This is a genomic window from Streptomyces sp. Da 82-17 (assembly GCF_046098215.1).
Lineage (GTDB): Bacteria > Actinomycetota > Actinomycetes > Streptomycetales > Streptomycetaceae > Streptomyces.
The window spans coordinates 391,888-447,305 of the sequence record NZ_JBJURH010000003.1; the positions used below are offsets into that span (position 1 = coordinate 391,888).

Genomic DNA, 55,418 nt, shown 5'->3' on the forward strand with positions numbered 1-55,418 from the left:
CCTCGTTGACGCGGGCGATGCAGGCGCTCTCGGACTGCAGGACACAGGTGGTCATGACGTCGGCGAAGCCCGCGTCGTTGCCGCCGACGGTGATGGAGACGAGCGTGGTGCCCGAATTGAGCGGCCCCAGCTGGCTGCTGACGACGTCTCCGGTACGGGCGCCGGAGCAGGCGGTGAACGAGAAGGACGCGGGCGAGTTGGCGTTCGCCCAGAGCACGGGGTAGGCCTTGGTGCTGCGCTTGCAGCTGCCGCTCCCGCTGTCGTAACTTCCGGCGCCGACACCGGAGGAGTAGGAGTCGCCGAGCGCCACATAGGACTCGGCCGCCGCGCCCTCCGCGGCCCCTGCGGTGCCCGCTCCGGTGAGAGCTAAGCCTGCGGCCAGGAGAAGTGACGCGGCGTAAGCCTTGGTTCGGGACAGTCTCATGGAACCTCCCTTGAGCAGGATCTCTGCATCAGCCGTGGTAGCACGGGGCGCGAGCCGCCGGGAGTGTCCATGCCAAGGAGGTTCCGTGTGGGGACCTACACGCGAATCAGGTTTGACCTGCGATTCGCCCCTTCACAGAACAACTCCCTGGCTATGTCCGGTAAATGACGGGCTGGCAGATGTGATATGGCGCCGTCGCGGGGGCGCGGCCCGCCCGGCCCGAGGAAATGCGGTGCGCCGTCGCCGGGCGTGCCCGATCATGGGCCGCATGCCAGCTGACGACCCTCACGGCGCCCTCCCGATCCGGCTCAACGTCGATGACAGCGACTCCCCTTCGGACGTCGTCGACGCGCTGTTCCTCGGCCGCTTCGCCACGGGCGAGCAGCCGTACGCGCACAGCTCGTCGATCGACCGCGTCAAGTCCGGCCTGACCCTGGTCCCGCCGGGGGCGACGGTGCTGCGCGCCGCGCGGGACGACGACCGCAGCGCGACCCTCGCCGAGGGCGACGGCTGGACGCTGCTCGTCTCCCGCTGGAGCCGCGGCGCGGACGTCACCGTCACCGCGGTCACCGAGGAGCTCGCCCGCGAGATCGTGAAGCAGTCCACGGACGGCGCCGCCGACGAACCCGAACCCCAGCCGGAGAACGTCCCGATGGGCTTCTGGTACGTGTCGCCGCGCCGCGGTCCGCACCGCACGACCCGGCAGATCTCCGCCGGTACGTGGGACGAGATCCGCCCCAACTACACGGCGCCGGTGGCCGAGGCCATGGACCGCCTGATGAAGACCACGCCCGAGGACATCGCGGGCCGCCTCCTCCTGTTGCACGGCCCGCCCGGCACCGGCAAGACCTCCGCGCTGCGCACGCTCGCCCGCTCGTGGCGCGACTGGTGCCAGGTCGACTGCGTGCTCGACCCGGAGCGGCTGTTCTCCGACGTCGGATATCTGATGGACATCGCGATCGGCGAGGACGACGCGGCCGGCGGACGCTGGCGGCTGCTGCTCCTCGAGGACTGCGACGAACTGATCCGCGGCGAGGCCAAGCACACGGCGGGCCAGGCCCTGTCCCGGCTGCTCAACCTCACCGACGGGCTGCTCGGCCAGGGCCGCAACGTCCTGGTCGGCGTCACCACCAACGAGGACCTGGAGCGCCTCCACCCCGCCGTGGTCCGCCCCGGCCGCTGCCTGGCCCGCATCGAGGTCGGCGGCCTGACCCGCGCCGAGTCCCTCGACTGGCTGGGGCCGGACTTCCCGGACCGCGAGGAGGCGGTCGGCCGCGACGGCGCGACCCTCGCCGAACTCTTCGCCCTGCGGCGCGGCACGACCCCGACATCGGTACCGGACCAGCGGGTGGGGGCGGACGCGGGGTTGTACCTGTAGCTGCTTCTCCCCCACCCCGCCCCTTCCCGAAAGTCCTCAGCGGACAACTCCGGTGGCTGCCGCCCCCGGGCCCCGAGGTCGTCTTTCGGCTGCGGCGCCACTGTGGCTGGTCGCGCAGTTCCCCGCGCCCCTGAGCCGGGGCTCCGCCCCGGAGCCCCGGATAGGGGCGCGGGGAACTGCGCGACCAGCCACAGTGGCGCGGCAGACGAAAGACAGCCGCGCACCCCCGAGTTCTACTCGTACGCAGCGCGCAGCGCGTCCCGTACCGCGTCAAGGGCGGCCCCTTGGTCCAGGCCGAGGCGACGCGCCTCCCGCGCATACGCCTGCGCCGCAGCAGCCGCGTGCCGCTCCGCCGCATCCCCCGCCGCGGCGACGAACGTTCCGTTGCGCCCGCGCGTCTCGATGACGCCGTCCGCCTCCAGCGCGCGGTACGCCTTGGCCACCGTGTTCGCGGCGAGGCCGAGTTCCTGCGCGAGCCCGCGTACCGTCGGGAGTTTGTGGCCCACGGGCAGCTCGCCCGACCTGGCCTGCTCGGAGATCTGGGCGCGCACCTGCTCGTAGGGCGCGCCGGCTTCGTGGTCGACGTGGATCTTGAGGGTCACGGTTCGATTCTGGCGCACGGTCGGGAAATTCGAAGGCGCGGGCACTGGTTCGCGTCGTACCGTCCGTCCCCATGACTGTGCTCGTACGAGAATTCCGCCCCGAGGACGCCGAGGCGACCGCCGAAGTGCTGCGTGCCGCCATCCCGTTCATGGTGACGACGCCCGAGGAGATCGTGTGGTCGGCGGCGCACGCCAACCCGGCGAGCGCCTACAAGCTGCTGGTCGCCGAGGTCGACGGCCGGATCGTCGGCCGCGCCCAGGTCGGCCTCGCGTACGAGAGCGGCACGCCGGGCCAGGCGTACGCGAATGTGTACGTGCACCCGGACCACCTGGGGCGCGGGGCGGGCTCGCTGCTCGTGCGAACCGCCGAGGAGCATCTGGCGTTCGCGGGCGCGAGCTCCGTCTACTCGTGGGTCCTCGACGGGCCCGCGAACCGGTCGTTCGCCGAGCGGCGCGGCTACCGGGCCCGCCGTTCCGCGCACTTCCTGCGGCTCGCCCTGGACGAGGGCACGCTGCCGCCGCCGCCCGAGACGCCTGCCGGGGTCGAGCTGGCCACGGCGGCGGACTTCGCGGACGACCCGCGGCCGCTGTTCGCGCTCGACGCCGAGACGACGGCGGACGAGCCGAGCGACGTCGGGGCCGAACTCGACGACTACGAGGACTGGTTGACCGGCACGTGGGGCCACCCGAGCCTGGACCGCGAGCTGACCGTGGTGGCCGTGGTCGACGGCGTGCCGGCGGCGTTCACCGCGGCCCGCACCGACCGGGTCAGCCGGTACACGTCGGGGATGACCGGCGTGCTGCGCGCGCACCGGGGCCGCGGGCTCGCCAAGCTGGTCAAGGCACACTCACTGCACCGGGCCCGGGCCGCGGGCCTCACCGAGGCGTTCACCGGCAACGACGCCGGCAACGAGCCGATGCTCGCGGTCAACAAGTGGTTCGGGTACGAGATCTGCGCGACGGAGGTACGGCATGTCCGGGAACTCGGCATCGGCTGAGGAGGGCGGCATCGTGGACGTGGTCCTGCGCAAGGCGGGGCGGACGAAGATCGGCTATCCGGCGACGCTGCTGAGCGACGACGGCACCCACCTGGTGGTGCGCGCCCTCTGGGCGGGCGAGGGCGCACGCGACTTCGGCTTCGTCCGCTTCGAGCCGGGCGACGTGTTCACCGAGCACTACTGGCGGGACCGGTGGTACGCGGTGAAGGAGGTCCGGGCCGGCGACGGGGAGTTGAAGGGCTGGTACTGCGACGTGACCCGGCCGGCCGAGGCAGGCCCGGACGGGATCGTCGTCGAGGACCTGGACCTCGACCTGTGGGTGTCCGCCGACGGCACGTCCGTGCTGCGCCTCGACGAGGACGAGTTCGCCGAGAGCGGCCTCGCCGAGCGGGACCCCGACGCCGCAGCGGCGGCCACGGCGGCCCTGGACGAGCTGGAACTCCTCGCCAGGAAGGGCGAGTTGGAGTCCCTGCTCGCGACCTGAGCCGCCGCGCCCGGCGCTACCCCGCGCTCATCGGCAACACCACCGCCCTCCCGGCGGCCCCCTGCTCGTACGCGACCGGGTCGTCGTCCTCGTGCCAGTGGACGACGAACCGCTCCCCGGCCCGGTAGGCGTCCAGGCCCGCCCGGCAGTACGCCACCATGTCGTCGGGCAGGGCGTCCAGCGCGTACCAGCCGAGCTCGGAGCACTTCCCGGGCTCGCGGTTGACGGGGGTGCCGCCCGCGCCGTGGTCCGCCTCGAAGAACCAGCCGATGCGGGGTGCGGCGCCGGGGCCGCGGTGCTGCATGACGAGGGCGACCCGCAGGTCCTCCGGGGCGAGGCGGAGCCCGACCTCCTCCTCGGCCTCCCGGATCACCGCGGCGCGGACGTCCTCGCCGTCCTCGGTGTGGCCGGACGGGGCGTGCAGCAGGCCGTCCGCGTACCCGGTGTCCTTGCGGCGGGCGAGCAGCACCTCGTCGCCGCTGCGCACGATCAGGTGGACGTCGACGACCTCCGTGTGGCGGCGCGGTCCGGCCACGGCAGCCACCACCGCGTACCGCTCGTCCGTGACCGGGCCGCCCCACAGCCGGGCGTCGGCGGACAGCGACTCGGTGTGCACGCGCCCGGCGAGCGGGGCGAGGGCGCGGGTGAGCCGGGTGAGGGGCAGGCCGACGGGGCTCTGCTCACCCCAGACGCCCTCGACGAGGACGAGCCGGCCGCCGGGCCTGAGCAGCGTGCACCAGTGGCGCAGGACGGACTCCGGGTCGGGCAGCATCCACAGCACGTGCCGGGCGAGGACCACGTCGAAGCGGCGGCCGTCGAGCGGGGGTCTGGCCGCGTCCCCGACGAGCACCTCGGCGTCCGTGCCGGCGAGCTTCGCCCGTGCGTGCTCGACCATGCGCGGTGCGCTGTCGACGGCGGTGACGCGGTGCCCCCGCTCGGCGGCGAGCAGGGCCAGGCTGCCGGTGCCGCAGCCCAGGTCGAGCACGTCCGCGGGCGCTTCCGGCAGCCAGTCCGCGAGGCGGTCGGCCCAGGCGGCGCGGACGTCGGCGTCGCGCAGGCCGTGGTCGGGGGCGTCGTCGAAGTGGGGCGCGGCCGCGTTCCAGTCGATGGGGCGGTCGAGGGTGTCGAAGTCGAAGTCCGCGGCGCGTTCCGCACGCTCCGTGCCGTTGCCTGTGCTCTCGGTGGTCATGGTGCCGATGGTCGCAGCCGCCACTGACAACGGCGTTCGCCCGCAAGCCGGTTGGGGCGCGGGCGCTCGGCCACAGGAGTGCACAGGGGGCGCAGGGGGCGCAGGAACGGCCCCGGAGAACGTGATCCACACCTCCGAGCGCGGGCCCACGCACCAGACGGAGTGACGCAGGCCACAGACAGGGGTGCGGTGATGGGTGACGCTCCTCTTCCGGGTCTGTCTCCGGAACGCGGAACCAGGCCTGCTCCACCCTAGGAGGCCGTCATGCGTCGCCAGACCCTGCACAAGCCCCTGATCCGCCCCGCCGCCCGCCGCCGCGCCGAGGAGCGCAGCGAGGAGGCGGCCCGCCCGCGCCCGGAGATCCGCAAGGACATCCGCAGAACGTGGTGGCCGGAGAGCTGAACGTCGAATTCACGGGCCCCGAAGGGGCGCGGGGCAGTGACATCAGCGGCTCCGCCGCGGGGCGCGACCAGCCACGACGGCGCCGCAGGAACGACGAACCGCCGGAGGCTTTCGGGAAGGGGCGGGGAGATTCACGCGCCCGCCCCCACCCCCTTGCGGTAGTGGATCCGGTCGTACGGCCCCTCGACGGTGCGCTCGACCACCTCGTAGCCGTACCGCGCGTACATCTTCTGGTTCTCCCACATCATCGCGTTCGTGAGGAGCCGGACTTCCGGAAGGCCGAGCTCCAGCGCCCGGGATTCCACGAAGGCGAGCAGCGCACGGCCCACCCCGCGCCCGTGGGCGTCGGGGTGGACGGCGATCGACTCCAGGTAGAGGTGGTCGGCGTGCGGGACGAGGACCACCAGGCCGATGACGGGGTCACCGGTGACGAACACCCGGCCCGCCGCCACGTCCGCCGCGTGGTCCCGGTCCATCGGCGCGGGCCGGAGCCCGATGCGCTCGATGTAGTGGTGGTACGCGGCGTCCGTCACCGCGCGTACGGCGGCGGTGTCGGTCGTGGTGGCGGGCCGGATGCCGGAGAGGCCGGAGGAAGGAAGCGTCATGCGTCGACGGTACGGTCCGAACTGCCGCGCACGAACAGCTTCTTGAGCAGCGGCCACGCGAGCAGGAGCACGACCACCGCGTACACCGTCACCGCGAACGGCGTGTTCACGAGCCCCGTGACGCTGCCGTCGCTGATCTGCAGGGCGCGGCGCAGCTGCTGCTCGGCGGCCGGGCCGAGGATGACGCCGATGACGGCGGGCAGGACGGGCAGTCCGTAGCGCCGCATGCCGAAGCCGATCAGGCCGATGACGAGCAGGATCACCAGGTCGAGCGCCTCACCGCCGACCGCGTACGCGCCGACCGCGGCGAAGAACAGGATGCCCGCGTACAGGTACGGCCGCGGGATCCGCAGCAGCTTCGCCCAGAGCGGGGCCAGCGGCAGGTTCAGGGCGAGCAACAGCACCATGCCGACGAACAGCGAGGCGATCAGGCCCCACACCAGCTCCGGTTCGCGTTCGAAGAGGAGCGGGCCCGGCTGGATGCCGTACTGCTGGAACGCGGCGAGCATCACGGCCGCGACGGCGGTGGTCGGCAGGCCGAGGGTCAGCATGGAGACGAGGGTTCCGGCGGCCGACGCGGAGGCGGCGGACTCGGGGCCGGCGACGCCCTCGATGGCGCCCTTGCCGAACTCGTCCTTGTGCTTGGAGAGCCGCTTCTCGGTGACGTACGAGAGGAACGTGGGGATCTCCGCGCCGCCGGCCGGGATCGCGCCGAACGGGAAGCCGATGAGGGGGCCGCGCAGCCAGGACTTCCAGGAGCGCTTGACGTCCCCCTTGCCGAGCCACGGGCGGCCGACGGGGATGGCCTCGCCGGTGGTGCGGCGCAGATGCGCGGCGACCCACAGGGCCTCGCCGATCGCGAACAGGCCCACCGCGACGATCACCACGTCGACGCCGTCGGCGAGTTGCAGCGAGCCGAAGGTGAGGCGCTGCTGGCCGGTCATCTGGTCGAGGCCGATCAGGCCGATGGTGAGACCGATGAGCAGGGAGGCCATGCCGCGGATGCGGGAGGAGCCGAGGACGCTGGTCACCGCGATGAACGCGAGGACCATGATGGCGAAGTAGTCGGGCGCGCCGATGTCGACGGCGAGTTCGGCGACCTTCGGGGCGAGCGCGACGAGCAGGATCGTGCCGACCATGCCGCCCGCGAAGTGGCCGATGGCGGCGGCCGCGAGGGCCTGTGCGCCGCGCCCGGCCTTGGCCATCGGGTTGCCCTCCAGGGCCGCGACGACGGCGGCGCTCTCCCCGGGGGTGTTGAGCAGGATGGACGTGGTGGAGCCGCCGAACATCGCGCCGTAGTAGATGCCGGCGAACATGATGAACGCGGCCGTCGGGTCGAGCCCGTACGTCACGGGGAGCAGCAGGGCGACGGCCATGGCGGGGCCGATGCCGGGCAGGACGCCGATGGCGGTGCCGAGGAGCACGCCTATGGCGGCCCAGAGCAGGTTGAGCGGGGACAGCGCCGTGCCGAAGCCGTCCAGCAGGGAGTTGAGGGCGTTCATGTCACAGCACTCCCATCAGCGGACCACCGGGCAGCGGCACCCCGAGCAGGTTGTTGAAGACGACGTAGGTGAGCAGGGAGAGCCCGGCGGCGATCAGCGGGTCGCGGTCGAAGCGGCGGCTGCCGAGCGCGAAGGCCGCGCCCCAGAAGAGCAGCGCTCCGGCGACCGGGAAGCCGAGCGGGTCGATCAGGACGGCGGTCGCGAGGAAGACCCCGGCGAGGAGCAGCACGGTGCGCCAGTCGGCGGGTTCGGACAGGTCGACGTCCTCGCCGGTCTCGGACTCGCCGCGGCCGCCGCGCAGCACGTCGACGGCGAGCAGGGCGGCGACGACGAGGAGGCCGATCCCGACGACGACGGGCACGGTCTTCGGGCCGACGGGGCCGCGCTGGGCGATGTCGACGTCCATGGTGAGCGCGTCGGTGAGGACGAGCACGCCGAGCACCAACAGCAGGACGGACACGCCGAGTTCGGAGTGCTCCTTGAGCCAGGACCGGCGCGGCTCGGCCGGGGCGGGGGACGTCTCGGTGGTCGTGCTCACAGGCCCAGCTCCTTCAGTACGGACACGACGCGCTTGTCCTGGGCTTCGAGGAAGGCGCCGAACTCGTCGCCGGTGGCGAAGGCGTCCTCCCAGCCGTTCTTCTTCATCGACTTCTGCCACTGCTTCGAGGCGTGCAGCTTCTTCACGAGGCCGGTGAGCTTCTCGCGCTCGGTGTCGGAGAGGCCGGGCGGGGCGACGATGCCGCGCCAGTTGGTGAAGTTCACGTCGTAGCCGGACTCCTTGAGGGTCGGCCCGTCCAGGCCCTCGACCCGCTTCGGCCCGGTCACGGCGAGCAGCCGCAGCTCGCCCGACTTGATCTGGTCGAGGTACTCGCCGACGCCGGAGACGCCGAACGCCACCTTGTTGCCGAGGATCGAGGCGAGGAGTTCACCGCCGCCGTCGAACGGCACGTAGTTGACCTTCTTCGGCTCGATCCCGGCCGCGCGCGCCATCAGCATCGGCGCGATGTGGTCGGGCCCGCCGGGCGAGGAGCCGCCGCCGACCGGCATCTTGCCCGGGTTCTTCTTCCAGGCGTCGATCAGGTCCTCGATGGTCTTGTACGGGGAGTCCTTGGCGACCACCACGACGTCCTGCTCCTCGGTGAGGCGGGCGATCGGGGTGGTGTCGGCGAGGGTCTTGGGCGAGTGGTTGGAGCGCGCCGCACCCACGACGCCCAGGCCCATGGACATGGCGAGCTTGCCGTTGCCGTGCTCGCCGACGAGCCGGGTCAGCCCCACGGTGCCGCCCGCGCCGGGCAGGTTGAACACCTCGATGTTGTGGGTGAGCCCGGCGTCCTCGGCGTCCTTGGCCGCGGTGCGGGCCGTGATGTCGTAGCCGCCGCCCGGTGTGTTGGGGACCATGAAGCGCAGGCCCGGGATCTGTGTGCCGGTGTCGGCGCCGCTGCCCGAGGTGAGCAGCGGCGGCCCGGCGAGCACGAGCAGCGCGGCCCCGAGCAGGGCGAGGGGAGTGCGCAGACGCACGTGTGCCACCACCTGTCGGTACGTGAAGGGGAAAGGGTCGCTTGTGAGGTGGCCCACATGTTGCCTGGGCGTTAACAAGCTGTCTCTCTTCCGCAAGCAACGGACGTTGTGGTCGTTGTGGTCGGCTACCTAGCCTGACGCGGTGAACGAGCCGACGAAAGTCCTGGTCGTGGACGACGACTTCATGGTGGCCAAGCTGCACGGCCGCTGCGTGTCCGCGATGGACGGATTCACGGTGGCCGGGGTCGCGCACAGCGGCGCCGAGGCCCTGCGCGCCGCGGAGCGGCTGCAGCCCGATCTCGTGCTCCTCGACGTGTACCTGCCGGACATGGACGGCATCGCCGTACTGCGGGAGCTCAGGGCTGCGGAGGAGCGGGATCCGGCGCGGCCGCGGGTCGACGCGCTGTTCATCACGGCGGCCCGGGACGCGGAGGTGATCCGCTCCGCGCTGCGCGCCGGTGCGCTGCACTACCTGATCAAACCGTTCAACCAGGCGGCGCTGCAGGAGCAGTTGCGGCACGTGGCCGCGCTGCGGGCCCGCCTCGACGACCTGGGCGAGGCCCGCCAGGAGGACGTCGACCAGATCTTCGGCACCCGCCCGCCGGGCTCCCGCGAACTGCCGAAGGGCCTCGCGGCGCACACGGCGGACCTGGTCGAGCGGGTGCTGCGCGCGGAGCCGGGCGGCCTGTCGGCCTCGCAGTGCGCTCAGGCGGGCTCGCTGTCCCGCGTCAGCGCCCGCCGCTACCTGGAGTTCTTCGCGGACACGGGCCGCGTCGAGGTGACCCTGAAGTACGGGGGCACGGGGCGGCCGGAGCGGCGGTACCGGTGGGTGGGGTGAGCGCGCCGCGCTGCCGAGCGGGAGGAACCGGACGTTCCGCCGCGCTGCTTTAACCGCCTCTGAGCCGACCCTTAAAGCGACCATAAGGATCGCCAAGACCCGGGCTCAGCAGGCGATTTCACGGTTCTCAGGGGCTAGCTTCGTCTCTCGCCACCCCCCGTGTGAACCGTTTCTAGGAGACCCGTATGAGCACCCGCCGCGCCACCGTCATCGCCGCCCTCGGCATAGCCCCGCTGGCGCTGACCGCCCTGGCCGCGTCGCCCGCCGCCGCGCACGGATCGATGACGGACCCGGTGAGCCGGGTCTCGGCCTGCTTCGCGGAGGGCCCGGAGTCCCCGAAGTCGGCCGCCTGCAAGGCCGCGGTCGAGGCCAGCGGCGCGCAGGCCTTCTACGACTGGAACGAGGTCAACATCGCGAACGCCGCGGGCAAGCACCGCGAGATCATCCCGGACGGCAAGCTGTGCAGCGCCGGCCGCGACAAGTACAAGGGCCTCGACCTGCCCCGCGCCGACTGGCCGGCCAGCGAACTCAGCGCCGGGAAGCACACGTTCCGCTACAAGGCGACCGCCCCGCACAAGGGTTCCTTCGAGCTGTACATCACGAAGGACGGCTACGACCCGAGCAAGCCGCTGAAGTGGTCGGACCTGGAGTCGGAGCCGTTCGCGAAGGTCACCGACCCGAAGCTGGAGAACGGCGAGTACGTCTTCGACGGCACCGTGCCCGGCAAGTCGGGCCGGCACCTGGTCTACAGCATCTGGCAGCGCTCGGACTCCCCCGAGGCGTTCTACACCTGCTCGGACGTGACGTTCGGCGGGGGCGGCTCGGCCGCTGAGGCCCCTCAGGCTCAGGCGCCGTCGGGTGAGCAGATCGACGCGGGCGCCGAGAAGTCCACGGTGGACCACTCCGGCCACGGCGGCGACCACGGCGAGCACCCGGCGGGCCACTCCGACCCGGCCGCCGAGGCCGAGCCGTCGGACGAGGGCGCGGGCACGGACGAGGACACGGGCGCGGACTCCGGCAACGCTCCCGAGGCGAAGGGCGGCGCCGCCGAGCCCGCGGCCGCCGGCACCGAACTCGCCGAGACCGGCGGCGACTCGACGACCCCGTACATCGCGATCGGCGGCGCCGCCGCCCTCGCCGTGGGCGCCGGTGCGCTGTTCGCGACGACCCGCCGCCGGGCCGCCGCGACCGGCCGCCACAGCCGCTGACCCCCGCCGGACGCCACGGCCGCTGACGCCGACGCTGTCGCGCCGCCCGTCTCGCGGGCCTCAAGTCCCGGCGCCTGCACGCCGGTTCAGGCCGCGCCGCCGCCCTCCACCTTCACCTGGGGGCGGCGGCGCGGCCCTGTGCGCGGGCCCGGCCGGTCAGCCGGTGACGGGGTACGCGGTGACCGCGTTGTTGTTGTCCTTGTCGAGCGCCACGCCGACGGAGCCGTCCGTGACGTACGGGGCGATCCCCGGCGCGTCCTCCTTGTCGGCGCCCGTCTCCGCGTCGAGGACGACCGGACCGTTCTCCGTCGTGCCGTACACGAGGCCGGCCCGCACCAGCGTCACCCTGGGCGCCACCCGGGTCTCCGCCTCGTCGGGCAGCACCCAGCGGTCCTTGCCGGTGGCCGAGTCGTAGGCGACCGCCGAGTCCCCGCCGACGCTGCTGCACACCACGGTCTTCCGGCCGTCGTACGCGCAGCGGTCGGCGGTGAGGCCCTCGCCGTAGGACCGCAGGCGCTTGCCGGTCGTCGCGTCGAGGAGGGCGCCGCCGTCGTCCTCCGCCTTCGTGTCGTAGCCGCTGATCATCACCGTCTTCGGTCCCGCCGCGGCGATCCCCTCGACGGAGACGGTCGTGTCACGCCACCGCTCGCGCCCGTCGGCCGCGCTCAGGCCGACGGTCTCCCGGTCGGTCATGTCGGCCGTGGCGGCGACGACGGTGTCCCCGACGAGGACGGGCGCGACGTCGTACGTGCCCTTCGCGGCCCACACCTTGCGGTGGCTGCCCAGGTCGACGCCGAAGAGCTGCCCGGACGCGTACACGACGGCGGTCCCGCCGTGCACGCCGACGACGCGGGTCTCCTCGTCGTCCACGGAGTAGTGGCCCTCGCCCAGCTCGATCTCCACCGACCAGGCCTTGGTGGCCTGCGCGGGGTCCACGGCGACGAGTTCGACCACCTGGTGGCCCTTGGTCGTGCCGGAGCCGGGGACCTCGGCGACCAGGCTGCTGAGGACCAGCCGCTCACCGCCGTGCTCGGCGACGACCGGGGCCTCGGCCGGGTTGCCGCCGACGATCGGCCCCAAGTCCTCGACCCTGACGAGGGGTTCGTGCTCGGGGGTGATCCGCACCGGGTCGCTGTGCCGGTAGCCGCTGACCACGTCCACGCCGTCGGGGCGGGCGATGAAGACGACGCCCCGGTCGACCACCAGCGGCAGCGGGTGCTGCAGCCCGGCCATGGAGATCTTGCCCGCGCCCGCCGACTCCGGCAGCACCACGGTCTTCGCGGTGTCGAACGTCAGCGGCGCCTCGTACCGCTTCGGCACCCGCTCCTTCGGCGCGGCCTGCTCGGGGCCCTTGCCGGACCCGCCGCCGCTGCCGCCCCCGCCGTCACCGCTCTGCCCGGCCCCGCACCCCGCGAGAGCGAGCCCCACGAACACCGCGAGACTTCCTCTGACCACCGGCCCGAACCGCACGTGCTTCCCCCTTGGTCGTCCTGCTCGGTCTCTTGATCCACACGCTACCCCCGCGCTCGCACCCCGCCCGCCCCCGGCCTTCTACGCTGGCCGGATGCCCGAGTTCCGGATCACCCGCCGCTGTTCGCTCCCGCCGGCCGAGGCCTGGCGGCGCGTCACCGACTGGCCGCGGCACGCCGCCCAGGTCCCGCTGACCCGTACGACGGTCCTGACCGCCCCGCCCACCCGTACCGGCACCCGCTTCGTGGCCCGCACGGGCGTCGGCCGGTTCGCCTTCGACGACCCGATGGAGGTCACCGAGTGGCAACCCCCGGGCCCGGACGCCGAGTTCGGCCGCTGCCGCCTGGTCAAGACGGGCTCGTTCCTCACCGGCTGGGCCGAGATCGAGGTACGCCCCCTCGGCACCGGCTCGTCCGTCGTGTGGCGCGAGGACCTGCGGGTGACCCGCCTGCCCCGCGCCCTCGACCCCCTCACGGCCCGCGCGGGCCACGCCGTCTTCGGCTACGCGCTGCGCCGACTGCTGGCCTGAGTCCGTTGTCAGTGGCGGCCGTTACGGTGGCAAGCGCCGCACAGAACACGGGGAGGACGGCGCCATGCAGAACGTGAACGTGCCTTGTCACGAGGTGAGTCGGGGGGAGCTGGACCGGGCGCTGGACGGCATCAGGAGTCGGGCCTTCGGCCGCTGGCACACGATGGAGTACGACGCGTTCGGGATGGACCTGCTGGCGGAGATGCGGGACGAACTCCTCGACCATGCCGCCGCCGCGCTGCGGGAAGGCCCGCCCACCCGGCAGACCCGCACGGTGCTGCGCACCGCGGCGGAGTGCGCCCACGGCCTGGTCAGCCTCGGCTGCTTCCCGAACGGCGACCAGCTGATCCCGTTCTCCCTGGTCGGGGAGGCCATCAGCAGTGAGAACACGGCGTTCGACTGCGTGGTGGAGGAGGCCGCCACCGCCAGGTGGTGGGTGGACGCCTGGGCCCTGATCGTGGCCAGCGGCTTCATCCAGGACCGGCGGGAGATGCTCAGCCCACTCCTGCGGGGTGACTACGCCCCCTCGATCCGCCAAGGCGTGCCGCACTCCGACCACGCCTCCGTGTCCGACCCCGCCGACCTCGCCGAGATGGACGCCCTCTGCCTCTACCTCGCCGAGGACCACACCGCCGCCCTGCGCACGCCGACCGCCGGGGAACGCGCGGAGGGCGCCCGGCGGTTGGACGCCGTCGGCGGGGCGCTCTCCGCCGACCAGCGGCTGCTCCGGGTGCTCCTGGACGACGACCAGGAGGCGTTCGAGCGCGCCCTGGTCGCCCGCCTGGAACAGCACCGCGAGCAGTCCGCCGCCTCGGCCGAGCCCCCTCCCCGCACGCTGCTGCCCATAGGCACGATCGCCCTGGCCCACCTGGCGACGCACTGCCACGCCTGGACCCTGAACGTCACGTCCGACTACCTGCCGCAGGCCCTGACGAACTGAGCCCGCCCCACGCACGGCACCTCCTACGCCGCCAACGCCCCCGGCAGCACCGCCCGTTCGCCGAACCGTGCCCGGGCCTTGTCCGCCGCGGCCTCCAGACGGCGGGCCTTGTCGTCGACCGGGTCGAAGCTCAGCTGCAGCGTGGCCTGTTCGGCCGGGCCGAGCCCCTCCGCGCGCAGCGAAAGGCCCCGCACCCGGGCCCGCTGCAGACCCAGCGCGTCGTACATGCCGTACGCCGCCGCGGTCAGGGACGCCGAGTGCGCGGTCGGCTCGCGCAGGGCACGGGAGCGGGACGTGGTGGAGCGGTCGGCGTAGCGCACCGTCAGCGTCAGGGAGCGGCACACCTGGCTCGCGCCCCGCATCCGCGCCCCCAGCTCCGCGGTCAGCGAGAGCAGCGCGCGCCGGTGCAGCACCGGGTCCAACTCGTCGCGCGGGAAGGGCCGTTCGGCGGCGAGGGAGCGCGCGGCGGCGTTCCGCACGACGGGGGTGCGGTCGATGCCGTGCGCCTTCTCGTACGCCTCGCGGCCCGCCTTCGCCCCGAGGATCCGCTGGAGCGTGCCGAGCGGTGCGGCGGCGACCCGGTCGACGGAGTCCAGGCCGTAGGTGCACAGGGTGCGGGCCGTGGCCCGGCCGACGCCTTCGAGGGCGACGACCGGCTTGCGGTCCAGGAACTCCCGTACGCCGTCGGCCGTCGCGGGCACCACCCGGGTCTGGCCGGGCTCCGCCTCGCGGGCGGCCATCCGGGCCAGCATCGGGTTGGGGCCCGCGCCGATCACGCAGTCCACGCCGTGCAGGGCGAGGGCGCGGACCCGGACGAGCGCGGCGAGCTGCTCGGCGTCCCGGCCGAAGTAGCGCAGGGCGCCGCGCACATCGGCGAGGGCGGTGTCGGGCGGCGCGGCCTCGACGACGGGCGTCAACTCGCCGAGCAGCGCGACGAGTTCGGGCAACAGAGCCTCACCGCTCACCCCGGGCCCGTTCAACCCAGCCCCGCTCGCCCCGAGCCCGCTCGCTCCGGACAGGAACCGTACACAAAGAATCATCCCGCGCTCCCCGGACTCTGGTGCCACAACTTCCGTCCTCCCGCGGGGCCTTCGCCGGGTGGCTGAAGGTCGGCCCACGGGTTCATCTCGTAGCCGGTCGGCATCCGGATCGTCCGGCCCGTGTCCGCACCGGCGCCCCCGTCCGCGCCCGCGGCCGGCGCCGCCAGCGCCTCCCCCACCGCCTCCAGGCCGCCCGACTCCCGCAGCTCGACCAGCTCCTGGAGGTTCCACGCCGCCGAGCCCACCACGGACAGGCTGCGCGGGCCGCGGCGCTGGACCACGCCGCGGACGAGGAGCAGCCAGGAGTGGAAGACGGTGTGCGCGCACTGCTCGTGGCTGTCGTCGAAGAACGCCAGGTCGACCAGGCCGGTGCCGTCGTCGAGGGTGGTGAAGATGACGCGGCGGCCGGAGCGGATCGGCGGGGTCTGGGTGGCCGCCTTGGCGCCCGCGACCAACACGGTCTGCCCGTTCTCGGCCATCCGCAGCCGCTTCGCGGACGTCACGCCGAGCTCGCGCAGGAACGCGTGGTGGTCGCCCATGAGGTGCCGGGACGCGTCCATGCCGAGGACGCCGAGCTCGGCGCTGAGCCGTTCGGCCTCGCCGAGGTCGGGCAGCCCGACGGCCGCGGTGCGCCGGCCGCCGGCGAGCGGCAGCTGCTCCCCGTACGAGCCGCGGGCGCCGCGGTGCAGCTCGGCCAGGTGCAGGAGCAGGTCGCGCCGGTTGCCGCCGAACGCGTCCAACGCGCCGACCTTCGCGAGCCGTTCGGCCACCGGCCGGCCCGGCCTGGCCCGCTGCCGGAAGTCGAGCAGCGAGGAGTACGGCTGCCCCTCCTCGATCCGGTGCGCCTCCGCCTCGCTGATGCCGTGCACGTCGGACAGCGCGAGCCGAATGCCCCACCGCGCACCGGAATCCAGACCGGAGGAATCCGACACCAGTTCGATCCGGTGAGCGACCGCGGACCGGTTCACGTCCAACGGCAGCACCGGCACCCCGCGCCGCCGCGCGTCCGCGAGCAGCAGCCGCTTCGGGTACATGCCGGGGTCGTGGGTGAGAAGCCCGGCGTAGAACGCGGCCGGGTGGTGCGCCTTGAGCCAGGCGGACTGGTACGTCGGCACGGCGAAGGCGACGGCGTGCGCCTTGCAGAAGCCGTACGAGCCGAAGGCCTCGATGATCTCCCAGGTCCGCCCGATGGTCTCGGCGTCGTACCCCTTCGCCGCCGCGTGCTGGGCGAACCACACCTTGATGCGGCCCTGCGACTCGGGGTCGGAGAGCCCGCGCCGCACCCGGTCGGCCTCGCCGCGGCCGCAGCCCGTCATGATGTCGACCATCGCGATGATCTGCTCGTGGAAGACGACCACCCCGTACGTCTCGCGCAGCGGCGCCTCCAGGTCGGGGTGCGGGTAGCTGACGGGCCTGCGGCCGTGCCGGGACTCGATGAACGGCCGCACCATGTCGGCCGCGACCGGCCCGGGCCGGAACAGCGAGATGTCCACGACGAGATCGTGGAAGGTCGAGGGCTGCAGCCGTCCGACCAGGTCGCGCTGGCCGGGCGACTCGATCTGGAAGCACCCCAACGTCTCGGCGCTGCGGACGAGTTCGTACGTCGCCGGGTCGCCGTCCGGCACCGCGTCCAGGTCGATCCGCTCCCCCGTGGCCCGTTCGACCTCCCGTACGGCGTGCGCCATCGCGGACTGCATGCGGACGCCGAGGACGTCGAGCTTGAGCAGGCCGAGCTCCTCCACGTCGTCCTTGTCGAACTGGGACATCGGCAGGCCCTCGCCGCTGGTCGGCACCACGGGCGTACGGGCGAGCAGCGAGGCGTCCGAGAGCAGCACCCCGCACGGGTGCATGGCGACCCCGCGCGGCAGCGCGTCCAGCCCTTCGACCAGCTCCCACAACCGGCCGTACTTGTCGCGCTGTTCGGCCACGTCCCTCAGCTCGGGCAGCTCGTCGAGGGCCGCGCGGGCGTCCTTGGCGCGGATGTGCGGGAACGCCTTGGCGAGCCGGTCGATCTCGGCGGGGTCCATGGACAGGGCCGCGCCGACGTCCCGGACGGCGTGCCGGACGCGGTACGTCTCGGGCATGGCGACGGTGGCGACCCGTTCGGCGCCGAAGCGGTCGATGATCGCGCGGTACACCTCGATCCGACGGGCGGACTCCACGTCGATGTCGATGTCCGGCAGGACGGAGCGCCGGGTGGACAGGAACCGTTCCATCAGCAGCCCGTGCTCGACCGGGTCGGCGTGCGCGATGCCGAGCAGATGGTTGACGAGCGACCCGGCCCCGGACCCGCGCGCGGCCACGCGGATCCCCATCTCCCGTACGTCGTCGACGACTTGAGCGACCGTCAGGAAGTACGAGGCGAAGCCGTGGTGGGCGATGACGTCCAGTTCCTCGTGCATCCGCTCCCAGTAGGCGCGCCGGTCCCCGTACCCGCGCAGGACCATGCCGGCGGCGGCGCGGGAGGCGAGGGCGCGCTGCGCGGTGCGGCGCCCGGCGCCGACGAGCCGCGCCTCCGGGAAGTGCACGCTCCCGATGCCCAGGTCGTCCTCGGGGTCGACCAGGCAGCCGGCGGCGGTCCGCTGCGTGCTCTCCATCAGGCGGTACGCGGCCTCGCGCCGGTAGCCCGCGGCCTCCACGACCCGCTCGGCCGTGTGCAGCATCGCGTCGGCGCCCTTGAGCCAGCGCTCGCCGCTGTCCAGGCCGCCCCGCGGGTCGATGGGCACGAGCCGCCGGGCCGCGTCGAGGACGTCGGCGACGGGTCCCTGGCCGGGGTCGGCGTACCGAACGGCGTTGCTGAGCACGGGAGTCACGCCCTGCTCGGCGGCGAAGCCCACGGTGCGCGCGGCGAGCCGCAGCGATCCGGGGCCGGTGCCCTTGAGTCCGTGGTGGACGGCTTCGAGGCGCAGCGCGTCGCCGTACCGCTCCCGCCAGGGCGCGAGGAGTCGCGCGGCACGGTCGGGACGGCCCGCGGCGAGCGCACGGCACACGTCGGAGGCGGGGCCGAGCAGCACGGTGAGGCCGTCGCCGTGGTTGTCGGGCCAGGGCAGCAGCGCGCCGTCGGCGTCCCGGTGGGCGGCGGTGATCAGCCGGCAGAGCTCGGCCCAGGCGGCGGCGCCGTCCCGGGCGAGATAGGTGACGCGGGGCGCGGACTCGTCGACGAAGGCCCCGCCGCGCACGGGGGTGCGCCGCTTCTCCTGCGCGGAGCCGGATTCCCGTACGGCGGGGGCGACCGCCAGGTCGACGCCGAACAGCGGGCGGATCCCGGCCTTCTCGCAGGCCGCGGCGAAGCGCACCGCCCCGGCCAGGGTGTCCCGGTCGGTGAGCGCGAGCGCGTCCATGCCCCGCTCGGCGGCGCGCTCGGCCAGCCGCTCCGGGTGCGAGGCGCCGTAGCGCACGGAGAACCCGGAGGCGGTGTGCAGATGCGTGAACCCCGGCACACGCACCTCCTGAACCCACCTGAACCTTCGCTCTCGGCATCCCCTTCTCCACCATAGACCAGTTTCGAACGTACGTACGACCCCGCGGGGCGGCAAGATCGGCCGGACGGGTCGGACCGGCCGCCGCTCACCCGTTCGGGCCCGCCCTGCTGCGGCCTCGGGGCGGCCCGTCGAGCGTGGGGGCATGACGAGGACCACACGCGGCGGCGGCCTGGACGGCGACCCGAACACCGGATTTCTCCACGAGGTCAGGGACGCGGTCAGCGCCCGCACCGGCCTTCTGGTCATCGGCGTGCTCCTGGTGCAGCTCGCCTTCATCGCTTCGTACATCGGCGCCTTCCACCAGCCCGAGCCGCACCGGATCCCGATCGCGGTGACCGGCCCGAACGCCCAGGTCACGGCCCAGGCCGTGCAACAGCTGCGGGCCCTGCCGGACGAGCCCCTGAAACCGCGCGCGGTACGGGACGAGGCGGAGGCCCTCGAACAGATCCGGGAGCGGGGCGTGGACGGCGCGCTGATCGTCGACCCGCGCGCCCCCGGCGACCGCCTCCTGGTCGCGAGCGCGGCGGGCGGCAGCCTCTCGCAGGCGCTCGAACAGGTCGTCGGCGCGGCCGAGCGGGCGCAGAAGCGCGCGCTGAAGGTCGAGGACGTGGTCCCGGGCGCGGCCGGGGACGCCCGCGGCCTCTCCTCCTTCTATCTCGTGGTCGGCTGGTGCGTGGGCGGCTATCTGTGCGCCTCGGCCCTGGCGATCAGCGCGGGCGCCAAGCCCGCCAACCCGGCCCGCGCCCTGATCCGGCTCTGCGTGATGCTGCTCTACTCGGTGGTGGCCGGCCTGTTCGGCGCGCTGATCGCGGGTCCATGGCTGGACGCACTGCCGGGCAGTGTGCCCGCCCTGTGGGGGCTCGGCGCGCTGCTCGTCTTCGCGGTCGGCGCGCTCACGCTCGCGTTCCAGGGCATCGCGGGCGTGGTCGGCATCGGCCTCGCGATCATCGTGGTCGTGGTCCTCGGCAACCCGAGCGCGGGCGGGGCGTACCCGTACCCGCTGCTGCCGGGCTTCTGGCGCGGCCTCGGTCCCGTACTGCCGCCGGGCGCGGGCACGTTCGCGGCGCGTTCGATCGCGTACTTCAGGGGGAACGGCGCGGGCGGCCCGTTCCTGGTGCTCGCCGCGTGGGCGGTCGGCTCGGCGGCGGTCACGTTGCTGCTCTCCTTGCTCCGCCACGACCGCCGGGAGGCAACCCGATAGGGCGCCCCGACAGGGGCGCGGGGAACTGCGCGAACAACCACGACGGCGCGGCACCCGGAAGATCGCCGCCGGAGGCTTTCGGGAAGGGGCGGGGAGGGGAAAAGGAAAGGGCCCGGCCCACCGAAGCGGACCGAGCCCTCGAACAGTACGGAAGAACCTCAGCCGATCTCCGCCCCGAACGCCTCAAGCGCCTCAGGCACAGGCTGGAAGAACGTCTCGCCGCCCGAGGAGCAGTCACCGCTGCCACCCGAGGTCAGCCCGAGCGCGGTGTCGCCCGCGAAGAGCGCGCCGCCACTGTCGCCGGGCTCGGCGCAGACGTTGGTCTGGATCAGACCGTTGACGACGTCGCCGTTGCCGTAGTCGACCGTGGCGTCGAGGCCGGTGACCTCACCGTCGTGCAGCTGCGTGGTGGAACCGCTGCGCTGCACCTGCTGGCCGACCGTGGCCTCGCCCGCCTGCGCGATGGCCTGCGTCGAGCCGTTGTAGAGGTTGACCTCGCTGGGGTGCTCGGTGTCGCCGGTGTACTTGACGATGCCGTAGTCGTTGTCCGGGAAGCTGGAGCCGGCGTTGGTGCCGATGACCGGGCCGCCCTGCTCCTCGGACCACTCCTGGATCGACTCGGTGCAGTGGCCGGCCGTCAGGAAGTGCGGCTCGCCGCCGACCGTGACGTTGAAGCCGAGGGAGCAGCGGCCGCTGCCGCCCCAGATGGCGTCGCCGCCGGCGATGAACTTCTTGAACTCGCCCTTGCTGCGCTTCAGTTCGACCTGCGCGCCGAGGGCGTCGGTGGCCTTGGTGAGCTTGGCGAGCTCGGCGCCCTGGACCGTGCGGTCGGCGGTGACGACGACCTTGTTGGTCTTCGGGTCGAGGGCCCAGGACACGCCCTTGGTGCTGGCCTTCTCGATCAGGTCGCTACGGGTCTCCTTGAGCTCGGCGAGCGAGTTCTCGACGACCTTGGCCTTGGCGCCGGCCTTCTCGACGACGTCCGCGGCCTTCTGGTCGAGGACGTTCACGACGAGCGACTTGGACTCGGCGTCGTAGTACGCGCCGGCCGCGTCCGCGCCGAGGTCCTTGCCGAGGACCGAGCCGAGCTTGCCGGCCGCGGTGGCGGTGAGGGTCTTGAGCTCCGGCGTGGCGGGTGCGTCGCTCGCGTTCGCGCTCTGGATGGTGACGCCGGCGGCGACGAGTGCGGCTATGCCCGCTCCCGCGACGGCCGCGCGGCGCTTCTGTATGCGACGGTGCTTCAAGTCACGTCCTCCTGTGGGGGGTCGGGTCCGGATCGGTGGGGTTCACCGGGCCCTGAAGGCGTACACGGGCACAGAAGCGACATATCCGTCCTTAGTGCAATAGCCGCGTCCATGCCAACGGGTGAGAGTCACTATTCCCACGTTCACAGGGGGCACACAAGGTCGACTTCCGGACGCGCACCCGACAACCACGCCCCGGCCTCCCGCCGTTCACAATCCCTCCCCACACCCGCGACCAGCCCTCCGCCTCCACAGCCACACTGGCCGATTCTTTTCTCCCCACCCCGCCCCTTCCCGAAAGACTGCCGTCGGCACGGGGCCAGCCGGAGGGGCTGAATTTTCACGGCGCCGGAGGGCGTTGCCCCCAGGGGCGCGGGGGGACTGCGCGAGCAACCACGACGGCGGGAAAGCCGAAAGACCACCGCCGGAGGCTTTCGGGAAGGGGCGGGGAGGGGACAAGAACGAGCCCCCGCCCAGAACTTCGGGCGGGGGCTCGAAATGCGACGCGCGCGCGGAATGCGCAGATCCCGTACGGATCAGTACACGCTGACCCCGTACGCGCTCAGCGCCTCCTTCACCGGCTGGAAGAACGTCGTACCACCACTGGAGCAGTTGCCGCTGCCGCCGGAGGTGAGCCCGATCGCCCGGGTCCCGGAGTAGAGCGGACCGCCGGAGTCGCCCGGCTCGGCGCACACGTTCGTGCGGATCATGCCGTAGACGATGTCGCCGCCGCCGTAGTTGACCGTCGCGTTGAGGCCGGTCACGGAGCCGCTGTGGGTGCCGGTCGTCGAGCCGCGCCGGGTGACGGACATGCCGACCGTCGCGTCGGCGGCGCTGGTGATGTCCTGGCCGCCGACGGTGCCCGGGTGCGAGAGCCCGGTGTTGGAGTAGCGCACGAGCCCGTAGTCGTTGCCCGGGAAGCTGGACCCGGCCGTCGGGCCGATGGTCGTGGTGCGGGAGGAGTTGGTGTACCAGGTGCCCGCGCCGTCGGTGCAGTGACCGGCGGTGACGAAGTAGTACGTACCAGCAGAATTGCGGACGTTGAACCCGGCAGAGCAGCGCCAGCTGGACGCGTAGATCGCGTCACCGCCGGAGAGCAGCTTGCTGAACTTGCCCGGGGTGCGCTCGATCTTCAGGGCGCCCGCGTTCGAGCCGGCCTCGCGCTTGATCTCGTTGATCTCGGCCTGGGAGACGGTGCTGTCGACCGTCACCACGACGCGCTTGGTCTTCGGGTCCACGTTCCAGGCCGTGCCCGCGACGTCGGCCTCGAGCACCGCGTCGCTCGCCTTGTTCAGCTGGGCGCTGCTGTAGGTGGTGGCCTCGTCCGCGCTGGCGGCGGGTGCGGCGAACGCGCCGGCGGCGACGAGCGATCCGGCCACGGCGGCCAGGGACACACGTCTCGCGACACTGCTGCGGGGGGTGGTGCGCTTGATCCTCACTTCGCGTTCCTCCGAGGGGAATCGGGGGCCCGCCTGGGAGGAGCGGGCCCGTGAGGCGCAGCCGGGGGCGGCCGTTCCGGGTTCCGCGTCCGGAATCCGAATTCGTTGTGCCCCTGACAAGCGCTGGCTCGGAGTATTCGGTTGCGGCGGAGGGCACACAAGGGCGCCTTTCGGCCGTCTGCGCATGACGCACCCCGGCCCCGGCGGCGGGTGCTTCGCGGTCAGCCGCGCGTGCCGTCGGGGTCGCTCGTCGGGGGTATGACGTACGAGCCCTGCTCCGGGTTCCGTACGCAACTCACCCCGGAGGGAACGGAGTTGAGGCGCCGTGATGAAACCTGTCGATTCGCCCGCATCCGTCCGGGACCCGGGGATGGCCGGAAGTCGTCGTTCCGGATGCTGTCCGCTGCAAAAAGCGCCGCAAACGAGTCAGCCGCAACCGCAGTCGCAGTTGCAGTCGCAGCAGTCACACCCGTCACCGCCGGAGCCGCCACCGTCGCCGCCCTCGCCGCCGTTCCCTCCGCAACAGCTGCAGCAGTCGGCACAGTTGGAGCAGCAGTCACAGGCGCTGCAGCAGTCGTTGCACAGCCCCTCCTTCCGCTCCCGGCTCCACGGGTCCTCGTGCGTCCCGCAGCACAGCTGGCACGTACAGGCGAGCCCCGCCCACACCAGGCACCCGGCGATCAGCCCCCGCCGGTCCCGGCGCGGCGGCCGCGGCCCACCCGGCGGCGGCCCGAACGGCCCACCGGGACCACCCGGTCCACCCGGCCCGTACGGCCCGTACGGATCACCGGGACCGCCGGGGCCGGGCTGCTGCGGTGCGTACGGACCGGGGCCGCCCGGCCCCTGCGGGTACGAGGCGTACGGATCCACCGGCCCGGACACCGGTCCGCCGGCCGGGCCCAGCTGCTGGTGGGAGCAGGAGGTGGTGCCGAAGGCGCGGTCGACGGAGCGCGGCAGTTCGTGCACGAGCAGCCGGTGCGCGAGCGCCGAGTCCGTGAACTCCACGTCGCGCAGGGCGAGTCGGATGCCGCGCAGCGCGTCGTCGGCGAGCCTGCGGGCCTCGTCGAGGGAGGTGCCGGTCGCGGCGAGCGGGTTCCAGGCGCCGCGCGCGGCGTCCTCCTCGCGGTCCTCGACGGCGTCCAGGAGGTGCGCGAGCCGCCCGAAGAGCCGCCCGGCCTCGGCGAGCGGCGCCGCGTTGCCGGGCCGGCCGGCGAGCTGCGCGGTGTGCGCGAAGGCGGCGGCGGTCGCGGTCTCGGTCGGCTCGGTGACGACGAGCAGCGAGGTGCCGGGTCCGGCGAGCGCCTCGATGCCCTCCTGCCGGCTCACGGCGTCCACGAGCACGGCGGTGTCGAAGCCGACGTCGGCGGCGGTGCGCGCCCCGGCCCGGTCCCAGGAGCGGGCCACCCGGCGCGCGGCCATGGCCACCGGCTTGCGCCCCAACATGCCGTCCCCGTCGGCCACATGGTCGCGGACCTTGGCCGAGGCGAGCACCAGCGAGACGGCCGCGGCGAGCCGTGCGCCCTCGCCCTGCGCGACCGAGGCGCCGCGCATTCCGCGCAGCGGGCAGGGCCCGGCGCTGCGCCGCCATCCGGTGGTCCGCTCGGCCTGAGCCTCCGTCAGAACCGAGACCAGCAACCCGTCGTAGTTGGTGACGACCCGCGCGAACTGGCCATGATCGCTGCGCAACGCGAGGCAGAGTCCGCACAGATGGGCCATCCACTGCGTCTTGAGGCCTTCGCCGAGACGGTGGCTGCAGGGCCTGACAATGCCGAACAAGACGGCTCCCCCGTGAGTCGCTGATGACGTGCGACCGCATCGTATCGGCCACCGACGGCACCTCGACACGCCCGCCGTCACCCGTACGCGCCGACAAGTCATATTTCACTCACTGTCAGCAGCCGGGCCTCGCAGGACCCTTGGAGAATGGGGGTGCGTTCTGCACCAGTAGCGTCACGAAAGGCCCGTGAAGCGACTAACCGCTTGGTCGGAGCAACGCTCCATCAGCATCATGGACGACCATAGGGGTTGCGGACGGCAGGAACCGCTTGAGAGGAGGCGTCCATGGGATCGGTGCGCAAGGCGAGTGCCTGGCTTGGCCTCGTCGACGACAACGATGACGAGCGTTACTACGACGGTTACGAGGACGACGCGGCCGAGGGCCCCGAGTCCGGCGAGGCCTGGGTGACCGACCCCCGGGTGCGGGTCGCCGACGAGCAGGCCGCGCAGGCCGGCCGCCGGATCGGCACGATCGCCCCCGACGGCTTCCGGGACGCGCGCGCCATCGGCGAGCTGTTCCGGGACGGCGTCCCGGTGATCATGAACCTCACGTCGATGGACCCCGCCGACGCCAAGCGCGTGGTGGACTTCGCGGCCGGACTCACCTTCGGTCTGCGCGGCTCCATCGAGCGGGTGGCGACCCGGGTCTTCCTGCTCACCCCGGCCGACACCGCCATCGTCAACGGCGAGGCGACGAGCCGGCCTTCGGACGGTTTCTTCAACCAGAGCTAGCGGCAGGGCCGCTCACCGACTCCCCCCGGACCGCTCCGGTCTACCGGAACGCGTCGAGCCCGGTGAGCGCCTTGCCGAGCACCAACTGATGCATCTCGACGGTGCCTTCGTAGGTCAGCACCGATTCGAGATTCGTCGCATGCCGCATCACGGGGTATTCGAGCGAGATCCCGTTGGCCCCGAGGATCGTCCGTGAGGTGCGGCAGATCTCGATGGCCTCTCGTACGTTGTTGAGCTTGCCGAAGCTGACCTGCTCCGGCCGCAGTCGGCCCGCGTCCAGGCGGCGGCCGAGGTGGTGGGCCAGCAGGATCCCCTTGTGCAGTTCGACGGCCATGTCGGCGAGCTTGGCCTGGGTGAGCTGGAAGCCGCCGATGGGCCTGCCGAACTGCTCCCGCGTCCGCGCGTAGTCCACCGCCGCCTCGAAGGACGAGCGGGCCGCGCCCATCGCGCCCCAGACGATGCCGTAGCGGGCGTGGCTCAGGCAGCTGAGCGGGCCGCGCAGCCCGGTGACCTCGGGGAGCACCGCGTCGGCGGGCAACCTGACCCCGTCCAGGACGAGTTCGCTGGTGACCGAGGCGCGCAGGGACCACTTGTGCTTGATCTCGGGGGCGGCGAAGCCGGGGCTGTCGGTGGGGACGACGAAGCCCCTGATGCCCTCGTCCGTCTGCGCCCAGACGACCGCGACGCCGGCCACCGAGCCGTTGGTGATCCACATCTTGCGGCCGGTCAGCACCCAGTCCGTGCCGTCCCGCTTGGCGTGCGTGCGCATCGAGGCGGGGTCGGAGCCGTGGTCGGGCTCGGTCAGGCCGAAGCAGCCGATGACCTCGCCGGCCGCCATCCGCGGCAGCCACTGCTGCTTCTGCTCCTCGGAGCCGAACTTCCAGATCGCGTACATGGCGAGGGAGCCCTGGACCGAGACGAGGGAGCGGATCCCGGAGTCTGCGGCCTCCAGCTCCAAACAGGCCAGGCCGTACTGCACGGCGCTCGCGCCCGCGCAGCCGTAGCCGGTGAGGGACATGCCGAGGGCGCCGAGTCCGCCGAGTTCACGGGCGAGTTCGCGTACGCCGGGGAGTTCGCCGCGCTCGTACCAGTCGGCGATGTGCGGCAGGACGCGGTCCTGGGTCCAGGCGCGGACGGTGTCGCGGATCGCGAGGTCCTCGGGGTCGAGGAGGTCGTCGAGGCCGAGCGGGTCGGCGGGGTCGAACGGCGGCGGGGCGGGGCGGGACGAGGACGGCATGGCGGGGCCTCCGGACACGTAAAACTAGCAGCGGTAGTCACGGTGCGCTGCCGACGGTACGGCTCGGGGAAGCCGCACGTCCAGAGCGTGCCCTTGCCCCGAGGAGCCCCTGCGGGTCAGGCCGAGGACTCGGCGGCCAGGGCCTCGTGGTCCCGCTGGGCCGGGGCGGTCTTGCGGCCGGGCTGCGGCGCCGCGGTGTCCGTGGGAGCCGGGGCGGCTTGCGCGGTCTCGGGGGCCGGGGCGGCTTGGGCGGCCTCGTCGTCCGGTGTCGCGGCGCCGAGGTCCATGGAGCGGGGCAGGCGCAGCGCGGCGAGGGCGCCGAGGAGGAGCAGGCCCGCGCTGGCGTACAGGGTGACGTGCAGTCCGTGCACGAAGGAGTCGCGGGCCGCGGTGCGCAGGGCGTCGCCCGCTCCGGAGTCCAGGCCCTGGGCGATCTCGTACGCCTCGCCGATGGAATGCCGGGCGGCGGCGACGTCGCCCTTGGGGACGCCGGGGACCGCGTCGAGGCGGGGGCCGTAGGCGGCGTTCATGACGCTGCCGATGAAGGCTATGCCGATGCCGCTGCCCAGCTGGTACGAGGTCTCGCCGATGGCCGCGGCGCCGCCCGCCTGGCCCTGGCTGACGTCGCTGAGCATCGACTCGTACGCCCCGAAGAGGGTGGTCTGCAGGCCGAAGCCGAGCAGGACGAAGCCGGTGAGGAGCAGCGCGAGATTGTCCTTGTGGCCCATGAAGGTGAGCGTGAGGACGGCGATCGCGGTGAGGCAGAAGCCGAGCGAGACCATCACGCGCGGGCCGAGGCGGGGCAGGATCGACGAGCCCGTGAGCCCGCCGGCCATCGCGGCGAGGGTCAGCGGCACCATCCGGAGGCCGGTCTCAAGCGGCGAGAGTCCGAGGACCAGCTGCAGGTACTGCGCGGCGATCAGCATCAGGCCGACCAGCGCCAGCATCGCGATGATGATGCAGCCGACGGAGGTGCCGAAGGCCGGCCGGGAGAACAGGCTGAGGTCGACCAGCGGGTGCTTGCGGCGCCGCTGCCTGCGGACGAAGAGGACCAGGAGCAGCGCGCCGACCAGGAACGGCACGATCGTCATCGGGCTGACGACGCCTTCGCCGCCGCCCGCACGCTTGATGCCGAGCACGACGCCGAAGAGTCCGGCCGCGGCCATCAGCGCGCCGATCACGTCCCACGGGCCGTCCCGGTCACCGGTGGACTCGGGGAGCAGCCAGCGGCCGACGAGGAGGCTGGCGAACATCAGCGGGATGTTGATGAGGAAGACCGAGCCCCACCAGAAGTGCTCCAGGAGGAAGCCGCCGAGCAGCGGTCCGGCGGCGGCGCCGACGGCGGCGACCGCGCTCCAGATGCCGATGGCGAGGGCGCGCTCGCGCCGGTCGGGGAAGACCTGCCGGACGATGGAGAGCGTCGCGGGCATGATCATCGCGCCGCCGACGCCGAGCAGGACGCGCGCCGCGATCAGGGTCTTGGGTTCGTGGGCGAGGGCCGCCATCGCGGAGGCGACGCCGAAGAGCCCGTACCCGAGGAGGAGGACTCTTCTGCGGCCGACGCGGTCGCCGAGGGTGCCGAAGAGGATCAGGAGCGAGGCGCAGACCAGCGGGTACGAGTCGACGATCCACAGCAGTTGGATCGCGCCGGGCTTGAGGTCCTCGGTGACGGCGGGCACGGCCACGTGCAGCACGGTCGAGTCGATGGCGACGATCGCGAGGCTGACGCACAGGACTATGAGGACGACCCAGCGGTTGGCGCCTTCGGGCCGGCCGATGCCCATGCGTTCCAGGAACCGGGAAGCCGAGGGCCGCTTCGGAGCAGCCGTGGTCGTCCCGGTCATGCAGTACCTCCCAGTGATCCCGTACTCAGGCGGTCGGCGGCGGCGGCTCTGCCAGCGGCGGGGACCCGACCGGGTGTACGAGTGAGCAGTCAGCGTACGCGAGTTCACAGCGGGGGTGGGTGTCCCACCTCTCACCTTGCTGAACGACGACGTGTGGCATACGCCACGCCCGACCCCCTCTCCCCCGTGTCACTCCCCCCTTCTTCTCTACGACCGCCCGGGGGTATGCGGTTCCCCGCTCCGCCCATAATCGAGCCCGTGACCGATCTTGACCCAATCGTTCCGACGACCGACCGCCATGACCGCCGCGGCCGGGCCCGCAGTGCGCTGCGCCGGGCCGCGCCCGCGCTGTGGGCGTACGCGGGGGTGCGCGCGCTCGGGCTCGCGGTGCTCGCGGTGTGGTCCGCGGTGAACGGCAAGAGCGCGCACACGCTGCTGACCGGGCGCTGGGACTCGCTCTGGTACACCCGCGTCGCCGACTTCGGCTACGGCTGGGAGACCCGCCTGCCGGACGGCTCGGTCCACTCCAACCTGGCGTTCTTCCCGCTGCTCCCGTGGCTGGAGCGGCTGGGCGCGGCCGTGAGCCCGCTGTCGTACGCGGACGCGGGCCTCGTGGTCGCCTGGCTCGCCTCGCTCGCGGCGGCACTCGCGATCTTCCTGATCGCGGAACGGCTGTACGGGTCGCGGGCCGGGGTGTGCGCGGTGGTGCTGTGGGCCGTGCTGCCGGTGGGGATCGTGCAGTCGATGGCGTACAGCGAGTCGCTGTTCACGGCGCTCGCGGCGTGGGCGCTGTGGGCCGTGCTGCGGGAGCGGTGGGTGTGGGCGGGCGCGCTCGCGGCGCTCGCGGGGCTGACGCGGCCGGTGGGCATGGCGGTGGTGGCGGCGATCTGGGTGACGGCGGCGCTGACGGTCGCGCGGGACCGGCGTGCGGCCCCGCGGCTCGTGCTCGGCGTGCTGCTCGCCCCGCTGGGCGCGGCCGGTTATGTGCTGTGGGTGGGCCGGCGGACGGGCGACGGCATCCTCGGCTATCTCGACGTACAGGCGCAGTGGGGCAACGGGTTCGACGGGGGGATCGCGTTCGCGCGGTTCGTCGGGGGGATGCTGACGTCGTTCCCGTCGGTGCTGGCCGGGCTCGGGCTGATCGTCGGCGTGGGCCTGGTGATCTGGCTGTACGTGCTGGGCGTACGGCGGCAGCAGCCGCCCGCGCTGCTCGTGTACTGCGGGATCGTCGTCGTGCTCGCGCTCTGCGCCTCGGGGTACTTCGGGTCCAAGCCGCGGCTGCTGCTGCCCGCCTTCCCGCTGCTGCTGCCGCTCGCGGCGGGCCTGGCGCGGTGGCGGACGGCCCGGGTCGCGGCGCTGCTCGCGGTGGTGGCGGCGGGGTCCGCGGTGTACGGGGCGTTCTGGCTGAACGGGTCGGGACCGCCGTGATCCGGCCGTTCCGTGCAGGCGCGGACACGGCCCGTGATCATCGCGCGGCCCGGGGCCGGCCCGCCGCCGGGAATTGCCCGGAGCCGCACGGAATGAATTCACAGGCCATCCGGAATCACAGCAGATGAAGATCGAATAAATACCGATCCCCGGTCATCAGCTTTTACTCGGGGCTCCCGAATTACTCCCCCGCTGAGATCAATCCCACATCACATCGTCATCACAAACCCCGTGATTCGGCCGGGTCACGCGCTCACTCGCTGTAGCGTCGATTGAGTGCGTACCGAACCAAACCTGACCCGTCTGGACCGGCTCTTTGCCCGGCTAGACCGGGAACCCGAACGGCCGGCGAGCCTCGAAACGCCGCGTATGAGCCCGCACCGCATCGTGCTGTTCGGCTCGACGCTGGTGTTCTACGTGCTCATCGTCGTGGCCGTGATCAACACGTCCTGGCTGGTGCGGCTCGACTGGCAGTTGATGTTCTTCCGGCCCTACCAGCAGTGGCAGGAGCTGCACGCCTTCATCGACTACTACGTGGTGCTCGGCCAGCGCGGCCCCACCGCCGTGATGGTCGCGGCCTGGCTGGGCTGGCGCTCCTGGCGGCAGCACACCCTGCGCCCGCTGCTGATGCTGGGCACCTCGCTGCTGCTGCTCAACGTCACGGTCGGCGCGGCCAAGCTGAGCATGGGCCGCCTCGGTCCGCACTACGCGACCCAGATCGGTTCCAACGAGATGTGGCTGACGGGCGACATATTCCCGTCGGGCCACACCGCGAACGCCGTCGTGACCTGGGGCATCCTCGCCTACCTCGCGTCCTCCGCGCGGGCCCGCCGCTATCTGTCGGCGCTCTCCGCGGTGGTCTCGCTCGGCGTCGGCCTCAGCACGGTCTACCTGGGCACGCACTGGCTGAGCGACGTGCTCCTCGGCTGGGCGGCGGGTCTCCTCATCCTGCTCGCGCTGCCCTGGTTCGAGCCGCTCGTGACCCGCGCCGAGGCCTGGATCCTCGCCCAGCGCGACCGGTTCCTGCCCGGCCTGCGCGGCCGCGCCACGGCGCCCGCGCCCGCCGGCGCGCCCACGCCGCTGCCGCAGCCCGTCCCCGCCGACGACGAGGTGCCGGTCCGCGAGCCGGTCGGCGCCGTGCAGCACAGCAGCCGTACGGGGGCGCACTTCAGCACCCAGCGGCACACGCTGCGCTCGGAGCGCTCACCGGTCACGCCGACCGGCAGCCGCCGGCCCGCGCACGCCGACCCCGCGACGCGCACGGCCCGCCCCGCCCCGGCCCGCCCGGTGGCCGGCGGCTGACCCCCAGGCCGCGGGGGCGGTACGCACAACTCCCCCGCGCGCGAAGGCCCCGGCTCCCCCCTCCAACAGGGGGAGCCGGGGCCTTCGCCGTACGTGCCCTCCGGGCGGCCCTCAGCCCTTCCAGCAGCGCTTCACCGTGCCGTCGCTGACCTCGAAGTTGAGCCGTCCCGCGAGGTACTCCATCGTCACGATCGCGCCCGGCGGGAGCGCCCTGACGGTGGACCAGCCGCGCTCGCGGGCGAGCCGTTCGGCGCCCTCGGCGTCGAGTCCGACGTACGCGTCGGGGGTGTCCTGGGGTTCGGCGGGGGGTGTCGGTATGGGTGCCATACGGCCCACCGTAGGCCGCGTGCGGCGGGAAGTGAAAGGGCCGCCGAAAAGCGCCGACAGGGGCGCACCCAGGGTCACTTGCACCCCCGAGGTCACGCTTGTGTCACAGGATCGCCACATGTGTTTGCCGATTCCCGCTTCACACGAACGAGGGGTCCCCCATTGTTCCGGCCCGCCCGGCAATTCCCCGTGCCGCTCGCGCCATTCGCGTACCGGGCGCCCGCAGATCGCATTTCCGGGACTTTCCGCGGATGCCTCGGCGGTCTTTCCCCGCAGGCCGTACGCGAATTCCCCGGGGCTTTTCCCGGCAGGTGTCCGACCCGCGCCGTACGGCTAAAACCGGGCGGGTCGGACGTGGTCCTCGCCGGGTGCCGGACGCGTGCCGGCGGCAGCCGTCGCCGAGCGGTCCAGTGCCCGCGAGATGCGGTCCCGCGCCGACCTGAGGTGCTCGGTGAGTCCCTCGGGCTCCAGGACCTCGAACTCGACGCCCAGGAGCATCAGGTGGATCACCATCACGTCGAGGCTGCCCGCCCCGGTCCGCAGCAGACATGTCGACCCGGTCTCCGCCTCCAGGGTTCCGGTCGACGGCGAGATGTCCGCGGCGGCCTCGGCGAGCGGCACGAAGAGGCGGACCAGGGCCTGCTCGGCGTACGCCCTGCGGGAGACGCCCTCGGAGACGTACGCGGCCAGGTCCCGGGCGGGCGGGGTGCGTGGGGCGAAGCGGGGGCCGTGCGGGGGCTTGGGGGTGATGCGGTCGGCGCGGAAGGTCCGCCAGTCGTCCCGGTCCAGGTCCCAGGCGACCAGGTACCAGCGGCGCTCGGTGCAGACCAGGCGGTGCGGTTCGACGGTGCGGCGGGTGGCGTTGCCCGCGTGGTCGCGGTACTCGAAGCGCAGCCGCTGCCCGTCGCGGCACAAGTGGGCGAGTTCCGTGAGCACTTCGGGGTCGACGGGCGAGGGCTGCGGGCCGCGCAGCATCGGCACCGTGTACGCGTTCAGGGCCCCGACCCGGCGGCGCAGCCGGTCCGGCAGCACCTGCTCCAGCTTGGCCAGGGCGCGTACGGAGGTCTCGTCGATGCCCTCGATGCCCTGCCCCGCGGCGGTGCGCAGGCCCACGGCGACGGCCACGGCCTCCTCGTCGTCCAGCAGCAGCGGCGGCATCTCGGCGCCGACGCCCAGCTGGTAGCCGCCACCGGTGCCGGGTGAGGCGTGCACGGGGTAGCCGAGGCCGCGCAGCCGGTCGACGTCGCGGCGGACCGTGCGCGGGGTGACGCCGAGCCGGTCCGCGAGGTCGGCGCCGGACCACTCGCGGTGCGCCTGGAGCAGCGAGAGCAGGCGCAGGAGTCGTGCCGAGGTCTCCAACATGCGGTCGAGTCTGCCAGCGGTCGCGGACAGCCACGGTCCGCGATCCGGGGCCGCTCAGTCCACCTCCGTGACCCGCAGCGAGAGGTCGTTGTCGCGCGTGTAGTACGGGCCGACGGCCGCGGTGCCCGTGCGGACGGCCGGGTACGTGAAGATCGGCTTCTTGTCCGCCACGTCGTCGAGCAGCCGCGCCACCCTGGCCCGCGGCCCGTGCTCGCCCTGCGGCAGCAGCCACAGGTCCCAGATGCCGGGCGCGTCGGCCAGGTCCGCGTACGCCACCGTGAGCCCGAACTCGCCGCCGGACGCCCGGAGTTCGACGCGCCGGGCGCCGTCGGCGGGCTTCCGGGCGCGCAGCTCGGCGTACCCGGCCGGGCCGAAGGGCGTGCCGAGCAGCCGGCCGCGTACGGTCAACTCGGCGCCGTCGATGAGGAGTTCGCCGGCCTCGGCGTGCGGGGCGCGGTGCCAGGCGCGGATGGTGAGGTTGCCGTGCTTGGTGGCGTACGGGATGCGGACGGCGACGTGCGGGCGGGTTCCGCTGGGCATCCGGTCGACGAGCGAGCGCAGGTCGTTCACGCCGGGCGCGAGGCGGCGCGGGGCGGCGTCGCCCTGGTCGACGTACGCGTCCCAGCGGCCCTCGGCGAGCTGGACGCTGGACGGGAGCACGGCGCGCAGCCGGCCGTCGGCGGCCGGGGTGAGCGGGAGCCGGGTCTCGGTGTGCCGGGCGTGCGGCTGCCGTTCGCGGAGCCGCAGCAGCAGATGGGCGGCGCCGGGGCGGCCGAGGTCGGCGAGGTCGAAGGTGAGCCCGCCGGCGGAGTCGGCGACGCAGTCGGCGCGGGGTGCGGCGGCGCGGTCCTGACCGGCGGGGTCCTGGACCGCCCCGGCGTCCGGGTTCGGGTGCACCTCGTCGGGCAGCGGCGGGGGCAGCAGGGTGCTCATGCGGTCCGTCCCTTTCTCAGGGCGGCGCGCCCCGCGTCCCTGACCGCGTAGGCGCCGCCGAGCATCGCGCCGCGGGTGCGGTGCAGCGAGCCGCGGAACCGGCCGAGCGGTCCGGCGGGGCCGCGGGCGGTCAGATCGGTGAACAGCGATTCGTAGCGCTCCGCTATCCGCGCGGGGTCGAAGCGCCGGGAGTCGACGAGGGCGGCGGCGGACATCCGGCCGCGCAGCTCGTCGTCGTTGATCAGTTCCAGGAGTCCGGCGGCGATGGCCTCGACGTCGCCGACGGGGACGAGCCGGCCGTCGACACCGTTGTCGATGATCTCGCCCGGGCCGTGCGGGCAGTCCGTGGCGACCACGGGGAGGCCGCAGCGCATGGCCTCGACGATGGTCATGCCGAAGGACTCCAGGCTGGAGGTGACCGCGGCGACGGAGCCCTTGGCCCACTCCGGGTCGATGGGGTGGGCGGGGCCCATGAGGAACACGTGGTTGTAGAGGCCGAGTTCGTCGATGAGGGCGCGCAGGGCGTCCCGTTGTCTGCCGCCGCCGTAGATGCGCAGGCGCCAGTCCGGGCGTTGGGCACGCACCTGGTCGAAGGCCCGGATCAGCAGGTCGTACCGCTTGACGGGGGCGAGCCGGCCGGCGGCGACGACCCATTTGCCGGTGCCGTCGGCGGGCGCGACCTCGGGTGCGGGCACCGGGTTGGCCATGGCGTCGACGCGAACTCCGGGCAGGCGCATCTTGCTGCGGTAGGCGGCGGCGTCGGCCTCGGTCGTCGTGGTCAGCGCGTCGAGGCGGGGGTAGACGCCGCGCAGTTGGGTGCGCAGGGCCTTGGAGTGGCTGTCGAGCGTGAGGTGTTCCTGGCCGACGCGGAGCGGGCCGCGGCGGGTCTGGCGGGCGATGTGGACGTTGAGGCCCGGGCGGGTGCCCACGAGGACATCGGCTTCGACGGTCGCGAGGTGGTCGGCGATGCGACGGTCGGTGAGCGCGTTGTACTGCTCGAAGCGGCCCTCGGCGCGCGGGAACTCGCGGGCGGGGCGGCGGAATTCGGGGTGGTCGCCCTCGTATCCCGCTGTGTCCTTGCGGATGTCGACGAGGTGGCGGACCCGCACCTTGGGGTCGACCCGGAAGACGGGCTCGTCGCGGTGCCGGTAGACCGAGACGACCTCCACGTCGTGCTGTTCGGCCAGGGTGTTGGCCAGGTTGTAGGTCGTCCGGATCGTCCCCCCGATTCCGTACGCGTTATGTATCAGGAATGAGATATGCATGCGTCCCCGTATCCCACGTTTCCCCGCGGACAGTCCGGTCTCGTCCGCCTACCGCTGGGTTAGACCGAAACCGGGGGGTGGGGGTTGGGCGTCATCATCATCTTGTTCCTGAACAGTTGCGCTATTGGTAGGCGATTTCGGGAACCCGTGGGAGCTCCCGCACATCAGGGCAGGTGTGGCGAACAGGCGCCGCTCAGGGCTCGTACGGCAGCTGCGGTACGTCGAAGCAGGTGCGGTTCATGTCGCCGCTCTGCGTGACCCAGCCCTCGCCGTCGCGCCAACGGGCCACGGACAGGCAGGTGTTGCGGGTCGTGGGCGGTGCGTCGCGGTGCTCGAAGACGACGGGGATCAGGAGGCCGTCCGCGTCGTAGGGCTCGCCCCGCTCCAGGTACGCGTCCAGGCACGCGCGCGTGGCGGCGGTTTCGGGCTCCGCGCGTGTGCACGTTTTCGCCGCGTCCGTGAACCACATGGCGGCGGCCCAGCCTTCGAGCGCCCACTGCGACAGCGGCCGGCCCTTCATCGCGTCCCGGAACTCCCGTACGGCGGGGTGGCCGGTGTCCTGGTGGTTGCGGCTGGAGCCGGCCGCCCACAGGGCGTTGCGGCAGTGCGGGGCGTCCTTGTAGTCCGCGGCGACCGTGTCGGTCCAGTTCTGCGCGGTGGTGACCTTGGCGGTGAGGCGGGCGCCGACCGCGTCGAGGGCCTTGCAGAGCCGGGCGTTGCCGTGGGTGTCGAGGGCGTCGAAGACCAGGTCGGCGCCGCGCTCCTTCAGGTCGGCGGCGACGGCGCGGAAGTTGGGCAGCGCGAAGTCGACCTGCTCGGTGACCACGTCGTACCCCTCGGCCCGCAGCCCCTCGGCGACGAACCGGGCGTAGGCGGCGGACGCCGACTGGTTGTACGAGACGACAGCGGCGGTGCGGGCGCCGTGCTCGCGCTTGAAGTAGCGGTAGACCTCGGTGCCGCCGTACAGCTTCCCGTCCCAGCCGGGCGCGTCCCCGGTGCGCGGCGCGAGGCTGCCGTAGATCGAGTAGAGGTGCGGATACGTCTCGTAGGCGGGGCCGACCGGCTGGCCGCCGATGTCGGGGACGCCGGCGGCGGAGACGCGCGGGGCGGCCGCGTAGTCGAGGACGGCGGTGCCGACGAGGGCGACGACGTGCCGTTCGTCGACGAGTTCGCGCACGCACTCCTGGTTGCCGACCCGGCTGCCGCCGTCGTCGCAGGTGTGCACCTCGACCCGGCGGCCGTCGACGCCGCCGCGGGCGTTGAGCCGCTCGAACCAGGCGGTGGCGCCCTCGCGCGGGCCGGTGAAGGCGCGGCCGCCGACGGGGCTGGTGGCGCTGGCCAGGATGCCGACGCGCAACGGTTCGGCGCGGGGCGGCGGCTCGCTCGCGGCGCCGCGCCCGGTGAACTCGCCCTCCGGCACCCGGCTTCCGCAGGCCGCGCCGAGCAGCAGGGTCAGCGTCGCGAGCAGGGCCGTGAGCAGGACCTCAACAGCCCGGAACCGGCGAGGCATTGCCGCTGTTCATCTGCACAAGCGCGCACAGCGTCTTGACGGACACCTTCCATGTGCCGTCCTGCTCGACCGCCGTACCGGAGGCGTTCGGCAGCGCGGGCTGACCGTCGAGGGTGAGCGTGTACGTCACGTCGGCCTGCGTCTTCGACGTGAACTTCACGTCGGTCACCTTCGCCTCGACCTGCTTGCCGCGCGGGTCCGAGCCGAAGGCCTGCAGCACCGGTCTCATCTCGGCGCCGTTCTCCAGGACCGCCTCCTTCTGGTTCAGCGGGACCTCGGCGTCGAAGAACTTCTCCCAGTTCTCCTTGACCTCGCGCTCCGCCGCCGCGGCGTCCTCGGGCGCGGCCGGGCTCTTCTCGCCCGGCGCCTCCTCGGTGCGCTCCACGGACGGCTCGGGCGGAGGCGTCGTACCGCCGTCGCCGTCGTCCCCGCATCCCGCGACGGCCGCCCCGACCGTCAGCATCGCGGCGGCCGCCCAGGCCGCGACGCGCCTCCCACCCCTGCTGTGACTGCTGCTCCCGAGCATCTGGCTCACCGCCGGGTCGTTCCTCCGGGCAGGGGCTGCCCGGTGCTTTCAGGGTCGGCTTCCCGGGGGCAGAGTGCAAGCTTTGTCCTGACATGAACAAATAGATACAGAGCACGGTTTTCTTGGATACAGCGCACTGTTCTCACCCCGGGGAGCCTCGGATGCGCACCTCCCGGCCCGGCACCGCCCGACTCCGCACCGCCCGCCTCCTGCTCTGGGCCGGTTCCGGCGCGCTCGCCCTCGGCGCGGTGCTGTGCGTGCTCGGCTGGTACGGGGTCTCGGGCGAGCGCTTCGCCGAGCGGCAGATCCCGTATCTCGCGTCCTGCACGGCGCCCGGCGCCGCCCTGATCGTCGCGGGCGCGATCCTGCTGGTCGGCGCGGGGAACGACCGGTCCGGGGAGCGGGTGCGGGAGCTGTACGAGCTGCTGGTCGCGGCGGACCCGGGCACCCCCGCTGCGGCGTCGTCCGGCCCGCGGAGCGACGAGCTCGTCCAGGTGCCGGGCGGGACGCTGTACCACCGCGCCGACTGCCCGCTGGTCGTCGGCAGACCGGAGGCCGTACGGGCGGGCCCGGGCCCCGGCCTCGCCCCGTGCCCGATCTGCGAGCCCGCCAGCCACGGTCCCGAGGGGCACAGCCCGGACGAGGCGGACCCGGAGCCCTGACATGGCCTCCCTGACGTACGACCTCACGCTCGCCGGGCTCTCCGTCGGCAGTGCGGCCGCGCTCACCGGGATCGGCCTGATCGTCACGTACCGGGCGACCGGCGTGCTCAACCTCGCGCACGGCGCCGTCGCCATGGTGTGCGCGTACCTGCTGCGCCAGCTCGCCGTGGAGTGGGGCTGGCCGCTGTGGCTCGCCGCGCTCGTGACGCTGTGCGTGGCGGCGCCGGGGATCGGGCTCGTCCTGGAGCGGGGCGTGTTCCGGCCGCTCGCGGTGCTCGGGGGCGATCCGGCGCAGACGCTGGTGGCGTCGATCGGGGTGTTCGTGCTGCTCGTCGGCGGGGCGGCGCTCGTGTGGGGGCAGGGGGCGCGCGCGGACGCGCCCGAGCTGCTGTCCGGCGGCGCGCCCTGGGTGCAGCTCGGGGCGGCGCTGGTCCTCGCGCTCGCCGTGGCCGCGGTCGGCCGCTGGACGCGGTTCGGCGGGGAGCTGCGGGCCGTCGTCGACAACCGCTCCCTGGCCGTCGTCTCCGGCATCGACGCGGACCGGGTGGCGGCGGCCGGCTGGGCCTTCGGCTCGTTCACCGCGGGTCTGACGGGCGTGCTGCTCGCCCCGTACGTACGGCTCGACCCGTACGGCCTGCCGCTGCTCGTGATGGAAGTCGTGGCCGTCGCCGTGGCCGCCGGGATGCGGAGCCTGCCGATCGCGGTGCTCGTCGCGCTCGGCCTCGGCGTCGCGCAGGCCCAGCTGACCCGGCTGCACCCCGGCGGCCGGGGCGAACCGTTGCTGCAGGCGGTCGGGGCGAACCTGTTCGTGGTGGCGCTGCTCGTCGCTGCGCTCGTCCTGCCCGACCCCGGGCGGGGGCGCGGCCGGCCGGCGCTGCCGCGCACCGCCACCGCGCGGGTGCGCACGCCGCCGGGCGCGTGGCTCGTGGCGGGCGTGCTGTTCCTGCTGCCGCTCGGCTTCGCGGGCTCCGACCTGCACACCGCCGTCCAGGTCCCGGCCCTCGCCGTGGTCCTGCTGTCGCTCGTCGTGGTCACCGGCAGGGGCGGGCAGATCTCCCTCGGCCAGTCCGCGTACGCGGGGCTCGGCGCCCTCTTCACGGCCCTGCTCGCGGCCGGGCGGTTCCCCGGGCTGCCCGCACTGCCCACGCTCGCGGCGCTCGGCCTCGCGGTGCTGCTCGTCGCGCCGCTCGGCCTGCTCACCGGGGGCCCGGCGATCCGGCGGCACGGCCTCGCGCTCGCCCTCGCCACGCTCGCGGTCGGCGTGGGCGTCAGCCGTTTCGTGTTCGACCAGCCGTACGCGACGTCCGGGCTCGGCCTCGACCGCCCGGCCGGGCTCGACGGCGACCGGGCGTACTACCTCCTCGAACTCGCCCTGCTCTGCGCCGCGTCGACAGCGGTCGCCGCACTGCGCCGGGGCCGCACCGGGCGGGCGCTCGCCGCGATGCGGGACCACGAGGCGGGCGCGGCGGCGGCCGGGGTGCCGGTGGCGCGCCTGAAGGTCGGCGCGTTCGTGGCGGGCGCCGCGCTCGCCGCACTCGGCGGCGGCATGCTCGCGCTCGGCGTACGCGCCTTCGACCCGGCGGCGTTCGACCCGGTCCGCGGACTGCTGTGGTTCGCGGCGGTGGTCGTGCTCGGCGCGGACTCCCTCCTCGGCGCCCTGCTCGCGGCGGCCCTCCTGGTCGGTCTCGACGAGGGCGCCCGCGGCGGCGTCGCGGCAGCGGCCGTCGGCGTACTGGCGGTCCTGCTCGGCCGCTTCCCCGGCGGCCCGTACGAGGCGCTGCGCGCGGCGGCGGGACGGCTGCGGCGACGGGGTGAGCCAGGGGTACTGACCCCGCTGGGCGTGCGGGTGGCACAGCACCTGCGGGCTTCCGGGCGGCGGACTGCCCGCCCCGGTTCTGCGTCGGTCCCGACCACCGCGCCGGCGAGGCCGCGTACGACTGCGCCCGGCCCCGCGGTCGCCCCGACCACCGCTCCACCGGGACCACCCACGGCTGCCGCCGGTTCGACGGCGGCGCGCGGGCATCCGGGCGGCAGCGCCTCGGCCCTGCTCGGGCGCTTCCCGTACGCGGCGCGGCGCGCAGCGTCCCGGCTCCGGCACCGGCCCGCGCCCCCGACCGCACCACGAACCCCCACAACCGTTCCGCCCCAGCGGCATCGACGCAGCAGCGCCTCGGCCCTCCTCGCCCGCGTTCCGAGCAAGTTGTACGGGGCACTGCGCGCGGCGGCACGGTTGCGGGGGCGGTATGCGGCTTCGCCCGTACCGCGAGTGCCCACGGCCGGACCACCCCCGCGCCCCGACCGCACCACCGCACGGCGCGGCCCTGCTCCGGCCGGCTCGACCGCACCCCGAGAGCGCCCGCGCGGCGCCTCAGCCCTGCGCCGCCTCTTCCCGTACAGGGCGCTGCGCGCCGCGGTGGCGCGGTGGCACCTGCGCCGCGCAACCGTCGGCCCAGGCCCGCCTGCCGCCGCACCCCGCCCCCGGACTCGCGCCCCCGCGCACCCCGGCCGCACCCCGGGCAGCCCCTTCGAGCCGCCGAGCCCACCGGCGCCCCCGGCCGCCGACTCGCCCGCGCGGCCCCCGAGGCCTCCGTCGAGGCCGCGCCCGGCCGCGCCCCGCTCCCCCGCCGAACCCTCCCCGCCCCCCGGCCCTCTCACCGGACGCGGACTGAGCGTCAGGTACGGCGAGTTCACCGCGCTCGACGGGGTGGACGTCGACGTTCCGGCCGGGCGGATCACGGGGGTCGTCGGGCCGAACGGGGCGGGCAAGAGCACCCTGTTCCACTGCCTGGCCGGGACGGTCGGGCCGCACGCCGTCATGACGGGCCGGGTGCGGTTCGCGGGCCTCGACCTCACGGACCGGCCCGCGCACGCCCGCGCCCGCCTCGGCATCGCCCGTACGTTCCAGCAGCTCGCCGTCTTCCCGTCCCTGACGGTCGCCGAGAACGTCGCCGTCGGCGCGGAGCAGGGCCGGGTGCGCGACGCCCGAACGGTCGGCCGCGCCCTGTCCCTGCTCGGCCTCGACGGCCCCGTGCGCGACCGGCCCGCCGCACGCCTGCCCACCGGGACGTTGCGCCGCGTCGAGCTCGCCCGCGCGCTGGCCGGCGCCCCGCACGTACTGCTCCTGGACGAGCCCGCGGCGGGCCTGGACACCGCCGAAGTGGCCGCGCTCACCGACCTGTTGCGGACCCTGGCGGCCGAGGGCACGGCCCTGCTGATCGTCGAGCACGACCTGGACCTGGTGGCGCACCTCGCCGACACGGTCCACGTCCTGGCCTCGGGCCGCATCACCGCGACCGGCCCGCCGGCGGACGTCCTCGCCCGGCTCGCCGTCCCGCGCGAAGGCCCGGCCGAGCCATGACCGCCGTACTGGAACTCCGCGCCGCACGCGTGCGGTACGGCCCCCTGGAGGCTCTGCACGGAGTGGACCTCGTCGTCGCCGAGGACGCCGTCACGGTCCTCCTCGGCCGCAACGGCTCCGGCCGTACGACGACCCTGCGCGCCCTCGCCGGCACGGTCCGCCTCTCCGCGGGCGCCGTCCTGTGGCGGGGCGAGGACGTGACCCGGCTCCCCGCCCACGCCCGCGCTGCCCGCGGCCTGACCCTCGTACCCGACCGGGAGGCCGTCTTCGGCACGCTGACCGTCGCCGAGAACCTCCGACTCGCCGCCCGCCACGGCGACTTCGCGCCCGCCCTGGACGCCTACCAGGAGCTCCGCCCCCTCCTCCCCCGCGCCGCCGGCACCCTCTCCGGCGGCGAGCAGCGCATCCTCGCCGTCGCCCGCGCCCTGCTCTCCCCCGCCCGCGTCCTCCTCCTCGACGAGCCGGCCCAGGGCATGTCCCCCACCCTCGCGGCCCGTACGTACGACCTGCTCGCCGCCCTCCCCGCCACCGTCGTCCTCGCCGAACAAGAACTCCCCGCCTCCCTGCGCACGGCCCCGCGCCCGGTGCTCGTGCACGAACTGCGGCGCGGGGCGGTGGCGTTCAGCGGGGAGGCGGGGGAGGTCCGGTGAGGCGCGGGTCCGGCCCGGGGCCGGGTCAGATCATGCGGCCCTTGGCCGTCAGGTTCGGGATCGTGAGGAGCATGCCCACGGAGATGCGGTCCGGGGACTTGCCGATCGTCTTCCGGTTGGCCTCGTACAGCGTCTGCCAGCCGCCCTCGACGTGGTAGCGGCGGGCGATCGAGCTGAGGGTGTCGCCGGGGGCGACCTTGTGGACGCGGCGGTCGAAGCGGATGCCCTTCGAGCACACCGGCCACGCCTTCGGCCCCTGACTGACCAGCACCTTCTCGGCGACCTTGACCTGCTCCTCGCGGGTGGCGAGGTCCGCGCGCGGGGCGTACTTCAGGCCGCCGTGCTCCTTCCACGTCGGCTGGTAGAACTGCAGGCCGCCGTAGAAGCCGTTGCCGGTGTTGGCGTCCCAACGGCCGCTGCTCTCGCACTCGGCCAGACACGTCCAGGGCGACTTCCCCGGCCCGCACTTGCGCGGCTTCTTCAGGGCCTTCGCGGAGCCGGAGGCCGCGCCGGGAGCTCCGGCGGCGCCCTCCCGTGGCTTCTCGTCCACCGTGGGCGGCGGCTCGGCGGCGGTGGCGGACACGGGCGCACACGAGAGGAGAGCTGCGGCGAGGGCAACGAACCAGACACGAGTGTTCGACATCGCGTCAGCCAATCAACCGCCGTACGGACCGCCGCGCCGCCGCGCCCCACCGCCCCGGACCGGCACCCGGTCGGACGAGAGGCGGCCGGGGCGCACGGGACGGCCGCGCGCCGAGTGCACGCCCCCTCCCGCAACGCCTGCGCGCCCCGTCAAAACGGAACGTCAACTTCCGTACATGCGCCCGAAGTTCCCGCACTCCGCGATTTCGGGAGCTCCCTCGCAATCCGCTGCCGATGGCCTGATTCCGTACGGCGTGCGGCGTGACTTGGCCCGCGGGTCTCCCGTTGAAGTCTTCATGGGCCGGGCTCCGTCCGGCCGTCCACGCATCGAACGACGTACCGAACTCCTAGGAGCACCCGTGCCGCGCATGCTCGACGTCAGCGACGACGTACGCGCCGAGATCGGCGACGAAGAGGCCGACCGGCTGCTCGCCGGCGACAACTCCCCGGGCAGCTACGACTGCACCTCCTGCCGCACCCCCGGCGACTCGGCGCAGGAACGCACCAGCACCGTGCTGTTCATCGGGGACGAGACCGCGGTCCTGGCCTTCGCCCACGCCACCTGCCTGCCCTCCCAGGTCGTGAAGGTCGCGGAGGAGCAGCTGCAGGGCGCCGTCCGCTCCATCACCGGCGAGGGCGGCGCCCCCGCCGGGGTTCCCGCACCCGCCGCCGCGTCCCCGCAGGCCGCGCCCGCCGCGCCCGCCGGGGCACAGCCGCAGCCCGCCACCCTCGGCGTCACCAGCGGCCTCGTGCTGCTCCACGACGAGCTCTACCCGGCCCTCGTCGTGGAGCCCACCGGTCCCATCGCCCGCCCCGGCACCACCGGCGGCGAGGACCAGTTCCTGGCGCTCCTGAGCGAGCAGGGCTTCCAGCCGCTCGGCCAGGTCAAGGAGGTGCCGACGGTGCTGCCCGGCTGGTCCGTGCTGCTCGCCGTCGGCCAGCTGCACGCGGTGCTGCAGCCGGGCAACGGCGGCTCGCCCGTCGCCTGGTGGCAGGCGCACCAGCCGCTGCAGGTCACCGACGGCTGGCGCACCGCCGCCTCCAAGCTGGGCAAGGTCATCGTCTTCGCGGCCCCGGTCGGCACGATCGGCCGCCAGCCGCGCGAGGACCTGCTGCGCGACGCCCTCGACAAGGCCGCCGTCAACGGCCGTCTCGTGGCGGCCACGATGCCGCTCGCGGGCACCTGATCCCGCGTCCGCACGACGAGGGCCCGACGGATCGCCGGTGATCGCACGCCGGTTCACCGCATCCGATCGGGCCCTCGGGTCGTTGGGCGATACGTGCCGCCATACGACCCCTCCCACCACCAGATTCCTCCGATGCGCCCGTCCCGTGACACCACGACGGAACGCTCGGCCACACCGATCTACGACGCGCTCTACTCGGAGTGGCGCCGGTTCTTCCGGGCCCTGCCGGGCGACCGCAGCGGTGAGGAGGATCTGAGGTTCCGGGGCTTCTCCGCCGGATCCCGGTATCCCGGCGCGGGCTCGACGCCCCCCGCGCACACCGGGTACACCCCGCCGAGCTTCTGGTTCGTCGCCGAGCCCCCGCGCCCCGACGGCAACGGCAACCGGGACCGGCAGCCGCCCGCGCTCCCGCCCGCCCGCCGCCGCGAGAGCTGAACTCCCGTACCAGCAAAGCCCTTCACCGACAGACGCGTGCGCCGTACGACGGCCGGTTCTCCGGTCTCGTCGTACGGCGCACGCGTCTGTCGTGGCCGCCCAGGGGCGCGGCGGCTCCCGCTCGGGTTACTTCTTGCGGCCGCGCTTCTCGCGGACGCGGACCGAGATGTGGATCGGCGTGCCCTCGAAGCCGAACTCCTCGCGCAGGCGGCGCTCCACGTACCTCCGGTAGCCGTGCTCGATGAAGCCGGAGGCGAAGAGCACGAAGCGCGGCGGCTTGGTGCCCGCCTGGGTGCCGAAGAGGATGCGGGGCTGCTTGCCGCCGCGGATCGGGTGCGGGTGCGCGGCGACCAGCTCGCCTAGGAAGGAGTTCAGGCGGCCGGTCGGCACGCGGGTCTCCCAGCCCTCCAGGGCCGTCTCGATCGCGGGAACCAGCTTCTCCATGTGCCGTCCCGTGCGCGCCGAGACGTTGACGCGGGGGGCCCAGGCGATCTGGCCGAGCTCGGTCTCGATCTCCCGCTCCAGGTAGTAGCGGCGCTCCTCGTCGAGGGTGTCCCACTTGTTGTACGCGACGACGATGGCGCGGCCCGCCTCGACGGCCATCGTGACGATGCGCTGGTCCTGGATGGAGATGGACTCGCTGGCGTCGATCAGGATGACCGCGACCTCGGCCTTCTCGACCGCGGCGGCGGTGCGCAGCGAGGCGTAGTAGTCCGCGCCCTGCTGCAGGTGGACGCGCTTGCGGATGCCCGCCGTGTCCACGAACTTCCAGGTGACGCCGCCGAGTTCGATCAGCTCGTCGACCGGGTCGCGGGTGGTGCCCGCCAGCTCGTTGACGACGACGCGCTCCTCCTTCGCGACCTTGTTCAGGAGGGAGGACTTGCCGACGTTCGGACGGCCGATCAGGGCGATCCGGCGCGGGCCGCCGATGCCGGTGCCGCCGAAGGTCTGCAGCGGGGCCTCGGGCAGCGCCTCCAGGACGGCGTCCAGCATGTCGCCGGTGCCGCGGCCGTGCAGCGAGGAGACCGGGTGCGGCTCGCCGATGCCGAGGGACCACAGGGCGTGCGCGTCGGCCTCGCCGCTGGGGCCGTCGACCTTGTTGGCGCACAGCACGACGGGCTTCTTGGCCTTGCGGAGCAGCTTGACGACGGCCTCGTCGGTGTCGGTGACGCCGACCGTGGAGTCGACGACGAAGACCACGGCGTCGGCGGTCTCGATCGCGTACTCGGCCTGGGCGGCGACGGAGGCGTCGATGCCGAGGACGTCCTGCTCCCAGCCGCCGGTGTCGACGACCTTGAAGCGGCGGCCGGCCCACTCCGCCTCGTACGTGACGCGGTCGCGGGTGACGCCCGGCTTGTCCTCGACGACGGCCTCGCGGCGGCCGATGATGCGGTTCACCAGCGTCGACTTGCCGACGTTGGGGCGGCCGACGACGGCGAGCACGGGCAGCGGGCCGTGGCCCGCCTCCTCGATGGCGCCCTCGACGTCTTCCAGGTCGAAGCCCTCTTCCGCGGCGAGCTCCATGAACTCCGCGTACTCGGCGTCGCCAAGCGCTCCGTGGTCGTGCTCGTCCGAGCCGCCGGAGTGGTTCTGCTCGTTCATGAAGTCCGTACCTCTGTCATCAGTCATCGATGGACCGCAGTGCGCGGTCCACTACTCAAAGTCTCGCTCAGCGCCCGGTCAGGCGCCTGGCGTTCTCCAGGTGGGCGGTGAGCCGCTCCTGGATGCGCACGGTGGCCTCGTCGAGCGCCTTGCGCGTGCGCCGACCCGACCCGCCCGCCCGTCTCCCACCGCCGCCCTTGGCCGAGCTTCGCGCCCCCTCTTGCGCCTCGAAGGCGTCGCCGAAGACGACGTCGATCCGGCTGCGCAGCGGGGGCAGCCCCCGTATCAACCGTCCCTGGCGCTCGGAGCTTCCCAGGACCGCGACCGGCACGATCGGGGCCCCGCTGCGCACCGCGAAGTACGCCAGGCCGGCGCGCAGCGACGCGAAGTCGCCCTCGCCGCGGGTGCCCTCGGGGAAGATGCCGAGGACCCCGCCCTCCGACAGGACGTCGAGCGCCTGCGTGATCGCCGTGCGGTCCGTGCTCGCGCGGTCGACCTTCAGCTGGCCGATGCCGCGCAGGAACGGGTCGAGCGGGCCGACGAACGCCTCCTTCTTGATGAGGAAGTGCACCGGCCGGGGCGCCGTCCCCATCAGCATCGGGCCGTCGAGGTTGTGCGCGTGGTTCACGGCCAGGATGACCGGTCCGCTCGCGGGCACCCGCCAGGCGCCGAGGACGCGCGGCTTCCACAGCCCGTACATCAGCCCGACGCCGATGCGCCGGCCGACCTCCGCACCCTTCTCGGAGGGAGCCGCGGCGCCCTTCCCGGAGGGCCGGGCGGCGGAGGACGAGACGGTCACGCGGCGGCCCGCTTCTCCTCGACCAGGGTCACGACGCACTCGATGACCTGCTGCAGGGTGAGCTCGGTGGTGTCGACCTCGACCGCGTCGTCCGCCTTGGCGAGGGGCGAGGTCTTGCGGCCGGAGTCGGCGGCGTCCCGCTTGATCAGGGCTTCCCTGGTCGCGTTGACGTCGGCGCCCTTGAGCTCGCCGCTGCGGCGGGCCGCGCGGGCCTCCGGGGAGGCGGTGAGGAAGATCTTCAGGTGGGCGTCGGGCAGCACCGTCGTACCGATGTCACGGCCCTCGACCACGATGCCGCCCTGGGCGCCGCGGGCGATGGAGCGCTGCAGCTCGGTGATCCGCGTCCGCACCTCGGGCACGGCGCTGACGGCGCTGACCTTGGAGGTGACGTCCTGCGTGCGGATCGGGCCCGAGACGTCCGTGCCGTCGACCGTGATGGTCGGGGCGGACGGGTCGGTGCCGGAGACGATGTCCGGCTTCTCGGCGACGGCGGCGATGGCGGCGGGGTCGGCGATGTCGATGCCGTTGTTCACCATCCACCAGGTGATGGCGCGGTACTGGGCGCCGGTGTCCAGGTAGCTCAGGCCGAGCTGCGCGGCGACGGCCTTGGAGGTGCTCGACTTGCCCGTGCCGGAGGGGCCGTCGATGGCGACGATCACTGCTGCCGGGGCGGCGTTTGCGGCGGTTTCCACGGGGGACGGACACCTTTCTCAGTGCACGGGGCAGGTGGTGGGCGCGAGAAACGCCCCGGACAAGGTTACTGGCTCGGGGCGTTGCTCTTTACGGGGCTGTGGACAACCGCCGTCGCAGCAGGTCACGGCGGGTACGGACGCCCCCGCCGCCACGGCCTGCCACGGCCTGCCGCTGGTGCCTGGCGGCCGGCCGCTACTGCCTGATCGACCAGCCGCGCTCGCGCAGCGCGGCCGTGAGGACCGGGGCCGACCTGGGCTCGACCGTCAGCTGGATCAGGCCCGCCTGGCGGCCGGTGGCGTGCTCGATGCGCACGTCCTCGATGTTGACCCCGGCAGCGCCCGCGTCCGCGAAGATCCGCGCGAGCTGGCCCGGCTGGTCGTCGATGAGCACGGTGACCGTCTCGTACGACACCGGGGCCGAGCCGTGCTTGCCGGGGACCCGGATCTGGCCGGCGTTGCCGCGGCGCAGGACGCGCTCGACGCCCTGGGCGCCGTCGTCCCGCTTCTCCGCGTCGGCGGACTGCAGGGCGCGCAGGGCCCGGACCGTCTCGTCCAGGTCGGCGGAGACCTCGGCGAGCAGGTCGGCGACGGGGCCGGGGTTGGCGGACAGGATGTCGATCCACATGCGCGGGTCGGAGGCCGCGATCCGGGTGACGTCCCTGATGCCCTGGCCGCAGAGCCGTACGGCGGTCTCCTCGGCGTGCTCCAGGCGGGCCGCGACCATGCTGGACACCAGGTGCGGCATGTGCGAGACGAGGGCGACGGCGCGGTCGTGCGCGTCGGCGTCCATCACGACCGGCACGGCCCGGCACAGCGAGATCAGTTCGAGGGCGAGGTTGAGCACCTCGGTGTCGGAGTCCCGGGTGGGCGTGAGCACCCAGGGACGGCCCTCGAAGAGGTCGGCGGTGGCGGCGAGGGGCCCGGAGCGTTCGCGGCCCGACATGGGGTGCGTGCCGATGTACGCGCTCAGGTCGAGGCCGAGCTCCTCCAGCTCGCGGCGCGGCCCGCCCTTGACGCTGGCCACGTCGATGTACCCGCGGGCGGCGCCGCGGCCCATCAGCTCGGCGAGGGTGCCGGCGACGTGCGCGGGCGGCACGGCGACGACCGCCAGGTCGACCGGGCCCTCGGGCGGGGTGTCGGTGCCGGCGCCGAGGGCCGCGGCGGTGCGGGCCTGCTCGGGGTCGTGGTCGGCGAGGTGCACGGTGACGCCGCGGCCGGCGAGGGCCAGGGCGACGGAGGTGCCGATCAGGCCGGTTCCGATGACGGCGGCTGTTCTCACTGGGCGATGTCCTTGCGCAGGGCGGCCGCGGCCCCGAGGTAGACGTGCGCCACCTCGGACCGGGGCCGGTCGGACTCGATGTGCGCGAGCAGCCGTACGACGCGGGGCATGGCGCCCTCGATGTCCAGCTCCTGGGCGCAGATCAGGGGTACGTCGGTGATGCCCAGGTTGCGGGCGGCGGCCGCCGGGAAGTCGCTGTGCAGGTCGGGGGTGGCCGTGAACCAGACGCTGATCAGGTCGTCCTGCGTCAGGTCGTTGCGCCGCAGGACCTCGGTGAGGAGCGCGCCGACCTGCTCGTCCATGTGCCGGGCGTCGTCCCGCTCCAGCTGGACGGCTCCCCGGACCGCTCGTACCGCCACGCTGCTGCTCCTCGACTGTCCTCGTCTGCGAAACCTGTGCGGGCCAAGGGTAGTCAGCCGCACGGACAGCGGTGCGCGGCGCTCGTCAGCCGAGACGGGTCCAGTGCCAGGGACCTCAGAGCTGCTGCTGCCGGATGAGGTCCTCCAGGGACGCCGCCGACGGCGCCCGGCCCTCCGGGGTCAGCTTGTCCACGACCTGCGGCAGCTGGGAGGCGACCTGGTCGGCCACCTCGTCGCGGCTGACTCCGGCGTCGGCTGCGACCTTGTCGAGGGTCTCGTCGGGCACCGCCTGCTTGACCTGGTCGGGGCTGAGCGGCCGGTTCTGGCCGGTGCCGACCCAGGAGTCGAGCTGGCCGCGGTCGCCGAGGCCGGATCTGGTGAGCATGTCGAGGAGGCCGCCGAGGGGGTTGTCGGCGCCCGCGCGTGTGCCGGTCGCGTCCGCGCGTGTGCCGGTCAGGAGGCTGCCGAGCAGCGCGCCGAGGATGCCGCCGGTGCCGCCCGCGCCGCCCTGCGGTCCGCCGCCCTGCCCGCCGCCGAGGAGTCCGCCGAGAAGCCCGCCCAGATCGTTGCCTGCCATGACCGTCGTACGCCTTTCGTGGGGGCGCCCGCGCGGGACCGCACGGGCGGTTCCAATGTCGCCCGCCGCCCACCGCCCCGCCACCCGGCGGCCGCCCTCGCCGGCCCTCGCGTACGCTCCCCCGGCATGCACACCGACGACGCAGCGCGCACCCCCGCCGACGTGCCGGGCCCCGAGGAGCTGGTGCGTGAACACACCGTCTACGCCTGCGTGATGGGGTCTCGCGCGTTCGGCCTGGCGACGGACGACAGCGACACGGACCGCCGTGGCGTCTTCCTCGCGCCCACCTGGTCGTACTGGCACTTCCACAAGCCGCCGACGCATGTGGAGGGGCCGCTCGACGAGCAGTTCTCGTGGGAGCTGGAGCGGTTCTGCGAGCTGGCGCTGCGCGCCAACCCGAACATCCTGGAGTGCCTGCACTCGCCGCTCGTCGAGCACTGCGACGCCACGGGCCGCGAACTGCTCGCGCTGCGCAGGGCGTTCCTGTCCCTGCGGGCGCACGAGACGTTCGCGCGGTACGCCCTCGGCCAGCGCCGCAAGCTCGACGCGGACGTCCGCACGCACGGCGCCCCGCGCTGGAAGCACGCCATGCATCTGCTGCGGCTGCTGATGTCCTGCCGCGACCTGCTGCGTACGGGCCGGCTGACGATCGACGTCGGAGACGCCCGCGAGGAGCTGCTGGCGGTCAAGCGCGGGGAGGTGCCCTGGCCGGAGGTCGAGTCCCGTATGACGGCCCTCGCCGAGCAGACGGAGCGGGCGGCGCGCCGCTCCCCTCTCCCTCCGGAACCCGACACCGCGCGTGTGACGGATTTCCTGTACCGGGTCAGGCGCACCTCGGCCCTCGCCGCGCCCTAGTCCGTCCGCTCAGCCGACGCGCACCCGCACCACGAAGTCGTGCAACGCCGCGTGCGCCGCCACCTCGTCCGGCAGCCCCGACCCCGCCTGCGCCGCCTCCAGCTCCCCCTGCAGCGCGTCCAGATCCGCCTCCACGCGCGCGTGGTCCACGTGCGCGGCGCCGTGTTCGGCCTCCGCCTTGGCGGCGATCAGCTCGGGCAGGTAGCCGGGCGCCCGTACGAGGTCGAGCAGGCTCGGGAGGTGGGCCTGCACCTCCCCCGTACGCATCAGGTGGATCCCGGTCAGCAGCACCCGGAACGTGTACAGGAGCGGCTTGAGTTCGCCGGTCCTGGCGAAGAGCCGGCGCTGCGTGCGTGCGAACCCCTGGTAGTGGTGGGCGTGATGGGAGGTCAGGACGCCCGGCGCCAGAGCGGCGAGCTCGGTGTGCGCGTCCGAGCTGTGCACGACGAGCGGGGAGAGGAGCTGCTCCAGGACGTAGCCGTTGCGGCGCAGCATCAGGCGTACGAACTTGCGCAGGTCGTGCGTGACGAGGTCCATCTCGACCGCCTCCCGCTCCCACATCCGCGTCCGTGTCTCCTCCGGCTCGCGCAGCCCGACCAGCGCCTCGACGGGCAGCAGGTGCACACCCCGCAGGTCGACGTCCGAGTCGCGGGACGGGAAGCCGTACAGGTGCGCCCCGGAGACCGTCGCGAACAGCAGCGGATCGGGCTGCTCGGCGACGACCGGCCCGAGGTCGAGGTCCGGGAGCCCGGCGCTGCGAAGAGCCGGCACCCTCACGCGTCCCACCGGCCGCCCAGCGCCAGCAGCTCGTCGCGGTGCTCGACCCGTGCCACCCAGTCCGCGGGCCAGGCGTCCGCGCCGAGGTGGGCGCCGGCGAAGGCCCCGGCGAGGCAGGCGATGGAGTCGGAGTCGCCGGCCGTGCAGGCGGCCCGGCGCAGCGCGGTGACCGGCTCGTCGGGGAAGAGCAGGAAGCACAACAGGCCGGTGGCGAGGGCCTCTTCGGCGATCCAGCCCTGCCCGGTGGCCAGGCACGGGTCCAGCTCCTCATTGGCGTCCGCGAGCGCCGCAGCGAGCCGTTCGAGGACGGCCAGGCACTCGTCCCAGCCGCGCGCGGCGAAGTGCTCGGCGCTCGGGTCCTGCGAGCGGGTCCACAGGTCGCCGAGCCACTCCTCGCGGTACGTGGTGCGGTTTTGCAGGGCGTACGAGCGCAGCCGCCCGACGAGGCCGACGGGGTCGACGCCGTCGGCGAGGAGCCGTACCGCGTACGAGGTGAGGTCGCTCGCGGCGAGGGCGGTGGGGTGGCCGTGGGTGAGCGCGGACTGGAGCTGCGAGGCGCCGGCCCGTACGTCGTCGTCGAGGCCGGGCAGCAGGCCGAGCGGGGCGACGCGCATGTTGGCGCCGCAGCCCTTGGAGTGCACCTGGCTGGCGTCGCGCCAGTCGCGGGCCTCGTCGGCGAGGAGCTCGCAGGCGCGGATGCAGGTGGCGCCGGGGGCGCGGTTGTTGTCGGGCGACACGTTCCAGGCGATGTACTCCCGGCGCACCTGGCGCGCGAACTCCTCGGGCCCGCCGAGGAGTCGACCGTCGAGCCGGGTCAGGGCGCGGGCGAGGGCGAGGGTCATCTGGGTGTCGTCGGTGATGTACGCCTGCGCGGGCAGCTCCATGTGCCGCCAGGGCCCGAACTTGGCGAGGATCTGCGGGACGTCGTTGAACTCGGTCGGGAAGCCGAGCGCGTCCCCGAGGGCGAGGCCGAGAAGGGCCCCGGTGGCGGCCCCCTTGGTGGGCGTGGTCGTCATCAGGAACGTCCTTCCGGTCGCAGCAGCGGGGGGTGCAGGGCGGTGGCGCCGCCCGCGCGGTAGAGGGCGGCGGGCTTGCCGCGCCCGCCGGTCAGCCGGGCCGCGCCGGGCACGGCCTCGACGAGTCCGGGCGTGGCGAGCACCTTGCGGCGGAAGTTCGCGGGGTCCAACTCGGCGCCCCACACGGCCTGGTAGACCTGCCGCAGCTCGCCGAGCGTGAACTCGGGCGGGCAGAAGGCGGTGGCGAGACCGGTGTACTCCAGCTTGGCGCCGACCCGGTCGTGGGCGTCGGCGAGGATCCGGTCGTGGTCGAAGGCGAGCGGCGCGTACGACGGCCGTTCGGCGCGGTAGGGCAGCCAGTCGGCGCGGGCCGCGTCGCTGCCCGCCTGCGCCTCGGGCGCGTCCGGGACGAGTGCGGTGAAGGCCACGGAGACGACGCGCATCCGCGGGTCCCGGTCGGGTTCGCTGTACGTGCGCAGCTGCTCCAGGTGCAGCCCGGCGACGTCCGACAGGCCGGTCTCCTCGGCGAGTTCGCGGCGCGCGGCGGTCTCGGCCGCCTCGTCGGGCTGCACGAATCCGCCGGGCAGCGCTCTGCGTCCCGCGTACGGCTGCTCGCCGCGCTCGACGAGGAGCACATGCAGCCGGCCTTCGCGGATGGTGAAGACGGCGAGGTCGACGGTGACGGCGAACGGCTCGTAGGCGTGCTTGTCATAGCCCTGCATGCAGGACCACCCCCTCTCTTTAATGGTCTCTACGACTATAAAGAGAGGGGGTGGTCCACCACAAGGGGATCCGGGAACGCGGCCCGAGCGGATACGGGGGGGGGACGCGCCCAGGGCGGATCCGCGGGTGCGGTCTAGAGGTCGACCTCGCGCATCAGCATGCCGACCTCGGTGTTGGACAGCCGCCGCAGCCAGCCCGACTTCTGGTCGCCGAGCGTGATCGGCCCGAACGAGACCCGCACCAGCTTCTCCACCGGGAACCCGGCCTCGGCGAGCATGCGCCGCACGATGTGCTTGCGGCCCTCGTGCAGCGTCACCTCGACGAGGTAGTTCTTGCCGGTCTGCTCGACCACCCGGAAGTGGTCCGCGCGCGCGTACCCGTCCTCCAGCTGGATGCCGTCCTTGAGCTGCTTGCCCAGGTCACGCGGGATGGGCCCGACGATCGCGGCGAGATAGGTCTTCTTCACGCCGTACTTCGGGTGCGTCAGGCGGTGCGCCAGCTCGCCGTGGTTGGTGAGCAGGATGACGCCCTCGGTCTCGGTGTCGAGCCGGCCCACGTGGAAGAGCCGCGTCTCCCGGTTCTGCACGTAGTCCCCGAGGCACTGCCGCCCCTCCGGGTCCTCCATCGTGGAGACGACGCCGGCGGGCTTGTTCAACGAGAAGAACTGGTACGACTGCGTGGCGACGGTCAGGCCGTCGACCTTGATCTCGTCCTTCTCCGGGTCGACCCGCAGGCCCTGCTCCAGGACGATCTCGCCGTTCACCTCGACGCGGGCCTGCTCGATCAGCTCCTCGCAGGCGCGCCGCGAGCCGTAGCCCGCGCGGGCCAGGACCTTCTGCAGCCGCTCGCCCTCCTGCTCGGCGCCGGGGAAGGTCTTGGGGAGCTTCACGTCCTTCTTGCCCGCGTACCGCTCGCGGTTGCGCTCCTCGGCCCGCGTCTCGTACTCACGCGAGTAGGCGGGGGCGCTGCGGCCGCCCCGGCCCTGCGGGCGCTTCGGCCCGCCCTTGGCGCCGCCGCGCGCCGCTCCGCCGCGGCCCGACTTGGGGCCGTCCTGGGAGGCGCCGGGGCCCACGTCGTACCGCCGCTCCTCGGGGCGCGGCTTCTTCGGGCGGCCGCTGCCCTGGCGCTCGTCCCGGTTGTTGCCGGCGCCGCGGTAGTTCCCGCGGCCGCCGCTGCTCCTGCCGCGGCCGCCGCTGTTGCCACCACGGCTCCCGCCGTTGTTTCCGCTGCTGTTCCTGCCGCTGCTGCTTCGCATCAAAATTCCGTCTAGTCGTCTGCTGCGTGTCCCGGCGCATCGGCTGCGTCGGGGTCGAACGACGGCACGCCTTCCAGGGTGTCCGGCTCGATCGCGTCCGCCTCGGGGAGGAAGGGCGCCAGCTCCGGCAGCTCGTCCAGGCCGCGCAGGCCCATCCGCTCCAGGAAGTAGTTCGTCGTCCTGTACAGGATCGCACCTGTTTCGGGTTCCGCGCCCGCCTCCTCCACGAGGCCCCGCTGCAGCAGCGTCCGCATGACCCCGTCACAGTTCACGCCGCGTACGGCGGAGACCCGGGAGCGGCTGACCGGCTGGCGGTACGCGACGACGGCCAGCGTCTCCAGGGCCGCCTGGGTGAGCCGGGCCTGCTGGCCGTCCAGGACGAAGCCCTCGACGGCCGCGGCGTACGCGGGCCGGGTGTAGAACCGCCAGCCGCCCGCGACGAGCCGCAGCTCGAAACCGCGGCCCTGGGCCGTGTACTCGTCGGCGAGCTCGCGCAGGGCGAGCGCCACCTCCCGCGGCCGCCGCTGCAGCACCTTGGCCAGGTGCTCCTCGGTGGCCGGCTCGTCGACGACCATCAGGACGGCCTCAAGGGCGGGCTTGAGGTCGAGCTCGGCGACCTCGAGCAGCCCGGCGGGCGCCTCCGTACCACTCCGCTCGCCGCTCATGCGCCGTCCTCCACTCGCTTGCTCTCCGGCTCTTCGGGGGCCTCGGGCGGCCGGTCGAACTCGTCGGTGACCTGCGGCCCGGCCCCTTCGCCGCCGGTCCAGCGCACGGTCAGCTCGCCGAGCGCCTCGTCCTGGACCATCGCCACGGCCTTCTCCCGGTACAGCTCGAGCAGCGCCAGGAACCGGGCGACGACGGTCAGGGTGTCCGGCGCGTCGTCGACCAGCACCCGGAAGCTGGCCTCCCCCACCTCCCGCAGCCGCGCCACGACGACCTCGGCCTGCTCGCGCACGGACACGAGCGGCGCGTGGATGTGGTCGACGTACACCTGCGGCTTCGGCTTGGGCTGCATCGCCTTCACGGCGAGCTTGGCGAACCCCTCGGCGCCGATGCTGATGACCACTTCGGGCAGCAACTCGGCGTGCTGCGGTTCGAGTCCGACGGTACGCGGACAGCGGCGGGCCTCGTCGTCGAGCCGGGCGTTGAAGATGTCCGCGATCTGTTTGTACGCGCGGTACTGCAGCAGCCGCGCGAACAGCAGGTCCCGCGCCTCGAGCAGCGCGAGGTCCGCCTCGTCCTCGACCTCGGCGGCGGGCAGCAGGCGTGCGGCCTTCAGGTCGAGGAGCGTCGCGGCGACGACGAGGAACTCGGTGGTCTGGTCGAGGTCCCAGTCGGGCCCCATGGCACGGATGTGCGCCATGAACTCGTCGGTCACCTTGGAGAGCGCGACCTCGGTGACGTCCAGCTTGTGCTTGGAGATCAACTGCAGCAGAAGGTCGAACGGCCCCTCGAAGTTGTCGAGCCGCACCTTGAACCGCCCGTCGTCGACGGCCACTTCACCGTCACCGGCGGCGCCGGGGGCGCCGGGGGCGGTCGCGGAGTCGGACTCGCCCTCGGGCTCGGTCGAGGGCTTGGTCGAAGGCTCGGGCTCGGCCACGCCGCCCGGCTCGCCTCCGTGCACCGTCTCGGGCTCGGCTGCGGCAGCGGAGGGGGTCGTGGGCCCGGTCCCGGTCGCGGCAGGGGCAACGGAGTCGGTCCCGGCCGGCCGCTCGGCCTCGGACTCGATCAGGGTGCCGGCCTCGGCACCCGTCCCTGCCTCGAAACCCCGCTCGGCTCCGGACGCCCCCCGGCGGTCCGTCCCGCCGACGAACT

Annotated in this window: 52 protein-coding genes (2 of these 52 only partly in view); 18 read left to right on the forward strand and 34 right to left on the reverse strand. The window is 73.5% G+C overall.

Annotation, left to right across the window (positions count from 1 at the left end; genetic code table 11):
* A protein-coding gene (locus ACIDOF_RS07255) for an SGNH/GDSL hydrolase family protein (RefSeq protein WP_409004864.1) crosses the window boundary here: on the reverse strand, nt 1-424 show its 5' portion. Its footprint begins 386 nt before the window's first position; the window shows 424 of its 810 coding nt (coding positions 1-424); its start codon is at nt 422-424; its stop codon lies beyond the left edge, outside the window.
* Between the two features lie 268 nt (nt 425-692).
* Between ACIDOF_RS07255 and ACIDOF_RS07260 the strand changes: the two genes are divergently transcribed.
* Nucleotides 693-1,802, forward strand: coding sequence for a DUF5925 domain-containing protein (locus ACIDOF_RS07260; protein ID WP_409004865.1), 1,110 nt, complete (start codon nt 693-695; stop codon nt 1,800-1,802).
* Nucleotides 1,803-2,035: 233 nt separating this feature from the next.
* Here ACIDOF_RS07260 and ACIDOF_RS07265 read toward each other — a convergent pair whose 3' ends face one another.
* Nucleotides 2,036-2,404, reverse strand: a complete 369-nt coding sequence (locus ACIDOF_RS07265; RefSeq protein ID WP_409004866.1) for a GntR family transcriptional regulator — start codon at nt 2,402-2,404, stop codon at nt 2,036-2,038.
* 71 nt (nt 2,405-2,475) lie between these two features.
* Between ACIDOF_RS07265 and ACIDOF_RS07270 the strand changes: the two genes are divergently transcribed.
* Together ACIDOF_RS07270 and ACIDOF_RS07275 are read left to right on the forward strand one after the other, a co-directional pair.
* Nucleotides 2,476-3,402, forward strand: a complete 927-nt coding sequence (locus tag ACIDOF_RS07270) for a GNAT family N-acetyltransferase (protein ID WP_409004867.1) — start codon at nt 2,476-2,478, stop codon at nt 3,400-3,402.
* Nucleotides 3,377-3,886, forward strand: coding sequence for a DUF402 domain-containing protein (locus tag ACIDOF_RS07275; protein ID WP_409004868.1), 510 nt, complete (start codon nt 3,377-3,379; stop codon nt 3,884-3,886). Before ACIDOF_RS07270 ends, ACIDOF_RS07275 begins: the two co-directional genes overlap by 26 nt.
* Nucleotides 3,887-3,902: 16 nt before the next feature.
* Here the strand turns inward: ACIDOF_RS07275 and ACIDOF_RS07280 are convergent, their stop codons facing one another.
* Nucleotides 3,903-5,075: a methyltransferase domain-containing protein gene (locus tag ACIDOF_RS07280; protein ID WP_409004869.1), complete on the reverse strand. Its 1,173-nt coding sequence runs from the start codon at nt 5,073-5,075 to the stop codon at nt 3,903-3,905.
* A 264-nt stretch (nt 5,076-5,339) separates the two neighbouring features.
* Between ACIDOF_RS07280 and ACIDOF_RS07285 the strand changes: the two genes are divergently transcribed.
* Complete coding sequence (locus ACIDOF_RS07285) at nt 5,340-5,477, forward strand: hypothetical protein (RefSeq protein WP_409004870.1); 138 nt, start codon at nt 5,340-5,342, stop codon at nt 5,475-5,477.
* 131 nt (nt 5,478-5,608) lie between these two features.
* Here ACIDOF_RS07285 and ACIDOF_RS07290 read toward each other — a convergent pair whose 3' ends face one another.
* Genes ACIDOF_RS07290 through ACIDOF_RS07305 form a run of 4 tightly spaced genes read right to left on the reverse strand, consistent with a single transcriptional unit; the run spans nt 5,609 to nt 9,102 of the window.
* Nucleotides 5,609-6,082 carry a GNAT family N-acetyltransferase gene (locus tag ACIDOF_RS07290; protein WP_409004871.1) on the reverse strand — a complete coding sequence of 158 codons (474 nt, stop codon included), beginning with the start codon at nt 6,080-6,082 and terminating at the stop codon, nt 5,609-5,611.
* Entirely contained in the window at nt 6,079-7,584 is a 1,506-nt protein-coding gene (locus ACIDOF_RS07295) for a tripartite tricarboxylate transporter permease (RefSeq protein ID WP_409004872.1), read from the reverse strand. The genes ACIDOF_RS07290 and ACIDOF_RS07295 overlap by 4 nt, the downstream gene beginning before the upstream one ends.
* A gap of 1 nt (nt 7,585) precedes the next feature.
* Nucleotides 7,586-8,122 (reverse strand): tripartite tricarboxylate transporter TctB family protein, encoded by a 537-nt coding sequence (locus ACIDOF_RS07300; RefSeq protein ID WP_409004873.1) that lies wholly within the window; start codon nt 8,120-8,122, stop codon nt 7,586-7,588.
* Complete coding sequence (locus tag ACIDOF_RS07305) at nt 8,119-9,102, reverse strand: Bug family tripartite tricarboxylate transporter substrate binding protein (protein WP_409004936.1); 984 nt, start codon at nt 9,100-9,102, stop codon at nt 8,119-8,121. The genes ACIDOF_RS07300 and ACIDOF_RS07305 overlap by 4 nt, the downstream gene beginning before the upstream one ends.
* A gap of 142 nt (nt 9,103-9,244) precedes the next feature.
* Between ACIDOF_RS07305 and ACIDOF_RS07310 the strand changes: the two genes are divergently transcribed.
* Both ACIDOF_RS07310 and ACIDOF_RS07315 read left to right on the forward strand, forming a co-directional pair.
* A complete protein-coding gene (locus ACIDOF_RS07310; RefSeq protein WP_409004874.1) occupies nt 9,245-9,940 on the forward strand; it encodes a response regulator in 696 nt (231 codons plus the stop codon).
* A gap of 185 nt (nt 9,941-10,125) precedes the next feature.
* The gene (locus ACIDOF_RS07315) at nt 10,126-11,148 is read left to right on the forward strand and encodes a lytic polysaccharide monooxygenase (protein WP_409004875.1); all 1,023 of its coding nucleotides are present in this window, start codon (nt 10,126-10,128) and stop codon (nt 11,146-11,148) included.
* A gap of 156 nt (nt 11,149-11,304) precedes the next feature.
* On the opposite strand, the gene ACIDOF_RS07320 is transcribed toward ACIDOF_RS07315, so the two are convergent.
* On the reverse strand, nt 11,305-12,618 hold the full coding sequence (locus ACIDOF_RS07320) for a PQQ-binding-like beta-propeller repeat protein (RefSeq protein ID WP_409004876.1): 1,314 nt from the start codon (nt 12,616-12,618) through the stop codon (nt 11,305-11,307).
* Nucleotides 12,619-12,712: 94 nt separating this feature from the next.
* On the opposite strand from ACIDOF_RS07320, the gene ACIDOF_RS07325 reads away from it, so the two are divergent.
* Nucleotides 12,713-13,147 (forward strand): SRPBCC family protein, encoded by a 435-nt coding sequence (locus tag ACIDOF_RS07325; RefSeq protein WP_409004877.1) that lies wholly within the window; start codon nt 12,713-12,715, stop codon nt 13,145-13,147.
* Between the two features lie 64 nt (nt 13,148-13,211).
* A complete protein-coding gene (locus ACIDOF_RS07330) occupies nt 13,212-14,087 on the forward strand; it encodes an immunity 49 family protein (RefSeq protein WP_409004878.1) in 876 nt (291 codons plus the stop codon).
* Between the two features lie 23 nt (nt 14,088-14,110).
* Here the strand turns inward: ACIDOF_RS07330 and ACIDOF_RS07335 are convergent, their stop codons facing one another.
* Both ACIDOF_RS07335 and ACIDOF_RS07340 read right to left on the reverse strand, forming a co-directional pair.
* Nucleotides 14,111-15,127 (reverse strand): DNA polymerase thumb domain-containing protein, encoded by a 1,017-nt coding sequence (locus ACIDOF_RS07335; RefSeq protein ID WP_409004879.1) that lies wholly within the window; start codon nt 15,125-15,127, stop codon nt 14,111-14,113.
* On the reverse strand, nt 15,124-18,567 hold the full coding sequence (locus tag ACIDOF_RS07340) for a DNA polymerase III subunit alpha (RefSeq protein ID WP_409004880.1): 3,444 nt from the start codon (nt 18,565-18,567) through the stop codon (nt 15,124-15,126). The genes ACIDOF_RS07335 and ACIDOF_RS07340 overlap by 4 nt, the downstream gene beginning before the upstream one ends.
* A gap of 184 nt (nt 18,568-18,751) precedes the next feature.
* Between ACIDOF_RS07340 and ACIDOF_RS07345 the strand changes: the two genes are divergently transcribed.
* Nucleotides 18,752-19,810 carry an ABC transporter permease gene (locus ACIDOF_RS07345; RefSeq protein ID WP_409004881.1) on the forward strand — a complete coding sequence of 353 codons (1,059 nt, stop codon included), beginning with the start codon at nt 18,752-18,754 and terminating at the stop codon, nt 19,808-19,810.
* Between the two features lie 158 nt (nt 19,811-19,968).
* On the opposite strand, the gene ACIDOF_RS07350 is transcribed toward ACIDOF_RS07345, so the two are convergent.
* The 3 genes from ACIDOF_RS07350 to ACIDOF_RS07360 all read right to left on the reverse strand — a co-directional run bounded on the left by ACIDOF_RS07350 (nt 19,969) and on the right by ACIDOF_RS07360 (nt 24,269).
* Nucleotides 19,969-21,054: a S1 family peptidase gene (locus ACIDOF_RS07350; RefSeq protein ID WP_409004882.1), complete on the reverse strand. Its 1,086-nt coding sequence runs from the start codon at nt 21,052-21,054 to the stop codon at nt 19,969-19,971.
* A gap of 536 nt (nt 21,055-21,590) precedes the next feature.
* Entirely contained in the window at nt 21,591-22,493 is a 903-nt protein-coding gene (locus ACIDOF_RS07355) for a S1 family peptidase (protein ID WP_409004883.1), read from the reverse strand.
* A gap of 426 nt (nt 22,494-22,919) precedes the next feature.
* A complete protein-coding gene (locus ACIDOF_RS07360; RefSeq protein WP_409004884.1) occupies nt 22,920-24,269 on the reverse strand; it encodes a DUF5685 family protein in 1,350 nt (449 codons plus the stop codon).
* Between the two features lie 285 nt (nt 24,270-24,554).
* Here ACIDOF_RS07360 and ACIDOF_RS07365 point away from each other — a divergent pair, with 285 nt between their 5' ends.
* Entirely contained in the window at nt 24,555-25,001 is a 447-nt protein-coding gene (locus ACIDOF_RS07365; protein WP_409004885.1) for a cell division protein SepF, read from the forward strand.
* Nucleotides 25,002-25,041: 40 nt separating this feature from the next.
* Here ACIDOF_RS07365 and ACIDOF_RS07370 read toward each other — a convergent pair whose 3' ends face one another.
* Nucleotides 25,042-26,238 (reverse strand): acyl-CoA dehydrogenase family protein, encoded by a 1,197-nt coding sequence (locus ACIDOF_RS07370; RefSeq protein WP_409004886.1) that lies wholly within the window; start codon nt 26,236-26,238, stop codon nt 25,042-25,044.
* Nucleotides 26,239-26,354: 116 nt separating this feature from the next.
* Nucleotides 26,355-28,082: an MFS transporter gene (locus ACIDOF_RS07375; RefSeq protein ID WP_409004887.1), complete on the reverse strand. Its 1,728-nt coding sequence runs from the start codon at nt 28,080-28,082 to the stop codon at nt 26,355-26,357.
* Nucleotides 28,083-28,340: 258 nt separating this feature from the next.
* Between ACIDOF_RS07375 and ACIDOF_RS07380 the strand changes: the two genes are divergently transcribed.
* Both ACIDOF_RS07380 and ACIDOF_RS07385 read left to right on the forward strand, forming a co-directional pair.
* Nucleotides 28,341-29,510 carry a glycosyltransferase family 39 protein gene (locus tag ACIDOF_RS07380; protein ID WP_409004888.1) on the forward strand — a complete coding sequence of 390 codons (1,170 nt, stop codon included), beginning with the start codon at nt 28,341-28,343 and terminating at the stop codon, nt 29,508-29,510.
* Between the two features lie 276 nt (nt 29,511-29,786).
* Entirely contained in the window at nt 29,787-30,812 is a 1,026-nt protein-coding gene (locus ACIDOF_RS07385; protein WP_409004889.1) for a phosphatase PAP2 family protein, read from the forward strand.
* Between the two features lie 111 nt (nt 30,813-30,923).
* Here the strand turns inward: ACIDOF_RS07385 and ACIDOF_RS07390 are convergent, their stop codons facing one another.
* From ACIDOF_RS07390 to ACIDOF_RS07415, 6 genes are all read right to left on the reverse strand, one after another.
* The gene (locus ACIDOF_RS07390; RefSeq protein ID WP_409004890.1) at nt 30,924-31,139 is read right to left on the reverse strand and encodes an I78 family peptidase inhibitor; all 216 of its coding nucleotides are present in this window, start codon (nt 31,137-31,139) and stop codon (nt 30,924-30,926) included.
* 333 nt (nt 31,140-31,472) lie between these two features.
* On the reverse strand, nt 31,473-32,501 hold the full coding sequence (locus ACIDOF_RS07395) for a helix-turn-helix transcriptional regulator (protein ID WP_409004891.1): 1,029 nt from the start codon (nt 32,499-32,501) through the stop codon (nt 31,473-31,475).
* Nucleotides 32,502-32,555: 54 nt separating this feature from the next.
* The gene (locus tag ACIDOF_RS07400) at nt 32,556-33,434 is read right to left on the reverse strand and encodes a hypothetical protein (RefSeq protein ID WP_409004892.1); all 879 of its coding nucleotides are present in this window, start codon (nt 33,432-33,434) and stop codon (nt 32,556-32,558) included.
* Nucleotides 33,431-34,699 carry a glycosyltransferase family 4 protein gene (locus tag ACIDOF_RS07405; protein WP_409004893.1) on the reverse strand — a complete coding sequence of 423 codons (1,269 nt, stop codon included), beginning with the start codon at nt 34,697-34,699 and terminating at the stop codon, nt 33,431-33,433. Before ACIDOF_RS07405 ends, ACIDOF_RS07400 begins: the two co-directional genes overlap by 4 nt.
* A 193-nt stretch (nt 34,700-34,892) precedes the next feature.
* Complete coding sequence (locus ACIDOF_RS07410) at nt 34,893-36,209, reverse strand: ABC transporter substrate-binding protein (protein ID WP_409004894.1); 1,317 nt, start codon at nt 36,207-36,209, stop codon at nt 34,893-34,895.
* Nucleotides 36,184-36,735, reverse strand: a complete 552-nt coding sequence (locus ACIDOF_RS07415) for a hypothetical protein (RefSeq protein WP_409004937.1) — start codon at nt 36,733-36,735, stop codon at nt 36,184-36,186. Before ACIDOF_RS07415 ends, ACIDOF_RS07410 begins: the two co-directional genes overlap by 26 nt.
* 161 nt (nt 36,736-36,896) lie before the next feature.
* Here ACIDOF_RS07415 and ACIDOF_RS07420 point away from each other — a divergent pair, with 161 nt between their 5' ends.
* The 3 genes from ACIDOF_RS07420 to ACIDOF_RS07430 are packed head-to-tail and all read left to right on the forward strand — an operon-like array spanning nt 36,897 to nt 41,405.
* Nucleotides 36,897-37,397, forward strand: a complete 501-nt coding sequence (locus ACIDOF_RS07420) for a hypothetical protein (protein WP_409004895.1) — start codon at nt 36,897-36,899, stop codon at nt 37,395-37,397.
* 1 nt (nt 37,398) lies between these two features.
* The gene (locus ACIDOF_RS07425) at nt 37,399-40,755 is read left to right on the forward strand and encodes an ABC transporter permease subunit (protein ID WP_409004896.1); all 3,357 of its coding nucleotides are present in this window, start codon (nt 37,399-37,401) and stop codon (nt 40,753-40,755) included.
* A complete protein-coding gene (locus ACIDOF_RS07430) occupies nt 40,752-41,405 on the forward strand; it encodes an ATP-binding cassette domain-containing protein (protein ID WP_409004897.1) in 654 nt (217 codons plus the stop codon). Before ACIDOF_RS07425 ends, ACIDOF_RS07430 begins: the two co-directional genes overlap by 4 nt.
* A gap of 25 nt (nt 41,406-41,430) precedes the next feature.
* On the opposite strand, the gene ACIDOF_RS07435 is transcribed toward ACIDOF_RS07430, so the two are convergent.
* The gene (locus ACIDOF_RS07435; protein WP_409004898.1) at nt 41,431-42,048 is read right to left on the reverse strand and encodes a transglycosylase family protein; all 618 of its coding nucleotides are present in this window, start codon (nt 42,046-42,048) and stop codon (nt 41,431-41,433) included.
* A gap of 358 nt (nt 42,049-42,406) precedes the next feature.
* On the opposite strand from ACIDOF_RS07435, the gene ACIDOF_RS07440 reads away from it, so the two are divergent.
* Together ACIDOF_RS07440 and ACIDOF_RS07445 are read left to right on the forward strand one after the other, a co-directional pair.
* Entirely contained in the window at nt 42,407-43,234 is an 828-nt protein-coding gene (locus tag ACIDOF_RS07440; protein WP_409004899.1) for a hypothetical protein, read from the forward strand.
* Nucleotides 43,235-43,366: 132 nt separating this feature from the next.
* Entirely contained in the window at nt 43,367-43,669 is a 303-nt protein-coding gene (locus ACIDOF_RS07445; protein ID WP_409004900.1) for a hypothetical protein, read from the forward strand.
* A 126-nt stretch (nt 43,670-43,795) separates the two neighbouring features.
* Here ACIDOF_RS07445 and der read toward each other — a convergent pair whose 3' ends face one another.
* The 6 genes from der to ACIDOF_RS07475 all read right to left on the reverse strand — a co-directional run bounded on the left by der (nt 43,796) and on the right by ACIDOF_RS07475 (nt 48,977).
* Nucleotides 43,796-45,298: a ribosome biogenesis GTPase Der gene (der, locus tag ACIDOF_RS07450; RefSeq protein ID WP_409004901.1), complete on the reverse strand. Its 1,503-nt coding sequence runs from the start codon at nt 45,296-45,298 to the stop codon at nt 43,796-43,798.
* 40 nt (nt 45,299-45,338) lie between these two features.
* Entirely contained in the window at nt 45,339-46,109 is a 771-nt protein-coding gene (locus ACIDOF_RS07455) for a lysophospholipid acyltransferase family protein (RefSeq protein ID WP_409004902.1), read from the reverse strand.
* Nucleotides 46,067-46,762 (reverse strand): (d)CMP kinase, encoded by a 696-nt coding sequence (cmk, locus tag ACIDOF_RS07460; RefSeq protein ID WP_409004903.1) that lies wholly within the window; start codon nt 46,760-46,762, stop codon nt 46,067-46,069. The genes ACIDOF_RS07455 and cmk overlap by 43 nt, the downstream gene beginning before the upstream one ends.
* A 193-nt stretch (nt 46,763-46,955) precedes the next feature.
* Entirely contained in the window at nt 46,956-48,041 is a 1,086-nt protein-coding gene (locus ACIDOF_RS07465) for a prephenate dehydrogenase (RefSeq protein ID WP_409004904.1), read from the reverse strand.
* Complete coding sequence (gene aroH / locus ACIDOF_RS07470; protein WP_409004905.1) at nt 48,038-48,400, reverse strand: chorismate mutase; 363 nt, start codon at nt 48,398-48,400, stop codon at nt 48,038-48,040. The genes ACIDOF_RS07465 and aroH overlap by 4 nt, the downstream gene beginning before the upstream one ends.
* A 115-nt stretch (nt 48,401-48,515) precedes the next feature.
* Nucleotides 48,516-48,977 (reverse strand): YidB family protein, encoded by a 462-nt coding sequence (locus ACIDOF_RS07475; protein ID WP_409004906.1) that lies wholly within the window; start codon nt 48,975-48,977, stop codon nt 48,516-48,518.
* Nucleotides 48,978-49,103: 126 nt separating this feature from the next.
* On the opposite strand from ACIDOF_RS07475, the gene ACIDOF_RS07480 reads away from it, so the two are divergent.
* The gene (locus tag ACIDOF_RS07480; protein ID WP_409004907.1) at nt 49,104-49,832 is read left to right on the forward strand and encodes a DNA polymerase beta superfamily protein; all 729 of its coding nucleotides are present in this window, start codon (nt 49,104-49,106) and stop codon (nt 49,830-49,832) included.
* A 9-nt stretch (nt 49,833-49,841) separates the two neighbouring features.
* On the opposite strand, the gene ACIDOF_RS07485 is transcribed toward ACIDOF_RS07480, so the two are convergent.
* The 6 genes from ACIDOF_RS07485 to ACIDOF_RS07510 all read right to left on the reverse strand — a co-directional run.
* Nucleotides 49,842-50,603, reverse strand: coding sequence for a DNA polymerase beta superfamily protein (locus tag ACIDOF_RS07485; protein ID WP_409004908.1), 762 nt, complete (start codon nt 50,601-50,603; stop codon nt 49,842-49,844).
* 2 nt (nt 50,604-50,605) lie between these two features.
* On the reverse strand, nt 50,606-51,625 hold the full coding sequence (locus ACIDOF_RS07490) for an ADP-ribosylglycohydrolase family protein (RefSeq protein WP_409004909.1): 1,020 nt from the start codon (nt 51,623-51,625) through the stop codon (nt 50,606-50,608).
* The gene (locus ACIDOF_RS07495) at nt 51,625-52,347 is read right to left on the reverse strand and encodes an NUDIX hydrolase (RefSeq protein WP_409004910.1); all 723 of its coding nucleotides are present in this window, start codon (nt 52,345-52,347) and stop codon (nt 51,625-51,627) included. The genes ACIDOF_RS07490 and ACIDOF_RS07495 overlap by 1 nt, the downstream gene beginning before the upstream one ends.
* Before the next feature lie 134 nt (nt 52,348-52,481).
* On the reverse strand, nt 52,482-53,603 hold the full coding sequence (locus ACIDOF_RS07500) for a pseudouridine synthase (RefSeq protein WP_409004911.1): 1,122 nt from the start codon (nt 53,601-53,603) through the stop codon (nt 52,482-52,484).
* An 11-nt stretch (nt 53,604-53,614) separates the two neighbouring features.
* Nucleotides 53,615-54,268, reverse strand: coding sequence for an SMC-Scp complex subunit ScpB (scpB, locus tag ACIDOF_RS07505; RefSeq protein ID WP_409004912.1), 654 nt, complete (start codon nt 54,266-54,268; stop codon nt 53,615-53,617).
* A protein-coding gene (locus ACIDOF_RS07510; protein WP_409004938.1) for a segregation/condensation protein A crosses the window boundary here: on the reverse strand, nt 54,265-55,418 show its 3' portion. The gene runs 115 nt beyond the window's last position; the window shows 1,154 of its 1,269 coding nt (coding positions 116-1,269); its start codon lies off the right edge, out of view; it ends in the stop codon at nt 54,265-54,267. The genes scpB and ACIDOF_RS07510 overlap by 4 nt, the downstream gene beginning before the upstream one ends.

Bases quoted from the DNA above. Each gene is read 5' to 3' on its own strand.
- ACIDOF_RS07260 (WP_409004865.1), top strand. From the start codon at position 693: ATGCCAGCTGACGACCCTCACGGCGCCCTCCCGATCCGGCTCAACGTC.
- ACIDOF_RS07270 (WP_409004867.1), top strand. From the start codon at position 2,476: ATGACTGTGCTCGTACGAGAATTCCGCCCCGAGGACGCCGAGGCGACC.
- ACIDOF_RS07275 (WP_409004868.1), top strand. From the start codon at position 3,377: ATGTCCGGGAACTCGGCATCGGCTGAGGAGGGCGGCATCGTGGACGTG.
- ACIDOF_RS07280 (WP_409004869.1), bottom strand. From the start codon at position 5,075: ATGACCACCGAGAGCACAGGCAACGGCACGGAGCGTGCGGAACGCGCC.
- ACIDOF_RS07285 (WP_409004870.1), top strand. From the start codon at position 5,340: ATGCGTCGCCAGACCCTGCACAAGCCCCTGATCCGCCCCGCCGCCCGC.
- ACIDOF_RS07290 (WP_409004871.1), bottom strand. From the start codon at position 6,082: ATGACGCTTCCTTCCTCCGGCCTCTCCGGCATCCGGCCCGCCACCACG.
- ACIDOF_RS07295 (WP_409004872.1), bottom strand. From the start codon at position 7,584: ATGAACGCCCTCAACTCCCTGCTGGACGGCTTCGGCACGGCGCTGTCC.
- ACIDOF_RS07315 (WP_409004875.1), top strand. From the start codon at position 10,126: ATGAGCACCCGCCGCGCCACCGTCATCGCCGCCCTCGGCATAGCCCCG.
- ACIDOF_RS07325 (WP_409004877.1), top strand. From the start codon at position 12,713: ATGCCCGAGTTCCGGATCACCCGCCGCTGTTCGCTCCCGCCGGCCGAG.
- ACIDOF_RS07330 (WP_409004878.1), top strand. From the start codon at position 13,212: ATGCAGAACGTGAACGTGCCTTGTCACGAGGTGAGTCGGGGGGAGCTG.
- ACIDOF_RS07335 (WP_409004879.1), bottom strand. From the start codon at position 15,127: ATGATTCTTTGTGTACGGTTCCTGTCCGGAGCGAGCGGGCTCGGGGCG.
- ACIDOF_RS07345 (WP_409004881.1), top strand. From the start codon at position 18,752: ATGACGAGGACCACACGCGGCGGCGGCCTGGACGGCGACCCGAACACC.
- ACIDOF_RS07365 (WP_409004885.1), top strand. From the start codon at position 24,555: ATGGGATCGGTGCGCAAGGCGAGTGCCTGGCTTGGCCTCGTCGACGAC.
- ACIDOF_RS07370 (WP_409004886.1), bottom strand. From the start codon at position 26,238: ATGCCGTCCTCGTCCCGCCCCGCCCCGCCGCCGTTCGACCCCGCCGAC.
- ACIDOF_RS07375 (WP_409004887.1), bottom strand. From the start codon at position 28,082: ATGACCGGGACGACCACGGCTGCTCCGAAGCGGCCCTCGGCTTCCCGG.
- ACIDOF_RS07390 (WP_409004890.1), bottom strand. From the start codon at position 31,139: ATGGCACCCATACCGACACCCCCCGCCGAACCCCAGGACACCCCCGAC.
- ACIDOF_RS07395 (WP_409004891.1), bottom strand. From the start codon at position 32,501: ATGTTGGAGACCTCGGCACGACTCCTGCGCCTGCTCTCGCTGCTCCAG.
- ACIDOF_RS07400 (WP_409004892.1), bottom strand. From the start codon at position 33,434: ATGAGCACCCTGCTGCCCCCGCCGCTGCCCGACGAGGTGCACCCGAAC.
- ACIDOF_RS07405 (WP_409004893.1), bottom strand. From the start codon at position 34,699: ATGCATATCTCATTCCTGATACATAACGCGTACGGAATCGGGGGGACG.
- ACIDOF_RS07410 (WP_409004894.1), bottom strand. From the start codon at position 36,209: ATGCCTCGCCGGTTCCGGGCTGTTGAGGTCCTGCTCACGGCCCTGCTC.
- ACIDOF_RS07415 (WP_409004937.1), bottom strand. From the start codon at position 36,735: ATGCTCGGGAGCAGCAGTCACAGCAGGGGTGGGAGGCGCGTCGCGGCC.
- ACIDOF_RS07420 (WP_409004895.1), top strand. From the start codon at position 36,897: ATGCGCACCTCCCGGCCCGGCACCGCCCGACTCCGCACCGCCCGCCTC.
- ACIDOF_RS07425 (WP_409004896.1), top strand. From the start codon at position 37,399: ATGGCCTCCCTGACGTACGACCTCACGCTCGCCGGGCTCTCCGTCGGC.
- ACIDOF_RS07430 (WP_409004897.1), top strand. From the start codon at position 40,752: ATGACCGCCGTACTGGAACTCCGCGCCGCACGCGTGCGGTACGGCCCC.
- ACIDOF_RS07435 (WP_409004898.1), bottom strand. From the start codon at position 42,048: ATGTCGAACACTCGTGTCTGGTTCGTTGCCCTCGCCGCAGCTCTCCTC.
- ACIDOF_RS07445 (WP_409004900.1), top strand. From the start codon at position 43,367: ATGCGCCCGTCCCGTGACACCACGACGGAACGCTCGGCCACACCGATC.
- der (WP_409004901.1), bottom strand. From the start codon at position 45,298: ATGACTGATGACAGAGGTACGGACTTCATGAACGAGCAGAACCACTCC.
- ACIDOF_RS07475 (WP_409004906.1), bottom strand. From the start codon at position 48,977: ATGGCAGGCAACGATCTGGGCGGGCTTCTCGGCGGACTCCTCGGCGGC.
- ACIDOF_RS07480 (WP_409004907.1), top strand. From the start codon at position 49,104: ATGCACACCGACGACGCAGCGCGCACCCCCGCCGACGTGCCGGGCCCC.
- ACIDOF_RS07490 (WP_409004909.1), bottom strand. From the start codon at position 51,625: ATGACGACCACGCCCACCAAGGGGGCCGCCACCGGGGCCCTTCTCGGC.
- ACIDOF_RS07495 (WP_409004910.1), bottom strand. From the start codon at position 52,347: ATGCAGGGCTATGACAAGCACGCCTACGAGCCGTTCGCCGTCACCGTC.
- ACIDOF_RS07500 (WP_409004911.1), bottom strand. From the start codon at position 53,603: ATGCGAAGCAGCAGCGGCAGGAACAGCAGCGGAAACAACGGCGGGAGC.
- scpB (WP_409004912.1), bottom strand. From the start codon at position 54,268: ATGAGCGGCGAGCGGAGTGGTACGGAGGCGCCCGCCGGGCTGCTCGAG.